Source organism: Paraburkholderia sp. FT54 (assembly GCF_031585635.1).
GTDB lineage: Bacteria > Pseudomonadota > Gammaproteobacteria > Burkholderiales > Burkholderiaceae > Paraburkholderia.
On sequence record NZ_CP134196.1, the window covers coordinates 338,441 to 395,916 of the forward strand.

52 protein-coding genes and 2 pseudogenes (2 of these 54 running past the window's edge) are annotated in these 57,476 nt (G+C 62.2%); 24 read left to right on the forward strand and 30 right to left on the reverse strand.

Annotated features, from left to right (window positions below; all coding sequences use genetic code 11):
* The 5 genes from RI103_RS20995 to RI103_RS21015 form a co-directional block, all read left to right on the forward strand.
* Positions 1-1,455, forward strand: partial view of an FHA domain-containing protein gene (locus RI103_RS20995; protein ID WP_310817343.1) — the 3' portion only. The gene continues 1,128 nt to the left of window position 1, outside the view; the window shows 1,455 of its 2,583 coding nt (coding positions 1,129-2,583); the start codon falls outside the window, past its left edge; it ends in the stop codon at positions 1,453-1,455.
* Positions 1,433-2,806 (forward strand): HlyD family efflux transporter periplasmic adaptor subunit, encoded by a 1,374-nt coding sequence (locus RI103_RS21000; RefSeq protein WP_310817345.1) that lies wholly within the window; start codon positions 1,433-1,435, stop codon positions 2,804-2,806. The genes RI103_RS20995 and RI103_RS21000 overlap by 23 nt, the downstream gene beginning before the upstream one ends.
* 37 nt (positions 2,807-2,843) lie before the next feature.
* A complete protein-coding gene (locus RI103_RS21005; protein ID WP_310817347.1) occupies positions 2,844-3,596 on the forward strand; it encodes a peptidylprolyl isomerase in 753 nt (250 codons plus the stop codon).
* Between the two features lie 66 nt (positions 3,597-3,662).
* Positions 3,663-6,719, forward strand: a complete 3,057-nt coding sequence (locus RI103_RS21010) for a peptidase domain-containing ABC transporter (protein WP_310817349.1) — start codon at positions 3,663-3,665, stop codon at positions 6,717-6,719.
* Positions 6,719-8,074 (forward strand): sigma 54-interacting transcriptional regulator, encoded by a 1,356-nt coding sequence (locus tag RI103_RS21015; RefSeq protein WP_310818526.1) that lies wholly within the window; start codon positions 6,719-6,721, stop codon positions 8,072-8,074. The genes RI103_RS21010 and RI103_RS21015 overlap by 1 nt, the downstream gene beginning before the upstream one ends.
* 23 nt (positions 8,075-8,097) lie before the next feature.
* On the opposite strand, the gene RI103_RS21020 is transcribed toward RI103_RS21015, so the two are convergent.
* Entirely contained in the window at positions 8,098-8,868 is a 771-nt protein-coding gene (locus RI103_RS21020) for a protein phosphatase 2C domain-containing protein (RefSeq protein ID WP_310817350.1), read from the reverse strand.
* A 5-nt stretch (positions 8,869-8,873) separates the two neighbouring features.
* The gene (locus RI103_RS21025) at positions 8,874-9,161 is read right to left on the reverse strand and encodes a hypothetical protein (RefSeq protein ID WP_310817352.1); all 288 of its coding nucleotides are present in this window, start codon (positions 9,159-9,161) and stop codon (positions 8,874-8,876) included.
* A 472-nt stretch (positions 9,162-9,633) separates the two neighbouring features.
* Here RI103_RS21025 and RI103_RS21030 point away from each other — a divergent pair, with 472 nt between their 5' ends.
* Positions 9,634-10,131, forward strand: coding sequence for a lecithin retinol acyltransferase family protein (locus tag RI103_RS21030; protein ID WP_310817354.1), 498 nt, complete (start codon positions 9,634-9,636; stop codon positions 10,129-10,131).
* A 67-nt stretch (positions 10,132-10,198) separates the two neighbouring features.
* Positions 10,199-10,456, forward strand: coding sequence for a hypothetical protein (locus RI103_RS21035; RefSeq protein WP_310817356.1), 258 nt, complete (start codon positions 10,199-10,201; stop codon positions 10,454-10,456).
* Here the strand turns inward: RI103_RS21035 and RI103_RS21040 are convergent.
* Positions 10,453-11,331 carry a LysR family transcriptional regulator gene (locus tag RI103_RS21040; RefSeq protein WP_310817357.1) on the reverse strand — a complete coding sequence of 293 codons (879 nt, stop codon included), beginning with the start codon at positions 11,329-11,331 and terminating at the stop codon, positions 10,453-10,455. The two genes, RI103_RS21035 and RI103_RS21040, sit on opposite strands and share 4 nt — an antisense overlap.
* 327 nt (positions 11,332-11,658) lie before the next feature.
* Between RI103_RS21040 and RI103_RS21045 the strand changes: the two genes are divergently transcribed.
* Positions 11,659-12,123 carry a DUF4126 domain-containing protein gene (locus tag RI103_RS21045; protein WP_310817359.1) on the forward strand — a complete coding sequence of 155 codons (465 nt, stop codon included), beginning with the start codon at positions 11,659-11,661 and terminating at the stop codon, positions 12,121-12,123.
* 48 nt (positions 12,124-12,171) lie between these two features.
* Here the strand turns inward: RI103_RS21045 and tehA are convergent, their stop codons facing one another.
* Positions 12,172-13,188, reverse strand: coding sequence for a dicarboxylate transporter/tellurite-resistance protein TehA (gene tehA, locus RI103_RS21050; protein ID WP_310817360.1), 1,017 nt, complete (start codon positions 13,186-13,188; stop codon positions 12,172-12,174).
* 280 nt (positions 13,189-13,468) lie between these two features.
* On the opposite strand from tehA, the gene RI103_RS21055 reads away from it, so the two are divergent.
* Positions 13,469-14,233 carry an IclR family transcriptional regulator gene (locus tag RI103_RS21055; protein WP_310817361.1) on the forward strand — a complete coding sequence of 255 codons (765 nt, stop codon included), beginning with the start codon at positions 13,469-13,471 and terminating at the stop codon, positions 14,231-14,233.
* 29 nt (positions 14,234-14,262) lie between these two features.
* Here the strand turns inward: RI103_RS21055 and RI103_RS21060 are convergent, their stop codons facing one another.
* From RI103_RS21060 to RI103_RS21080, 5 genes are all read right to left on the reverse strand, one after another.
* Positions 14,263-15,087 (reverse strand): citryl-CoA lyase, encoded by an 825-nt coding sequence (locus tag RI103_RS21060; protein WP_310817362.1) that lies wholly within the window; start codon positions 15,085-15,087, stop codon positions 14,263-14,265.
* 2 nt (positions 15,088-15,089) lie between these two features.
* The gene (locus RI103_RS21065; protein ID WP_310817363.1) at positions 15,090-16,289 is read right to left on the reverse strand and encodes a CoA transferase; all 1,200 of its coding nucleotides are present in this window, start codon (positions 16,287-16,289) and stop codon (positions 15,090-15,092) included.
* A gap of 27 nt (positions 16,290-16,316) precedes the next feature.
* Positions 16,317-17,750: an MFS transporter gene (locus tag RI103_RS21070; protein ID WP_310817365.1), complete on the reverse strand. Its 1,434-nt coding sequence runs from the start codon at positions 17,748-17,750 to the stop codon at positions 16,317-16,319.
* Between the two features lie 131 nt (positions 17,751-17,881).
* Positions 17,882-18,232: a response regulator gene (locus RI103_RS21075; RefSeq protein ID WP_310817367.1), complete on the reverse strand. Its 351-nt coding sequence runs from the start codon at positions 18,230-18,232 to the stop codon at positions 17,882-17,884.
* Between the two features lie 6 nt (positions 18,233-18,238).
* Positions 18,239-19,714 (reverse strand): ATPase domain-containing protein, encoded by a 1,476-nt coding sequence (locus tag RI103_RS21080; protein WP_310817369.1) that lies wholly within the window; start codon positions 19,712-19,714, stop codon positions 18,239-18,241.
* A 391-nt stretch (positions 19,715-20,105) separates the two neighbouring features.
* On the opposite strand from RI103_RS21080, the pseudogene RI103_RS21085 reads away from it, so the two are divergent.
* The 4 genes and pseudogenes from RI103_RS21085 to RI103_RS21100 form a co-directional block, all read left to right on the forward strand.
* Positions 20,106-20,368: pseudogene (locus tag RI103_RS21085) on the forward strand (amidohydrolase family protein); the annotation flags it as partial.
* A gap of 119 nt (positions 20,369-20,487) precedes the next feature.
* A complete protein-coding gene (locus tag RI103_RS21090; protein WP_310817371.1) occupies positions 20,488-21,534 on the forward strand; it encodes a phytoene/squalene synthase family protein in 1,047 nt (348 codons plus the stop codon).
* A 94-nt stretch (positions 21,535-21,628) separates the two neighbouring features.
* A complete protein-coding gene (locus RI103_RS21095; RefSeq protein ID WP_310817372.1) occupies positions 21,629-22,801 on the forward strand; it encodes an acyltransferase in 1,173 nt (390 codons plus the stop codon).
* Between the two features lie 94 nt (positions 22,802-22,895).
* Entirely contained in the window at positions 22,896-23,144 is a 249-nt protein-coding gene (locus RI103_RS21100; RefSeq protein WP_168789396.1) for a hypothetical protein, read from the forward strand.
* 341 nt (positions 23,145-23,485) lie between these two features.
* On the opposite strand, the gene RI103_RS21105 is transcribed toward RI103_RS21100, so the two are convergent.
* The 8 genes from RI103_RS21105 to RI103_RS21140 all read right to left on the reverse strand — a co-directional run bounded on the left by RI103_RS21105 (position 23,486) and on the right by RI103_RS21140 (position 30,540).
* A complete protein-coding gene (locus RI103_RS21105) occupies positions 23,486-23,803 on the reverse strand; it encodes a DUF4148 domain-containing protein (RefSeq protein WP_310817374.1) in 318 nt (105 codons plus the stop codon).
* Positions 23,804-24,032: 229 nt separating this feature from the next.
* Positions 24,033-24,725 carry a hypothetical protein gene (locus RI103_RS21110; RefSeq protein ID WP_310818527.1) on the reverse strand — a complete coding sequence of 231 codons (693 nt, stop codon included), beginning with the start codon at positions 24,723-24,725 and terminating at the stop codon, positions 24,033-24,035.
* Positions 24,725-25,207: a glycosyl hydrolase 108 family protein gene (locus tag RI103_RS21115; RefSeq protein ID WP_310817375.1), complete on the reverse strand. Its 483-nt coding sequence runs from the start codon at positions 25,205-25,207 to the stop codon at positions 24,725-24,727. The genes RI103_RS21110 and RI103_RS21115 overlap by 1 nt, the downstream gene beginning before the upstream one ends.
* Before the next feature lie 99 nt (positions 25,208-25,306).
* A complete protein-coding gene (locus tag RI103_RS21120; protein WP_310817377.1) occupies positions 25,307-26,740 on the reverse strand; it encodes a tetratricopeptide repeat protein in 1,434 nt (477 codons plus the stop codon).
* A gap of 344 nt (positions 26,741-27,084) precedes the next feature.
* Positions 27,085-27,351, reverse strand: coding sequence for a hypothetical protein (locus RI103_RS21125; RefSeq protein WP_310817379.1), 267 nt, complete (start codon positions 27,349-27,351; stop codon positions 27,085-27,087).
* A 455-nt stretch (positions 27,352-27,806) separates the two neighbouring features.
* Positions 27,807-28,670, reverse strand: coding sequence for an ABC transporter permease (locus RI103_RS21130; RefSeq protein WP_310817381.1), 864 nt, complete (start codon positions 28,668-28,670; stop codon positions 27,807-27,809).
* Positions 28,671-28,686: 16 nt separating this feature from the next.
* A complete protein-coding gene (locus tag RI103_RS21135) occupies positions 28,687-29,481 on the reverse strand; it encodes an ABC transporter ATP-binding protein (RefSeq protein ID WP_310817382.1) in 795 nt (264 codons plus the stop codon).
* A 39-nt stretch (positions 29,482-29,520) separates the two neighbouring features.
* Positions 29,521-30,540, reverse strand: a complete 1,020-nt coding sequence (locus tag RI103_RS21140; RefSeq protein WP_310817383.1) for an ABC transporter substrate-binding protein — start codon at positions 30,538-30,540, stop codon at positions 29,521-29,523.
* 261 nt (positions 30,541-30,801) lie between these two features.
* Between RI103_RS21140 and RI103_RS21145 the strand changes: the two genes are divergently transcribed.
* Positions 30,802-31,479, forward strand: a complete 678-nt coding sequence (locus RI103_RS21145) for a response regulator (RefSeq protein WP_011492737.1) — start codon at positions 30,802-30,804, stop codon at positions 31,477-31,479.
* Positions 31,469-32,863, forward strand: coding sequence for a sensor histidine kinase (locus RI103_RS21150; protein WP_310817384.1), 1,395 nt, complete (start codon positions 31,469-31,471; stop codon positions 32,861-32,863). The genes RI103_RS21145 and RI103_RS21150 overlap by 11 nt, the downstream gene beginning before the upstream one ends.
* A 67-nt stretch (positions 32,864-32,930) precedes the next feature.
* Here RI103_RS21150 and RI103_RS21155 read toward each other — a convergent pair whose 3' ends face one another.
* The gene (locus RI103_RS21155) at positions 32,931-33,062 is read right to left on the reverse strand and encodes a hypothetical protein (protein WP_409077040.1); all 132 of its coding nucleotides are present in this window, start codon (positions 33,060-33,062) and stop codon (positions 32,931-32,933) included.
* Between the two features lie 2 nt (positions 33,063-33,064).
* On the opposite strand from RI103_RS21155, the pseudogene RI103_RS21160 reads away from it, so the two are divergent.
* Positions 33,065-33,450: pseudogene (locus RI103_RS21160) on the forward strand (N(5)-hydroxyornithine transformylase PvdF); the annotation flags it as partial.
* Between the two features lie 113 nt (positions 33,451-33,563).
* Here RI103_RS21160 and RI103_RS21165 read toward each other — a convergent pair.
* Entirely contained in the window at positions 33,564-35,747 is a 2,184-nt protein-coding gene (locus tag RI103_RS21165; RefSeq protein WP_310817385.1) for a TonB-dependent siderophore receptor, read from the reverse strand.
* A 414-nt stretch (positions 35,748-36,161) separates the two neighbouring features.
* On the opposite strand from RI103_RS21165, the gene RI103_RS21170 reads away from it, so the two are divergent.
* On the forward strand, positions 36,162-38,390 hold the full coding sequence (locus RI103_RS21170; protein WP_310817386.1) for an NADP-dependent isocitrate dehydrogenase: 2,229 nt from the start codon (positions 36,162-36,164) through the stop codon (positions 38,388-38,390).
* Between the two features lie 101 nt (positions 38,391-38,491).
* Here RI103_RS21170 and RI103_RS21175 read toward each other — a convergent pair whose 3' ends face one another.
* The 5 genes from RI103_RS21175 to RI103_RS21195 all read right to left on the reverse strand — a co-directional run bounded on the left by RI103_RS21175 (position 38,492) and on the right by RI103_RS21195 (position 43,231).
* Positions 38,492-38,722: a hypothetical protein gene (locus RI103_RS21175; RefSeq protein ID WP_106300262.1), complete on the reverse strand. Its 231-nt coding sequence runs from the start codon at positions 38,720-38,722 to the stop codon at positions 38,492-38,494.
* A 392-nt stretch (positions 38,723-39,114) separates the two neighbouring features.
* Positions 39,115-39,933, reverse strand: a complete 819-nt coding sequence (locus RI103_RS21180) for an alpha/beta hydrolase (RefSeq protein WP_310817388.1) — start codon at positions 39,931-39,933, stop codon at positions 39,115-39,117.
* A 299-nt stretch (positions 39,934-40,232) separates the two neighbouring features.
* Entirely contained in the window at positions 40,233-41,561 is a 1,329-nt protein-coding gene (locus RI103_RS21185; RefSeq protein ID WP_310817390.1) for a DUF3443 domain-containing protein, read from the reverse strand.
* A 30-nt stretch (positions 41,562-41,591) separates the two neighbouring features.
* Positions 41,592-42,077, reverse strand: a complete 486-nt coding sequence (locus tag RI103_RS21190; RefSeq protein ID WP_310817391.1) for a DUF2844 domain-containing protein — start codon at positions 42,075-42,077, stop codon at positions 41,592-41,594.
* Between the two features lie 260 nt (positions 42,078-42,337).
* Positions 42,338-43,231, reverse strand: coding sequence for a LysR family transcriptional regulator (locus tag RI103_RS21195; protein ID WP_310817392.1), 894 nt, complete (start codon positions 43,229-43,231; stop codon positions 42,338-42,340).
* 99 nt (positions 43,232-43,330) lie between these two features.
* Between RI103_RS21195 and RI103_RS21200 the strand changes: the two genes are divergently transcribed.
* The 4 genes from RI103_RS21200 (at position 43,331) to RI103_RS21215 (ending at position 47,791) form a co-directional block, all read left to right on the forward strand.
* Positions 43,331-44,635 carry a citrate:proton symporter gene (locus RI103_RS21200; RefSeq protein WP_310817393.1) on the forward strand — a complete coding sequence of 435 codons (1,305 nt, stop codon included), beginning with the start codon at positions 43,331-43,333 and terminating at the stop codon, positions 44,633-44,635.
* Between the two features lie 29 nt (positions 44,636-44,664).
* Entirely contained in the window at positions 44,665-46,023 is a 1,359-nt protein-coding gene (locus RI103_RS21205; RefSeq protein WP_310817394.1) for an acyclic terpene utilization AtuA family protein, read from the forward strand.
* A 1-nt stretch (position 46,024) separates the two neighbouring features.
* On the forward strand, positions 46,025-46,339 hold the full coding sequence (locus tag RI103_RS21210) for a hypothetical protein (RefSeq protein ID WP_310817395.1): 315 nt from the start codon (positions 46,025-46,027) through the stop codon (positions 46,337-46,339).
* Between the two features lie 342 nt (positions 46,340-46,681).
* The gene (locus tag RI103_RS21215) at positions 46,682-47,791 is read left to right on the forward strand and encodes an alkene reductase (protein ID WP_310817397.1); all 1,110 of its coding nucleotides are present in this window, start codon (positions 46,682-46,684) and stop codon (positions 47,789-47,791) included.
* Between the two features lie 134 nt (positions 47,792-47,925).
* Here the strand turns inward: RI103_RS21215 and RI103_RS21220 are convergent, their stop codons facing one another.
* The 5 genes from RI103_RS21220 to RI103_RS21240 form a co-directional block, all read right to left on the reverse strand.
* Complete coding sequence (locus RI103_RS21220) at positions 47,926-48,942, reverse strand: LysR family transcriptional regulator (protein ID WP_409077017.1); 1,017 nt, start codon at positions 48,940-48,942, stop codon at positions 47,926-47,928.
* Between the two features lie 13 nt (positions 48,943-48,955).
* Positions 48,956-49,540, reverse strand: a complete 585-nt coding sequence (locus RI103_RS21225) for a TetR family transcriptional regulator C-terminal domain-containing protein (protein ID WP_310817398.1) — start codon at positions 49,538-49,540, stop codon at positions 48,956-48,958.
* Between the two features lie 78 nt (positions 49,541-49,618).
* The gene (locus RI103_RS21230) at positions 49,619-50,740 is read right to left on the reverse strand and encodes a Gfo/Idh/MocA family oxidoreductase (protein WP_310817399.1); all 1,122 of its coding nucleotides are present in this window, start codon (positions 50,738-50,740) and stop codon (positions 49,619-49,621) included.
* Positions 50,741-50,821: 81 nt separating this feature from the next.
* Entirely contained in the window at positions 50,822-51,568 is a 747-nt protein-coding gene (locus RI103_RS21235; RefSeq protein ID WP_310817401.1) for an SDR family NAD(P)-dependent oxidoreductase, read from the reverse strand.
* Between the two features lie 257 nt (positions 51,569-51,825).
* Positions 51,826-52,536, reverse strand: a complete 711-nt coding sequence (locus RI103_RS21240) for a FadR/GntR family transcriptional regulator (protein WP_310817403.1) — start codon at positions 52,534-52,536, stop codon at positions 51,826-51,828.
* 428 nt (positions 52,537-52,964) lie between these two features.
* On the opposite strand from RI103_RS21240, the gene RI103_RS21245 reads away from it, so the two are divergent.
* The 3 genes from RI103_RS21245 (at position 52,965) to kdgD (ending at position 56,779) form a co-directional block, all read left to right on the forward strand.
* Positions 52,965-54,293: an MFS transporter gene (locus tag RI103_RS21245; protein WP_310817404.1), complete on the forward strand. Its 1,329-nt coding sequence runs from the start codon at positions 52,965-52,967 to the stop codon at positions 54,291-54,293.
* Between the two features lie 132 nt (positions 54,294-54,425).
* A complete protein-coding gene (gudD, locus tag RI103_RS21250; protein ID WP_310817405.1) occupies positions 54,426-55,775 on the forward strand; it encodes a glucarate dehydratase in 1,350 nt (449 codons plus the stop codon).
* A gap of 86 nt (positions 55,776-55,861) precedes the next feature.
* On the forward strand, positions 55,862-56,779 hold the full coding sequence (gene kdgD / locus RI103_RS21255) for a 5-dehydro-4-deoxyglucarate dehydratase (RefSeq protein WP_310817407.1): 918 nt from the start codon (positions 55,862-55,864) through the stop codon (positions 56,777-56,779).
* 151 nt (positions 56,780-56,930) lie between these two features.
* Here kdgD and RI103_RS21260 read toward each other — a convergent pair whose 3' ends face one another.
* A protein-coding gene (locus RI103_RS21260; RefSeq protein ID WP_310818529.1) for an MFS transporter crosses the window boundary here: on the reverse strand, positions 56,931-57,476 show its final stretch. Its footprint extends 963 nt past the window's final position; the window shows 546 of its 1,509 coding nt (coding positions 964-1,509); its start codon lies beyond the right edge, outside the window; it ends in the stop codon at positions 56,931-56,933.

Genomic DNA, 57,476 nt, shown 5'->3' on the forward strand with positions numbered 1-57,476 from the left:
GCGATTGGAACGACGCTGTACATGCGCGGTTCGTCGGAGCGCGAGTTGAAGAACCTGCTGGCGAACGGCGACTACACGAGCGCGGTCACGGCGGCATCGGGCTATCTGGCGAGCCATCCCTCGGACACCAAGGTCAGCGCGCTCGCGAGCGAAGCGTTGCTGAAGGCGAAGCTTCCCAGCTGGCTCAATGCGCTGCAAAAGGCGCAGTTCGATCAGGCCGACGCGTTGCTCAAGGAGATGCGGTCGTTGAGCGCTAACAATGCGGACGCCGCGTCGTTGATCGGCGAATTGCAATGGGTGGGCGATCTGGAGCGTTTCGTGGCGCGGCGCGGCGGCATGGACGCGCCGATTCGCATGTACGCGGACGAGGGCACGATCAACAACCTGCTGCAACGCTGGGAAGACGACGCGAAGAGCCATCAGCGCGCGCTCGATCGCATCGCGTCCTACGTGCCCGTGTTCGCCGATCCCTACGCGCAGGCGCTGAGCCATCTGCGCAAACTGGAAAGCGACGATTCGGTGTACCTCGCCGCCATCGACCGTCTGAACGGGACGATCCGTACCGAACTGGCGCGCGACAAACCTGACGCGCTGCCCCCCGTGCTCGACGATTATGCGCAGCGCTACCCACGTCTGGCGGGCATCGATCGGGTGCGTCAGGATTTGCGCCAATACACCGAGTTGTTGAACGCCGCGTTGAGCCGGCAACTGGCGCCGATGCTTGCCATGCTGAAATCTGCACACTTCAGCACGCCACCTTTTCAGGCGCAGTTTCAACAGCTATCGGCCAGCCGTTTGCCTTCGGCAGACGTGATTGCGCGCCATGACGCGGTGACAGCGGCATGGCAGCGCGGCGACGCGCAGCAGGCGCTTGCCGGTTTGCAGGCCATGCCCGCAGGGCCGTGGTCCGATGTGCTCGCGGCGGAACTGGCGCACAAGAAGGCGCTCCTCGATCAGTACACGCAATTGCAGAAGACGCACGGCGACAAGGACTACGACCAGCGCCTGCTCTCCTTCTACGCAAGCCTCGATCCGGCAACGGACGTGTGGTTCCTGCAGTCGATTCAAAAAGACGTTGCCGCCTTGCACGACAAAGCACTGGCGCGTGCGCAAGATCTGTTGTTGCGCGCGCAGAGCCTGTGGAAACAGTATCGCGCGGGTGGGTCGATCGGCGGTTCGCAGCGTCTCGAAGCCGGTATTTCACCGGGATTTCGCAGCGAGGCGCGTCTGCTTTCCGATGCGCAAACGTCAGCGCAACAGGGCATGCGCATCTACACGCAACTGAAGGCCGATCATCCCGCCGACTTCGACCGTCTGCTCGCGGATATCGAAGCCGAAGCCAATTTGCAGCGCCGCTCGCTGACGGAGTTGCGCATGGTGCTGGATCCGGGACTTCTGAAAGCGAAGCTGGCGTTGATTGGAGGCGAGCAGAGTGAAACGCGACAGTCACCCTAGGCCGTTGTCGGAGGCGCTGGAAGATCACAGCGCCGAGGGCATTGCGATTCTGATGGCCGAGCCGGTGCGGCTCGCGCGCGCGCTGATCTGGGCGATGGTCGCGCTGGTCGTGGTCGGTCTGTTGTGGTCGTTCGTGGGACGCGCGGACGTGATCGTCAGCGCGCAAGGCACCTTGTCGCCGGAATCGGAGGTGCGCCGGATCTATGCGCCGATCGACGGCGAACTCGCCGATCTGTATATCGCCGAGGGGCAACCAGTGTCGAAAGGCGACGTGCTCGCGCGGCTGAATGCGCGCGGCGCGATCGAGGCCGCCAGCAACGCGCTGCAAGCCCAACTCAAACTCGAAGACGCCGAGCGCGACTGGAAGCAGTTCCCCGAGAAGAAAGCACTGATGGAGCGTAAGGCCGCCGCGCTCAAGACACAGATGGAAGTGGAAGCGCGCCAGCACGAAAATCGCGTCTCCGAAGGCACGACCAAACTCGCGGAAGGGCAGAAGGCCGAACTGGATGAAGCGCGCAGCATTCTCGACAACGCCCGGCGCACGCGTGAAGCGGCGCGGCAGGAACTGGACCGCTACTCGCGGCTCTTCGCGCAGCCGGGCGGCGGCGGTATCGCCGAATTGCAGGTGGAGCAGAAACGCACCGCTGCCATGGAAGCGGATAACGCCTACCGTGTCGCGCAGTCGAAACTCGCGGAACTGGATTTCCGCTTGAGCCACGAATATACGCAGGCAAATGCGCAACTGGAAACCAGCGGCCAGCAGACCACCGACCTGCAGCTTCAATACGATTCGGCGGTGCGCGACATTACCGACGCGGAAGACAAGTTGCGCCTGCAATTGCAAAGCGCACGGCTGGTGTCGGAAGCGGCCGCGCGGATTCGTTTCGAGAACATCGACAAAGACAATTTTCTGCTGATTCTCGCGCCGGTTTCGGGCGTGATCACCGACGTGACGTCGACGCAGCGCGGTGACAAGATTCAGGCGAACGCGCCGCTCGGCGGCATTGCGCCCAAAGATGCGCGGCCCGTGCTGAAGATTGAAATTGCCGAACACGATCGTGCTTTTCTGCACGAAGGCCTACCCGTCAAACTGAAATTCAATGCCTTTCCGTATCAACGCTATGGGCTGATCAGCGGGACGCTGGCCTATATTTCGCCGGCCACCAAGCCGTCGTTGACGGACAAGCAACCGGTCTACGAAGGCCGTGTCACGCTCGACAAGAATTACTACCAGATTGCCGACACGCGTTATCCATTGCGCTACGGCATGACGGCAAGCGCTGAGATCGTGGTGCGCGAGCGGCGCCTGATCGATCTGGGTCTCGATCCGTTCAGGCAGGTCGCGGGTTGACCGCGCGGATCACACGTCAATTAAAGGAGCGGATGAAATGACCGCGATAGTGCGAATCGATGACGAAGTCGTGGACGTGGCCGAGTTCATTCGTCTTCTGAAACTGACTGGCCAGTTCGAGAGCCTGATCGAGCAGATCGTGCGCGACAAGCTCACGGTCCATGCGGCGAAGAAGCAGGGTATTGCTGTGACCGCCGATGAAATCCAGCAACGCGCCGATCAGTTCCGCCGTGTGCGTGGCCTGCATCGCGCGACGGATATGAATCAGTACCTCGACGCGCTCAACGTCAGTCTCGACGAGTTCGAGGCCTTCATTACCGACGGGCTGTATCAGGAGAAGATGCTCGACGAAGTCGGCAACGAGGCCGCGATCAAGGATTACTTCGCGCTGAATTCGCCGAAGTTCGACGCGATCGAAGTGAGCCACATCGTGCTCGACAGCGAGGGCAAGGCGAAGGAAATGATTTCGTATCTGCACGACGATCCCGATAGTTTCGCCGACATGGCACGCGAGCACTCGATCGCGGATACGCGCGAGGCGGGCGGTGTGATCGGCAAGGTGCTGCGCGGTTCGTTGAAACCCGATATCGAAGCGAAGATTTTCAACGCGGCGGTGGGCGATCTGCTGGGGCCGTTTCCGTCGGCGGATCGCTCGTGCTTCGAGATTTTCGCCGTGACGGCCAAATATCCGGCAACGCTCGACGCCGACGTGGCTTCGGAAGTCCGGCGCCTGCTGCGCGAAGGCTGGCTGATCGCACGTGCCCAGGAGCACGTGATCGAAGCACGCTAGCCCGTTCGCGCCCGCACGCCGTATTGAAACAACGTAACGACACGCCGATTCGAGGTCCGCAAGCACATGGATGCACCCCAGACCGCGCCCTCCGCAGCCGAGTTTCTAACCTCGGTGGAAATTTTCTCGCCGTTTTCACGCGACGAGATCGAGCGTCTTGCCGAATATGCGCAAGCGCGCTTCTATTCGTTCGGCGAAACAGTTTGCTCCGCGGGCGAGACGGCCGACGGGCTCTACGTGATTCGCTCGGGTTCCGTGCGCATCTTCACGGAAGAGCACGGCAAGGAAACCAGCATGGGGGTGCGCAAATCGGGCGAGATCTTCGCCGATATCGCGATGTTGCGTACCTATGTCCATGAAGCTTCGGTGCGGGCGTCGGCGAAAACCGAGTTGCTGTTCATTCCGCGTGCCGCGATCGAGCCGGTGATCACCGGCAATCAGGCCGCGTTGGCGTTCGTTGCCAGCTATGTGGCGATCAATTCGGCGGGCGGTTTCGTCGCGCAGTTATTCGATCTGCGCGGCAAACTGAACAAGGCGGAACTCGAAGAGTATGTGCGCAGCGTTGGCGTGAAACGGGTGGCCGCGGGCAAGGAAATCCTCAAGCAGGACGGACGTGAGGACCGCCGGCTATACGTGGTGCGCCATGGCGAAGTGCGTATCGTGCGGCACGAGGAGGGGCACGACTACACGCTCGCCACCCTCGGGGAAGGCGAGATATTCGGCGAGAAAGCGTGCTTGATGCGCCAGGAGCAGATGGCGTCGGTGGTTGCGACGACCGATACGCGGCTGCTGGTGATTCCGGAGCGCACGGTCCACTTCATTCTCGAACGCAATCCGAAGCTGCGCGAAGTGCTCGACGAGCGGATTCGTTACGGCGACCGCGAATTACAGCGGCAAAAGCGCGTCGAACAGCGGCGCAAGCTGCCGCTGATGCTGGACCTGCAGAGCAAGCCCGAGTTCGGCGAGAAAGTCATCAAACGCTTCGCGCTGGTCGAACAGGCCGAAGAAATGGACTGCGGCGCGGCGTGCCTTGCGATGGTATGCCGCCACTACAGCATTCCGATGACGCTCGGCAAATTGCGCGAGCTCGCCAACGTCACGACCCAAGGCGCCACGCTCGACAGTCTCGCGCGCGCGGGCGAATCGCTGGGCTTCACGGCGCGCGGCGTGCAATGCACATTCGATTCGTTGCGCGGCTTCGATCTGCCGTTCATCGTGCACTGGGAGGGTTATCACTACGTCGTGGTGTACGGGCTCTCCAAAGATTACGTGTGGGTGGCGGACCCGGCGGTCGGCTTCAAGAAAATGACCGTGGAGGATTTCGAACGCGGCTGGAGTGGCACCTGTCTGTTGTTTACCGGCGGCCCGCATCTGCTGCAAATGTCCGCCGCGCGTTCGCCGTGGATACGCTTTGTCGGCTACCTCAAGCCGTACAAGAAGATTCTCGGCCATCTGTTTCTCGCCACTTTCGTGATTCAGGTATTGGGCGTGATTCCGCCGCTGATCATCCAGAACATTCTTGACGGCGTGATCGTGCATCAGAATGTCAGCCTGCTGCATTTGCTGATTGGCGGCCTGATCATCGCCAATGTCTTTTCGCAATTGATGTCGTCGATTCGCGCGTATCTCGCGAATTTCATGGTGCGCAACATGGACTTCGCGATGATGTCGCAGTTCTTCAAGCACACCATGTCGTTGCCGTTTTCGTTCTTCGCCAAGCGCAAGACCGGCGACATTTTCGCGCGCTTCCAGGAGAACCAGACGATCCGCGCGTTCCTCACGGAATCCACCGTCACCACGGCACTGAACCTGCTGATGGTGTTCATCTACTTCACGATCATGTTTGTCTACAACGTGAAGATGACGCTGGTGCTGATCGCATTCGTCATTCCGATCATGGCGCTGACCGCCATCGCCACGCCGAAGATCAAAGGCTATGCACGCGAAGTGTTCACCGCGTCGACCGAATCTAAATCGTTTCTGATGGAAGCGCTCGCCGGCGTGGAGACCATCAAGGGCATGGGTATCGAGCGGCCGGTGCGCTTGCGCTGGGAGAAGAAATACGCGAAGGCGCTCGAAGTGCAATATCGCGCGCACGCGTTCAACATTCTCGTGGGTCTCGGCAGTCAGTTGCTGAACGCCGCGACCACGATTGCGATTCTCTGGGTCGGCGCGAATCTCGTGCTGGCGCGCGAAATGACGATCGGTCAGTTGATCGCGTTCAACGCGTTCATGGGCAGCGTACTGGGTCCGCTCATGGGTCTGGTCGGCTTGTGGAGCATGTTGAACGACGCGGGCGTGGCGATGGAACGCCTCGGCGATGTGCTCGATATCGAGCCTGAGCAGAAGCCCCAGGATTTGCCCTCGCGAGTGATGTTGCCTGAGCTGCAGGGCGAAATCAGCCTTAGCGGCGTCTATTTCCGTTACGGCGAAAACGACTCGGCGTACGTGCTCGAAAACATCAGCTTCGATATCAAGCCCGGCGAACTGGTGGCGATTGTCGGGCGTAGCGGGTCGGGCAAGACGACACTCGCCAAATTGCTGGTCGGCTTCTACACGCCGACCGAAGGCAAGATGACGATCGACGGCTACGATCTCGGCGTGGTCGATAAAGCCTATTACCGTGCGCAGATCGGCTATGTGATGCAGAGCAACCTGCTGTTCTCCGGCACGATTTCGGAGAACATCGCGAGCGGCGACGATGCGCCCGATCGGCGCCGCATCGAGGAAGTCTCGAAGATGGCGGACGCGCATGGATTCATCAGCAAGATGCCGCTCGGGTACGAGCAGATTGTCGGCGAACGGGGAATTGGATTGTCCGGCGGGCAGATCCAGCGGCTGTGCATTGCACGGGCGCTGTATCACGATCCGCGTCTGCTTGTATTCGACGAGGCGACTTCGGCACTGGACTCGCAATCGGAGAGCAATATCCTCGGCAATATGCACGACATTCTGAAGGGCCGCACGGCGGTGATCATCGCGCACCGGCTCAGCACGATCATGCGTGCGGACAAGATTCTCGTGCTGTACGAAGGGGCGATCGTCGAACAGGGCCGTCACGATGAGCTGATTCAACGTGGCGGGATGTATTACCAGCTGGTCCAGAAACAGTTGAGTGCGTGATCATGAAGATACTCGACCAGATTGAAGAGGCCAGCCCCGCGATTTCGTACGCGGGCCTGATTGAGCGGATCGAGATTTTGCGCTCGACGTTGCGCTGGTCGTCGCGGCTGGAGCGCGCGGACATCGACAAGCTGCTCCGGCAAGCGACCTCGTTACGCGACGAGGTGATGCAGCTCTCGCACAAGGAGCGCTTCGTGCAAGCGGCGGTGGCCGCCGAGCCGCAGGAGCGCGCCGATCTATCGCGCGGTGCGCGACGCAAAGCGCTGCTGGAGCGCAGCTTCATTTTCGAAGGGACGTTCGGCGACAATCCGCGCCTGCTCGAGTCGCTCGAAATCGCCGAGAAAGCCGCGCCGACCGATTTACCCGTGCTGATCGACGGCGAAAGCGGCACCGGCAAGGAGTTGATGGCGAAGGTGATTCATGCCAACGGCTCGCGTTCTGACAAACCGTTCATTTCTGTGAACTGCGGCGCGATTCCAGACAATCTGTTGGAGTCGGAATTGTTCGGGCATCGCAAGGGGGCATTCACAGGGGCTTCGAATGATCGCAAGGGGAAATTCGAAAGCGCGCATACAGGTACCATCTTTCTCGACGAAATCGGCGAGTTGCCGCTCGCCGGCCAGGTGAAGCTGCTGCGCGTGCTGGAAGCACACGAGATTCAGCGCGTCGGGTCCGATGAAACGATTGCGGTGGATACGCGCATCGTCGCGGCGACCAATCGCAATCTGCGGCAGCTCAGCGAAGAGGGCAAGTTCCGCGAGGACCTGTTCTACCGGCTTAGCGTGATTCATGTGACGCTCCCGCCGCTGCGGGAACGCCGCGATGAAATTCCGCTGCTGATCGCATGGTTCGGCGACGAAGCCGCCGGCACGTTAAAGCGCAGGCCGGTACGAATGACGCCGCGTCTACGGGACTTTCTGCTGAACTATGCGTATCCGGGCAATATCCGCGAGTTGCGCAACGTGATGTACCGAGTGTCGTGTCTGGCCGGCGACATGGCCGATGTCGATCATTTGCCGGTGGATATGCGGCCGGCGGCGCCCGGCTCGGCGGCGGCGTCCAACGCTGCGAGCGCAACGGGGCAGGAGCCGATCAGCGTGGCGAATCTGATGTCGCTGAGCGACGCAAAGCGAGCCGCCAGCGACGACGCCGAAAAAGCCTTTCTTGAGCGCGGCCTGCGCGAAGTGAGCGGCACGGTTGCGGAACTGGCCCGTCGTATCGACATGAATCGCTCGCATCTGCAGATGCTTCTAAAGAAACACGGGCTGCATTCAAAGGACTTCCGCAACCGTAATCTGTCGGCTGGTAACAAGAATGGCGCGGACGACCGTGACGACGAAGACAACGAGACGTGAGCCGCGTCGATAAAGAAGCAGGCTCAAGGCGCGGGATTCAGCAGGGTTTTGTCTGACGCATTGGGGTCTTCAGCGCGCACGACCACGGCGGTGATATTGTCGCGGCCGCCGCGTGCGAGCGCCAGCTCGACGAGTTCTTCAGACGGGTTCGCGCCCGCTGTCTTGCTCAGCACCGCGAGCATGTCCTCTTCGCTGACTTCGTTGCTCAGGCCGTCGCTGCAGAGAAGGAAGATGTCGCCGTCCGCGACCTCGATGGCATCGTCGTCGAGTTCGAGCACGTCTGTGGCGCCGACCGCTCGCGTGATCATGTGCTGCGCCGGATGATGCCGCGCCTCTTCCTCGGTGATCACGCCGAGCGACTTGAGCGCTTCCACCTGACTATGATCGCGCGTGAGCTGCCGAAGGCTTCCTTCGCGCAGCAGATATAGGCGGCTGTCGCCGGCCCATATATAGCCGCAGAAGCGGTCGCAGGCGAGCAGCACGACGACCGTGCTGCCGATACGCTGCACCTGGCGGCGCGTGGCTTCTTCCCTCAGTTGACGATTGGCGGATTGCAAACGCGCGCGCGCGTCGGCGACGAAAGACTTCATGCTCGCCGGCGACGCGAGCCGGCCGAGCGCGTCGATCACCAGACGGCTCGCCAGATCGCCGACCGCGTGTCCACCCATGCCGTCGGCGACGGCCCAGCGTCCGAGTGCGGACTGGTCAAGGCAGGCATCTTCGTTGATTTCGCGGACGCGTCCGGCGTCGGAACGCGCGGACGACGTCCAGCGAAATTGGCTGGCACAGGTCACAACGTTTACACCGTATCGTTTCTGCTGCGTGCTTCGGGAGAGACAGTGATGTTCGAGTTCGCGCCGGTGTTGCGTACGTCGACCGACTGGAACGTGTTGATCATCTGGTTAGCATAGAAGTTGTTGGTCACGTCGTACAGGTTCACGACGGGTCCAATGCTCGGCGTATCGCGTACATAAGGTTGAATCCAGCCGTACACCCACGGGGCGCCGCCGCCGCCGCGAATCGCTGTCATCGCCTTACGGTCTAGCGCGAGGTTCAGCGAGAGGTCGCTTACTGTAATAGAAGCCATGTCGTTTCTCCGGTTGGTCGCGTGTGTAACGCGCGCGGTGACGCGCAGTTAGGATGTATCTGGCCGGTATAGTGCAAGTGCTATGCCAATTCGCGAGTGATTTGCGCGGTTTGTCGCAACGCCTTGATTGCCGGGCGATTCCGCGCGCTCGCGTTTACCGCGCGCGGGCGCGCATGAATTCATCGGTCGGCTGGCAGCCAACACGCCCGCATTCGATCCGGTGCGCGACCCAACACATTCCCGCCGCTCGCCGCACCTCTTCTTTCGACCCGCTTGCCCATTCCACGACAGCGACAAATGATCGCCGTTCGCCAACACTTCGGCCCAATTTCTGTCGGCCAGCAACGCACACTCATCGCCCCCGGCAAGCTTCATTTTCCCGCCAAGCCTTTTAAATAAAGGCTTTCGAGCGCATGGCCCGGATGATGCAAAAGATCTCGCAACAGTGTTGGAAATCGAAGCGAGGCCAGCCATGAACACGAACCAAACCAGCAGCGAAAACAGCGAAGACCGCTGCGACGCCGCGTCCACTATCGACCTGCCGATCGGCGCGCATCTGGTCACGCAACGTCGCGGTTACGAACACCACGGCATTTATGTGGGCAATGGCCGCGTGGTTCATTACTCGGGCTTTGCGAGTTCAGCGCACCGCGGCCCGGTTGAAGAAGTGGAACTGGAACGCTTCGCCGCCGGCCATCCGCTGTCGATTCGCCCGACTCCGTCCGCCCGCTACGTCGGCGACGAAGCCGTGCGCCGCGCGCGCTCCCGTCTCGGCGAAAACCACTATCGCCTGCTGACGAACAACTGCGAGCACTTCTGCGCGTGGTGCCTGCTCGGCGAAAGCCGCAGCGAACAGGTGCATTGCTGCTTGCGCCATCCGCGTACCGGCATGCATGCGCTGGTGTGCCTCGTGAAGGCTTTCGTGGAAAGCAGCGCGAAGGGCGCTCACGGTTCCGCGCAGTTCGCGTGAACCAGCGACACCGAATTTCAGTGACCCGTTTCAGTGACTCGACATTCAAGGATTCAAGGAGAACATCATGGCTGCCGCAGAAAAGACCTTGCATTGGGCCGTGGACAAATGGCTTGCCCCCACTCCGTCGATGCCCGCACGCGTCGTGCAGTTCTGCCACCGCGCGTCGCAACATCAGCGCTACGTGTGCGTGGAAGCCTTGCGGCCGACCGGTCTGCTGTCGATCTTCTTCTTCCGTCATGACGACGGTTCGTGGAATGTGTTTCCGCCGCAAGCGGAGCGGCCCGCCATGAACGGCCATCGCCGCGCTTTGCTCGCTGCCTAATTCCGCGTCTGCACGAGCGCTTCCTTGATGATCCACTGATTGAACAGCAGCATCGCCGGCGTCATGGGTTTGCCCTTCAACCATGTCAGCCAGTAACTGCCAGCGTGAACCTCCACTTCGAACGGGCGGACCAGCCGGCCTGTGTTGATCTCGTGATCGAACATCAGTGCGGGCGCAAGCGCGATACCCGCGCCCTGCATCGCCGCTTCCACCATCAACCGCGACGAATCGAACACCGGTCCGCGAATCGGCCGCGGCGCAATGCCGGCGGCGCTGAACCAGCTCATCCAGTCATCGGCGCGATAGGAGCGCAGCAAGGTTTCGTCGGCGAGATCCTCCGGTTTCGACAGACGCGCGGCGATCTCCGGCGTGCATAGCAGCGCGAGCGGCGCATCGAGCAGCCGGGTCGCGAGCGAACCAGGCCACGTGCCGTCGCCGAAGCGGATCGCGAAGTCGAGACCTTCGGTGGCGAGATCGACCAGGTTGTTGTTCGTCAGCAGCCGCAGTTCGACGAACGGATGCGCGTCGCGAAACGACTTGAGGCGCGGCATCAGCCAACCTACCGCGAAGGTGCCCACCACGCCGACCGTCAGCACCTCGTGAAAATGGCCGCCTTCGAATTGCTTGAGCACGGCCTCGATCCGATCGAACGCGTCGGTCAGCACGGGACGCAGCGCGAGGCCTTCGTCGGTCATGGCGAGGCCGCGCGGCAGACGCTTGAAGAGCGCCGTGCCTAGCCTCTCTTCCAGCGTCCTGACCTGCTGGCTGACGGCAGCCTGGGTGACGTTCAGTTCGAGCGCCGCGCGCGTGAAGCTCAGATGCCGGGCGGACGATTCGAAGGCGCGCAGCGCGTTCAACGGAAGGTACGGTCTCATGGCGAAGGCATAAGATTTTCTTGTGAGTTGGCTAACTTATCATCGTTTGTCCTCGTCGTCGTGGGCGCAGTTGCTGGGACAGCGACGCACGCGACGCGACGCAACGCGACGCATGGCCGATGCATCCCGCGGCTATCGCCGCCGATGCCCCGTCGAAGTATGCGACACTAGGGCCACACCGAAAGGAGGCAACAGCGAATCGGCCTCGATGGATGCGGTGAGAAGTTGACTGTCCATGGAAATGCTCGACACTTTCTGCCGACGTTCGTCCAGGTAAGCCGTCGGCTTGTTCAACTACGCATCGTTGCCCTTGATTCGGAGTCCCCTATGTCTGTCTTTGTCCTGGCATTGCTGATCGGCGTCGTGGCCGGCCTGCGCGCGATGACCGCGCCCGCCGCGGTCAGTTGGGCGGCGCATCTGGGCTGGTTGCCGCTGCAAGACACCCCGCTGGCTTTTCTCGGCTTCACCGCCACACCGTATGTCTTCACGGTGCTGGCCATTGTCGAACTGATCACCGACCAGCTGCCGAAAACCCCTAGCCGTACGGTGCCGATGCAATTCGGCGCGCGTCTCGTGCTGGGCGGGTTGAGCGGTGCGGCGATCGGCGCGGCGCATGGCGCAGTGGGGAACGGGTTGATCGCGGGATTGATCGGCGTCGTGATCGGCACCGTGGGCGGCGCGAGAGTTCGCGGCGTAATGGCGCGTGCGTTCGGACGGGACCAGCCGGCTGCGTTGATCGAAGATGCGGTGGCGATCGTCGGTGCGGCGTTGATCGTGATGGCGTTGCGATGATGCGATTCGGCGAGACGCAGCGCGCCTCGCCGAATCGGCACGGACAGTCTAGCCGGCCCGTGCGATACGTGAATCGACGGATGCCCGCGGCGCGGGTAGGGCACTCATAGGCGCGGTGGCGGGAATCGGCTTGCCGCGTACTAGCAAGCCCAGCGTCTTCACCGCCAGAATCGCGATGATCACATTCGCCGCGATGAACAGAACCGGCGCGGCCCATTCGACCGGCCCGGTCGCGCCTCGTTCGACCATCCGAAGCGCCATCGTCGGCAGGGCGGCGACGCCGAAGCTGAAGGCCCAGTACGCCGGCACGAAAGCCTGTTGGCGGATCCACGGCAGCAAACGCAGGAGCAGCAGAGCCTGGTACAAGCCGTAGCCGAGCAGCACCAGGGCGAACAGGTCAGGCGTGCCGCTGCTCAGGCTCAGATAGGTCACGCCGCCCACCACCGGCGGCGCCAGCTGGATGCCGAGCACCGGGCGCAATGCGTCGGGCAGCGGTTCATGCACCGCCGCGCGGTGCAGGATCAGCGACTCGATCGCGAGCCACGACAGCAAACCCGCGCCGAAAAACAGTCCGCCCAGTTGATGGAAACCGAAGGCGACCGAAGCCGTGCCGGCTACGAAGCTCGGCGCCACCGTCGGCAGATAAATGGCTGGCGTCACCAGTTCAGGCTTGCGGCCACCCTGCCAGAGCCGTCCACGCAGATACACACCGAGCGCCAGTTGCGCGACCACGGCCACGCCGAACAACGCGAGCGCCAACGCGTGCGCGTACGGCTGCAGAAGCTGCGCGGCCAGCAGGCTCGAAACGGGGCCGAGCGCCGCAAACGACGATTGCACCGGATGCTGCATTTCCGCGCGCGCTTCGGCGGCATGCGTCAGCCACTTTTGCCCGTAGGCCGCCAGAATCACAAACCACACGACGAGCGCGGCCACAGTCATCAAGTCGCCCGCGGCGGCCGGCAGGTGCCAGAGCCCGATCGCCACGCGCCACAGATTGGCGAACGCCAGTGCGCCCACGGCGATCCCGAAGAAGGCAACTGGAATCGTCCCACGATTGCTGTTCATCACCGATCCTCCGAAAGTTGCGTCGCGCTCCGCTGTTCCGGCTCCGCGCGATCGATGACGTACTGTAAAAGGCGGCGGCAAAACGCTGAATGCTGGGCGCGCTCAACAAATCGCGCGATCGTCTCAAGATGCAACGTGCCATGTCCGGCAAGTCTTCGCGCGGTGGCTTCAGGTCATATCTCGGATTCCGCGAAGATTCCCCGTCAAAGCGCCCGTGGCGGGTATGACAGCCCGGCGTCATGGCGTAAAATTTCGGCTTCCCTATGAAGTCATGCCAACCATGCCAACACCTGCGGACAAATCGAACACGAAGGAAAGCGAGGGTGTTGCCGTCATCGATCGTGCTTGCGCCATCCTGTTCGCCTTCCGGCCGGACGACGCCGCGCTCACGCTCGCCGAACTGGCGGCGCGCACGGGGCTTTACAAGAGCACGTTGTTGCGGCTCGCGGGTTCGCTGATCCAGCACCGTCTGCTGCTGCGTCTCGACGACGGCCGCTATCAACTCGGCTCCGCCACCTTCATGCTGGGAGCGCTGTATCAGCGCAGCCTCAACCTCGGCGATATTCTGGTGCCGCTCATGCGCGAACTCGCGGAAACCAGCGGTGAAAGCGTGTCGTTCTACGTACGCGACGAAGCGGTGCGGGTGTGTCTGCATCGGGTGGATTCGAAGCATGCGGTGCGTTTTCACGTGCGTGAAGGCGACGTGCTGCCGCTGGAAAGCGGTTCGGGCGGTCATGCATTGCTCGCCTTCGACGGCATGCCGGGCGCACCGTACGACAGGATTCGCGAGGACTTTTACTGTGTGTCGATCGGCGAGCGCGACCGGGAGACGGCGGGTGTTTCCATGCCGGTATTCGGCGTACGTCAAAGCCTGCGCGGCGTGCTGACGCTGGCGGGTCCGAGCTCGCGTATCGACCAGGCGTTTCTCGAACGCAATCTCGGCGCGCTGTTCGATTGCGCCGCGCGCGCCACCGACGCCTTGGGCGGCGATTCGCGCGCCATGCGCAACGCGCAGCGGCGCGCGGCCGAAGTTCAGGACAAGTAGTTCAGGACAAGCAGCTCAGGGCAGGTGGTTCAAGGCAAATGCCGCTCGGGCTTGCCGGTGTACGTGTAGGCCATCTGGCGTGGCATCGGACCTTTGTTGCGCTCCTTGCGTCCGCGCTGTTCCCATGCATGCGACAGAATGCCGACCGCGCGCGACAGGCAGAACACGCCGCGCGCCAACTCGGGCGCAAAACCGAGTTCGGCGTAGATCACAGCGGTGGCGCCGTCGATATTCATCGGCACGGGCTTGCTCTTGCGGCCCATGAGCAGCGCTTCGATGCCGCGTGCGATCGCGGCATAGCGTCCGCTGATGCGCTCCGCACGCACGTTCTCGTCCACCAGCGCGAGAAGCCGCGGCGCACGCGGATCGACCGGATGAAAGCGATGCCCGAAGCCAGGCAGATATTTGCCGTGCGCCGCGATGAAGGTATCCACGCCTTGTTCGACGGCGTCTTCCAACGCGGCGCCCGCTCGCATGCGCGCATCGATCGCGTCGTACAGTTCGACCGCCTGCTGACCCGCGCCGCCGTGCACGTCGTCCAGCGCGTTGATCGCGGAGGCCATCGCGCCGTTCAGCGGTAAGCCGCAACTAGTCGCGATCCGCGAGATCGCAATCGACGGCGCGTGCGGCCCATGATCCACCGACGAAACCAGCGCCGCTTCGAACAGACGTGCCTGCTCGACGTCGGGCAGTTCGCCGCGCAGCATCAGCCAGATCATCTGCGGAAAGCTGATGTTGCCGATCAATTCCTGGATCGGGAAACCGCGCACGTTGATCGAGCCCGGATGAATGTCGATGATCGAGGTGCTCCAATAGTCGGCAGCGAGCTTCGCTGCGTCGAATGCCTGCGTCATGTTCAGACCACTCCTTCGGCGCGTAGTTGGTCGATCTGCGCGTCGTCGTAACCGAGCGCGGCGAGTTGTTCATGTGTGTGAGCCGACAGCACCGGCGCGGGTGTAGTCGGCGCCGTATCCGCGTCGTGCAGACGAAAACCCGCGCGAGTCACGCGCTGGCGGTCCGTGTCGGCATCCGCGGCAAATTCGCGGATGAAGCCGCGCGACTCCAGATGCGGATGCGCGAGAATCTCCGGCACCGACATCACGCGGCCGGCCGGCACGCCTGCTTCGAAGAAACGTGCTTCCCAGTTCACGGCGCTGTCGTGCGCGAGTGCCGCTTCGATCTCTGCTTTCAGTGCCACGCGATTCAGTTTGCGAGCGTTGCGTTCCGAAAAACGTGGATCGTCGAGCAGATCCGCGCGCCCGATCAACTCACACAAGCTCGCGAACTGTTTGTTCTCGTTGGCGGCGATATTGAGCGGGCCGTCGCCGGTTTTGAAGGTGCCCGACGGCGCGGCCGTGAAGTTCTCGTTGCCCATCGGCGTCGGCGTGACGCCCGCATTCAGGAAGTTCGAGACGACCCAGCCCATGGTCGCGAGCGTGGCTTCGAGCATCGACACGTCGAGCATGCGGCCGTGGCCCGTGGCGCGCGCGTCGAGCAACGCGGCGCAAATGCCGAACGCCGCGGTAAGACCGCCCACCGTGTCCGACACCGGGTAGCCGACGCGCAACGGTGCGCTCTCGGCGTCGCCGGTCACACTCATCACGCCGGAGATGCCCTGGATGATCTGGTCGTAAGCAGGCCGCTTTGAAAACTCGCCGTCCATGCCGAAGCCGGAGATCGCGCAATACACGAGGTTTGGATTGACCTCGCGCAGCGCGTCGAAATCGAGGCCGAGCCGCGTCATCACGCCGGGCCGGAAATTTTCGACCAGCACGTCCGCGGTTTTGACGAGCTCGCGCAGAATCGCCTTGCCGCGCGGGTCCTTCAGATTGAGCGTAAGCGACTGCTTGCCTGCGTTCACGGCGACGAACGAGGCGCCCATATTGCGCGCCGACGCGTCCTTGTCGGCGCCCAGGCGGCGCGCCAGATCACCGCCTTCCGGATGCTCGACCTTGATCACTTCGGCGCCGAGCAGCGCGAGCTGATATGCGCAAAACGGACCGGCCAATACATTCGATAAGTCCAGTACGCGGACTCCAGCCAACGGCAGCGTCATCTTTAAAGCCTCTTGTTCAAATGCGGTTCAATGCGAAATTTCGTCGAGATTACGATGGTTGGTACGCGGTCCGAAGATGCCGATCGCGCCCATCACCATTACCATCGACGCGCTGATCAACGCGAATACACCGCTCACGCCGAAGTGACGCAGCGCGAACGCGATCATGAAACCGGAGAACATGGCCGACAGACGCGACATCGAGTAGACGAAGCCGACGGCGCGCGCCCGCAAACGCGTCGGGAAGAGTTCGGTTTGATACGCGTGATAGCCGACCGAGAGCAGCGTGCCGGACAGCGTGATCAACACGCCGAGCGTCATCAGCATGGCGGGCGAGGTTTGCGTCGCGAACAGGCTGCCGAACACGGCAATGCCGAGCGCCGACAGCACGATCAACGTCTTTCGTTCGATGCGGTCCGCGATTGCCATGCCGATCAGCGGCCCGAACGGATTCGAGACCGCGATCACGAACGAGTACAGCAGACTGTGCGTGATGGTCACGCCTTTGGAGACGAGCAGCGTCGGCACCCATGAGGCGAAGCCGTAGAAACCGATCGACTGGAACAGATTGAAGACGAGCATCGTGATCGCGCGTTTGCGATACGGCGGCTGCCAGATTTCTCGGAACGCAGCCTTGGTGGTTGCGGGTTCGACGGTCGGCACGGCGGGCGGCAGAGGCTTGCCGTATTGCGCGGCGACTTTCGCTTCCAGCGCCTGCAGCACTTGCTCGGCTTCGGCGGCGCGCCCTTGTTGCGCGAGCCAGCGCGGGCTTTCCGGCACGCGCCGGCGAATCGCCCACACCACCACCGCACCCAACGCGCCGATGATCACGACCCAGCGCCAGCCGTCGAGCCCGAATGGCGTGAGCGGCACCAGCCACCACGCAAGGAACGCGACCGACGGCACCGCGCTGTACTGCACCAGATGCACGAACGCGAAGGCACGACCGCGCAAATGTTTGGGCACGAGTTCGCTGACGTACGTATCGATCGTCACCAGCTCGACGCCCACGCCGATGCCGGCAATCAGGCGCCACAGATTGATGGCGGGCGCCGTGCTTTGCAGCGCCATGATGAGCGTCGCGGCGGAGTACCACAGCAGCGAAACGGTAAACACCGTCTTGCGGCCGTAGCGGTCGGCCATGCCCGCCAGCAAGAAAGTGCCGATGAAGAGCCCGGCAAACGACGCCGCCACGAACGCGCCAAGACCGGACACGCCGAAGAACGACGCGGTCGTCGTCGAGTAGACGCCGCTCTTGACGAGGCCGGGGCCGACGTACGCGGTGAAGAACAGATCGTAGAACTCGAACCAGCCGCCGATGGACAGCAGGAACACCAGCATCCACACCGCACGCGTTGCGGGCAGGCGGTCGATGCGCGCGTTGACGCCGGGCGCGGGCCCCTGCGCGTCGGCGCTTGACTGGGGCGACGCACCGGACGCGTCGATCGGCAGGCTTGCCATGAAATCCTCCTTCGGATGGCTCTCGTCAGTGACGTTCTGTTGCGCAGAACGACGTTCTATTTAAAAGGTGTGCCGAGAGTAGTCGGTGTGGCGGACGCCAGGAATCCGGGGTTTTACCTAGAGAGGCTGTTTTACGCGGCCATGCGCTCGAGCATGGCCAGCAGCGTGTCGAAGGAAAGCGGCTTACGCGCGTATTCAATGTGGGGATTCGGCTGCACGGGGATATCCGCGGCCGCGCTGCACAGAATGATCGGAATGGCGCGCAGATCAGGATCGGCGTTCAGCGCCGCGCACAATTGCATCCCCGACATGATCGGCATCATGCAGTCCGACAAGATGATGTCGGGCCGGGTCTTGCGTATCTGTTCGAGCGCGGCGGCCCCGTTCGACGCCGTCAGCACGGTATAGCCGTGCCGCTCCAGCAGCAGCCGCCAGACCGTGAGGATGTCGAACTCGTCGTCCACGACCAGAATGGTTTTCATGGGCTTCTAGGTATTTCGTCCCGGCTGTAGCGTGACCGACAGGCCGCCCGGCGAATGCAGGCTGGCGGGGCTCCCCGAGTTTTCGATCACGTCGAGGCCCTGAGACGAAATCACCAGCTCGCGCAAGGATGTGTCGTGGGCGCTTTCGCGCTGCTTGACCACGGAAATCATGCGCTGCAGACCCGTTTCGGTTTCGGCGTAACGCAGCAGCATGAGGTTCTCGGTCAGCGCCGAAACGCGCACGCTCTTCGCGTGGCCAGGGGCCGCGTAAAGCGGCAGTTCTTCGGTCAGCAGCGTAGTGACGCAGGCTTCGCGAAGCTGGTGTAGCAGCGCATTCAGGAACAGGCCAAAGCGCTCAATGCGCAACGCGGAATCGCGGAAACCTTCCACACCGTCGATCACGATGCGCGACGCGCCGATGCTCTTGACCGTGGCGAGCGCGGTGGCCGCGAGCTCGTCGACGGCGAGTTCGATGGCCGGTTGCCACTGGATCACGAGCCGGCCGTCCTCATACGCCTCGGTCAGGCCGATCGACACGGCCTCGGCTTTGCCGACCAGCCGCTGCGGTCCTTCGTAAAAGCCGAGGTAAACACAGCGTTCGCCGCGTGCCACGCCGGCCGCGAGAAATTGCAGACACAGCAGCGTTTTGCCGACGCCCGATGGCCCGATCAGCGTAGTCGTGGAGCCTTGCGCAAAGCCGCCGCCGAGCAGGCCATCGAGGTGCGGCAAACCGAAACCGAGGCGCGTTTTCAGATCTACCGGACCCGGAGGGGCGGCAGACTGCGCTTCCAGGCGTGGGAACATCAGGAGCCCGCTTTCGGCAATGCGGAAGAAGTGCTTGCCCATCAGATGATTGCGCGCGCGCATCTTGTGGACTTCGATTTCGCGCGCGCGGCGCATGCCGTCGTTGTAACGGTTCAGCTCGATCAGACCGTCGACCAGCGTATGTTCCGGATGCGGCTCGTTGCCGGAGAGCGGGGCGAGCAGCAAGGTCGTGCAATCCATCGCCGCGACCAGCGCATTCAACTCGTGGATGAACTTGGACAGCGATAGCTCGGTTTCGCTGAATTCACGCGCGCTGCGAAAGCCGTCGATGATCATGAGGCTCGGGCGGTAATCGTAAATGCTCGAGGCAATCAGCTTGAGGAAGCCGTCGAGACCGTCCTGCATCAGTTCGTGATAGCCGGAGACGAACAGCATCTGCTGCGCGACCGCCTTCTCGTCGAAGAAGCTCAGACCCTTGAGATGCCCCAGCAGCTTGTCGTGCGATTCGGCGATCAAGGTCATGTACAGCACCTTCTCGCCCTGGCTTACGCGATGAAAACCAATCTGGCTCGACAGAATCGTCTTGCCGGCGCCGGCCATGCCTTCCAGCAGATACACGCCGCCGCGGACCAGACCGCCGCCCAGGATCTCGTCGAGACCGGGGACGCCCGTTTCCACATTGGATCGGGAAGATGCCTGAGATTCGTGGTTAGTCATTGTCGAAGTGCCGTTCAAAGTGCGGAGAAGCGACGGTTCGCGGATGAACCGCCTATTGCTCAAACTTACTGCTATCAGCAATCCGCGTTCCCGCTCCGGGGCGGCGACGCTGCGCGTTGGCATGGGATGCGGAGGATTCTACCTGGCGGCGGCGCGCTTGGCGAACGGCACGTGGGGCGCGCAATGCAAGGGAGCGGGGCGGCGCGTTGCCGACCGCCGGCATGGCGGCGAATTTTTCAACGTGATGTAAGCAGAGGGGATTCAGACGCCGCCTCGCGCATGCGACCGTGCAAAGCTACACGTCATGCGCGAGGCGGGTACAGGGAAACGGGCCGACGACCCGCTCCTGACTCAGCTACAGGCGAAACTGTTTGCGGCGGTGAAGCCGGTCGAGCAGGCGTCGTCGATCGCGTTGCATAAGCCCAATGTTTATATCGACCTGTCCGGCTGGTCGTCGAAGTCTTTTTCGCCCGAGTTGCTTCGTCACGCCAACACGGTGCTGAAGCGCAAGATGCTGTTCGGTTCGGATTTCCGTTGATTCAGCCGGACCGCTGGCTGGAGGATTTCAAGCAGGTTGGTTTCAGGGAAGAGGTGCAGCCCTTGATTCTCAAGCAGAACGCGATCGGCCTGCTGGGGCTTCAGAAAGACAGCTGAGAGGGTGGGTGGTTAGCAGGGCAGATCCGCCGCGCACGGCAGAGGCGTTTCGCCGTATACAATTCGGCAGCGCCCGATTTTTGCCTGCTTTCCTGCCCAATACCGACCTGATCCAATCCATGCCGAATCCGACCCGGGCCTTCCTTCTCGGCCCGCTCCTGAAAGGCGTTTCACGCTCCTTCTATCTCACCCTGCGCGTGCTGCCCGTCGGGATGCGCGATCCGATCGGACTCGCCTACCTGCTGGCACGCGCGGCCGACACCATCGCGGACACCGCGCTGATCTCGCCGGACCAACGCCTCGCGTTGCTGTTGTCGCTGCGAGATCAGGTAAACGGTGTAGCGGACGACGGCGCGCTATTCCAGCGGATGGCCGCCGAAGTGGCTGGGCAGCAGATCCAGTCGGACGAGAAGATCCTGCTCGAATCGCTCGGCCCCGCGCTCGACGTGTTGTCGCAACTGAGCGAAGCCGATCGCAGCGCCGTGCGCGAGATCGTCTCGACGCTGACCGAAGGCATGGAGTTCGATCTGCGTACCTTTCCCGATGAACGTTCCGGCCAGATCGCGGCGCTGCGCGAATACGACGAACTCGACCGCTATACATATCTCGTGGCGGGTTGCGTCGGCGAATTCTGGACCACGATGACTTACGCACACATGCCCGGCACGCTGAAGGAGCGGCCCGAGACAATGGCGCGGCGCGGCGTGCGGTTTGGCAAGGCACTGCAGATGACCAACGTGCTGCGCGATTGCGGCAAGGATTTGCGGATCGGCCGCTGTTACCTGCCGCAGACCCTGCTCGAACGATATGGTCTAAGCGCGCGAGACCTGCTGTTGCCGGCCAATTCGGTGCGCGCCCGGCCGCTGATGGTCGAGCTGCTGCGCAAGACACTCGATCATTTCCGCGAAGCCCTCGACTACACGCTGGCGATTCCCGCGTTTTCAGTGCGCTTACGTCTCGCGTGTTTGTGGCCGATTCTGATCGGCCTTGAGACGCTGCTCCTGCTCGTGGACAACGACGCCTGGCTCGATCCGCAGAAAGTCTCCAAGGTGCGGCGCAATAAGGTGTATCAGATCATCGCGTCGTCGCTGTTGCTGGTGCCTTCGAATGGACTGGTACGCAACGCTATCGAACGGCGAATCAGGCAGATCGAAGCCCGGCTCTGAGGGTTATGAAGCACGCAGTGTGTGGGAACGTACCGAATAAAAAGCCGGTGAACCGTAGTTTGGCGGACAAGCCCTTTGTCCGATCCAGATTCATATGGCGCTCACCGGCAAACACCATTGCGACACGCTCGACCTGATCCGCGCATTAGCGGCAGGCGCGGTATGCGTGAGTCATCTGCGCAATCTCATGTTTGTCGACTACCGTGCGAGTACTGGAATCGGGCTGGCCGGCAAGGCGTTCTATTTCCTCAGTAACTACGGCCACACTGCGGTAATCGTGTTCTTCTTGCTGAGCGGCTATTTCGTGGGCGGTTCGGTGTTGCGCCAGGTCGAGTCCGGAACATGGAGTTGGCAGCGCTATCTGACCGAGCGCCTGTCGCGGCTGTGGATCGTGCTGATTCCTGCGTTGCTGTTGACGATGTTCTGGGATCGCCTGGGCATCGCGCTCGTTGGCGGTCCGTTTTATCTCGGGACCGAAGGTACGTTCGATCAGCAGATCAACGTGGCATCGCATCTCGGCTCGGCGACGCTCGCCTGCAACTTCGCGTTCCTGCAGACCCTGGCGTGCGGCACGTATGGCTCCAATGGACCGCTGTGGAGTCTGGCTAACGAGTTCTGGTACTACCTATGGTTTCCCGCGTGCTTCGTACTACTACGTCGGCGCCGCGGGTTCGGTGCCGTCGCCGCGGCTGCTTTCGCACTCGCGACGATGATTGCGTTTCCGTCGCTGCTGAACGGCTTCGGACTGTGGCTGCTCGGCGTCGTCCTGGCGTTGCTGGAAAAGCGTTTTCCAGCGCGCGGCGTTCGTACAGGTTTGCCGTGGTTCACGCTCGCAAGCGGGGCGGTTTTTCTCGCGGCACTGGTGTGCTTGCGCTTGTTCCTGTGGAGCAATGATTGGCTCGTCGGCGTACCGTGTTTCGTCTTCCTGCGTTGCATTCTCTGGGAAAACGTTCGACTGCGTCCGGCACCCCTGTCGCGTATCGCGGTTCTGTTTTCCGGGTTCTCCTATTCGCTGTATCTGACACACTTCTCGTTCATTCTATTCGTCGCCGCGGTCGGATTCGGGCACCGTATCCAGTTCGATGCACGCGGCGCGCTGGTGCTCGCGGGCATGCTTGCCGCCTGCTACGTGTATGCGTACGCGGTGTACCTGCTGTTCGAGCGGAATACCAAGCGCGTTCAGCGGAGCATTCAGAAGTTCCATTTTCTACGGGCAAGACCGGATCCAGTCACGCCGCATAACGGATCGCGCGGAAGCGTGACCTGATTTAATCTGCATCACGGATTAGCCATCGATCGGGAAACCCCTAGGACCGTGCATCCATGGTTCGCGTTAGTCTCTTCAAAAGAGGAGACGAACCATGAGACAAGCGTTCAATATTGCCGTGGTGCTGTTGCTCGGCTATCTGATGGCGGATAGGGCGCTGATGCGCGCGCAAGCCGGGGAGATGGGGACAATAACCTGTCACCAGGGCGCGGAGATGGTCAAGTCGAACGCGCTGAAAAAAGGCTTTGGCGATATCGGGGCGAGCAGCCAGGGCGAGAATTTCCTCTCGAGTTGTCTCGTCACCGGGCGCGGTCAAGTAGGCGATCTGGTCGCGCGCGACTGACGCTGCTCGCCGGCCCACTATCTGAGACCTGTGCGTAGTCCGACATTGCGGGCGCCGTTTCGATATTGACAAAGGCGCAGCCAGGCAATGCGCCAATAAAAAGCGCCCGGACCGTGAAGGTCCAGGCGAAGCCATCGGGCGTCCGATGACGGAGGTAAGGAATACAAAACTGGCCCGTGATCGGGGATGCTCGGTCGCGGGCCAGTTCGTTTTGAATCGTGGCGCACCTGTTTTTGGTGCGCTGGGCGCCTGGTTGCCGCAAAGACTTTGCGTCTATGAGTTCCACTCGCCGAATAGCTGGTTACGGTCGGGTTACTGCCTGACTACCGCGCGGCTGCAGTTTAGTTGCCGAAGTAAATCGACTTCGAGCCGTTCGCCGGAACCTGGTTGCCCGCTTGCGAAGCGCCGCTCACCACACCACCGTAACCACTTTCCGCTGCCTGCGCGGTGCCGTTCTGACGGGCGACGCGCGCTTGTGCGGCCTGAATGTCGGCCGGGTAGTACGGGTCGGAGAGGCCCGGGTGATAGCCTGCCTTTTCAAGTTGAACCAGTTCCGCGCGCACCTGAGCGCGGGTCACAGGCTGGTTGGACTGCGCAAACGAAGCAACGGGAGCGGCCAATACAGCGGCGACGACAACAGCTTGAATGAGCGATTTCATGATGAACTACCTCCAATTCGGTTTTTATCTTGCTACGAACGTTCTGGTTCGTATTCAGTGATTGCCTTGTAGTTTTGCGACCTGGAGAGAGTAATCACCGTTTCAGGTAATGTTTGTTGCTGGATTTGAGACAACCAGTCGGTACTCGGAGGCGTGGTATGCGCTACGACGCACGCGGAGAGCCGTTCTCTCGCCGCGTGCGTCGTCTCGTCCCTGATCGCACCGCTAATCAACTGCCCGAGAAAATCGGACCTTGTCCACCCGGCGTGAATTGCTGGAATACGTCGCTGTGCGACGGAGCCGGCGCCGCTTGCGGACGTGATGCCGAAGCCGTGGCGGGCTCGCGAAGCGTGACAGCGCTGTCCGCGGTGATCGGAACGCTGGGCTTGGCGAGCAACTCGGTCTTTCGCATCGATCCCACCGACGTGCCGAAGTAGTAGCCGATGATGCTGATCCACGCCGTACCCAATGCGCCGACGATCACGTTGACGAGATCCTTGTTCGCGCCCGGCAGCGGCTGGAAGGCCATGAGCAACAGGATGCCGAAGAAACCGGCAGTAACCGCCATCGCAAGGACTTTGGGCACCCAATCCTTGTTGCTGATGCCCATCGCGCGCGCGTCGGCCCGATCGGCGGCCTGGATGCGCGCCATGTCGCTTTCGTGCGCGAGGCTCGCTTGCGCGGCACTGACCATCAACTGTTGCAGCTGCAACGAGTTCGCACTCTCGGCTTGCCGGACCTTCTCGAGTGCGCTGGGGTCGTTCAACGCGAGTTCCACGACGCCGGGATCGCTGGGCGTTCCGAGCGCATGCGAAATGATCGCGGCGGCGGCCGTCACGCCCACGCCGATCGGACCACCCACGAGGCCGGCGAGAAGCGGTGCGCTGCTGCCGATGTTCGACGCTACTTTAGACCAGTCCATCATGCTGCTCCCAGGAGAAGATTAGCGGCCATTCGTTCGGTCCATCCACGGCTGAAATTGGACCATGCATGCAGGTTGCGCAGGTAACGCAAGCGATAAGCGGCAAAGCGCATGACGAACTTCAACGGGTCCGCGCTTTTGACCGCATCCAGTGTGTCCGGGCCGAACTTGCCGTCTTCTTTCGCGCCGGAAGCTTTTTGCATCCACAACACCACGAGGCCGCCGTTGTAATTGGCGTCGAATATCTGGAAGGCTACGCGCGGATCGAGTTCGTCGAGATGCAACGGGTCCCAGTATTTCTGTTTGGCGATCTGTCTGGCCGTATCCAGCGGCAGATCTTTCATGGCGCCCGTATAACCCGCGCTGCGTGCCACGCGTGCCGTGACGCCCCACATCGTTTCGCCGCCAGGGTCATGCGGATTGAAGGAGTAACCGCCTTCATTGCCGATCAGAGCCTTGAACGCCTCTTCGAAACTGTCCATCGCACATCTCCTCTTCAACTGGGTGTTTTACTGCAAGCGCAAGATGCTTCCGGACTAAGCCATCTGCATCGAGATCCATCTGCTATGGCTGGTTGTTCGTCATGCGGTTTGCAACTGAAGTAAGGCGTGCGGATTCGCAACAGGTCTGACTCCGCCATTGGGTTTCGACACGTCCGGGTGATTGCCTCCCTGCGCCGCTCTGGCAACACGCGCCAGATGACTTTCCCGCGCGGACAGAGTCCCCGCGTCGAGTTGCAACGCTTGCGCAAATTTGCGCGAGGCGCCGGGCAGATCGCCTTTGCGATCCAGTGCCCGGCCCCATTCCGCGTAGGAGGGAGCCAGATCGGGGCGCAGTGCGACGGCGCGGGAGAGCTTTTCGATTGCTTCGTCATAGCGGCCGACAGTGACGAGCGCTTCGCCCCAATCGTGCAGGTTGTCGACAGAGTCCGGCTTCATTCTGTCGGCCTGCCTGAAGGCATCAAGTGCTTCGGAATAGCGATTCGCATGCAGGAGCACGTCGCCGAGAAGACGCAGATTTTCTGCCGTCTTCGATTTCTCGCTCGCGCCGGCTCGCAATGCTTCGAGCGCGTCGTCGATGCGATGCTGCTGTTCGAGTGCGATGCCGAGGCTTGCGTGCAGCACCGCCGAATGCTTGTACACCGTCAGCGCTTCGCGGGTCTGCTGTTCGGCCTCTTTCGATAGGCCCTGATTGGCGAGCAGCCACGCTTTGCCGGCGAGCGCCCATTCGCCTTGTTCGGAGGCGGGCAGTGCCAGCACTTCGTCGTAGATCGAGACGATCTCGCCGTAATCGCATTGCGCGAGCGAGCACTTGGTTCTCTGGACTTGCGAATAAAGATGGCTGGCAAGAATATTCGGCTCGGCAAGACGCATGGCTTTGGCCGCGATGTCGTGCACGAACTTTTCCAGGTCGCGTCCTTCGAAAGGCACAGTGCTTTCGCGGGAGTTGAAGGGGCCGCCTTCAATCTGCACATGCGCCACGTAGGAGTCCGCGCTGTCGTTCATCCTGGTGATGCCGACATGAACGACAACGTCCGTGCGTTTAATGACGCCTTTGATGAAGCGCACTGTGGTCGCATACGACATCTCCTGACCAGGGATCTGAATGTCTGGTTGCGCGTCGTTGTCAGTCATGGTGTCGTGCGGAATCGATTCGGCGTCCTGGCCGATCGCTCGCATCGAAGACATGATGCGTTCCGCGAGAAAGCTCGACGTATAGCCGCGCTCCACCAGCGACTGCGGCGTTTCGACGGGCGGCACCAGCAATTGCCGCGTGAGTACGCCACGCACGACGAGGCAGAAAAAGCCGATGGTGAGCACCGCGAAGACCCACGGCAAAACATACGGCCACAATTGCTTCGGGCCTCGTCCGATGAAACCGGCAGTTCGTAACCCGAACGGCACAAGTCCGGCTGAAAAGTGGCGATTTCCCGTGCGATGCTTCGGACCGTTTTCCGCGGAAAAAGAGCGGCTCCGCCAATGCATTGGCCGACGTTGACTCTGCACACTCGACATGACGCACCTCGATTCAGCCGATGTTGGTAACTGCACGACTGCGTGACGTTTATTACGCATCGACCGTGCCATTGCGCACAGTGCCTTATGCAGCGGGCGTGTACGCTATTGCGGCGTGCGTGAGGGCGGAAATGTGTTGCGAGCCGGCGAACGAATGCCGATCGCAAGTTTGCTGGCAGCAGACAGTGGCGGGGAGGGTGCGCCGAGATGAGAAAGGGGGTTTCGATCAGGCGCCGTATCCGCTTCGTCCTGCCGCGCGATCACGCAAATACGGCGTCGTTCATACAGCGGATCCGGCGGCGGACTATTCCGCTACGCGGTCCGCTCCAATGCCGCGGCGCGGTTCAGTTGCCGCCCTTGAACAGGTCTTGCAAACGCGCCGCTTCGCCGCTTTTCTGCGATTGAATGAGCTGCTGGTAGACATCCGCACGCGTGAGTCCCTGTGCTTTAGCAGGGCCGCCGGACATCGAAGTGGTGGAGGGTTGGCCGCCCACCGCGTCGGCTGCTGTCGGTTGAGCTTGTGCTGTACTCTCCGTGCTGGCGTCCTGAGCGCGCGCTTGCCATGTGAACGCGCAAAGCAGTCCGCTTGCAATGATCAGAGCCTTCTTCATGTCCATCTCCTTCAAATCCTCGGCGTCGCCCTCGCGGCACCTCATTGCGGAAGTTCCGCCGGGAGGGCATGCAACAGATGCCGGACAGTCTGACGGAACGCAGGGCGGAGACGGTCACCGGCTTCCTTGTCGAATTCTGCGCAGCGCACCAGAGAGGTGCGTTATCGAACTGCTTCGTGTAGCAAGGAAAGGTGCACGCTGAGGCTTTGTTGTTCGGCGACGGTTCAGAAAGCCGGACTTGTCTCCACCATGTGAAAGAGACGTATAGGCCGTGTGCAAATTCAAGTATTAATCAGCCATCCTGAATGCATACATGGCTTTCTACAAAGAAAATCCGATCAGGTTAATTTAGCCTTACTTCCGTCTTTCATTTTGCACAAAGAAAAATGCCGTTCAGCTTGCGGCTGAACGGCATTCTTTTTAAAGCCGTCTTCTACACGGTCAATCTAGTTCGCTTAAACCGGAGCCGGCCGCCACTTCAACAACCGCTGTTCGACCGCGGTCAACAGATAATCCGCCGCCAGTGCGACCACGGCCAACACAATCATCGCGGCGAACACGCCACTTGCATTGAACGCGCCCTGCGCGGTGGAAATCAGCAGACCGATACCTTGCTTCGAACCGAGGAACTCGCCGACCACCGCGCCGACCAGGGCAAAACCGAAGCTCACGTGCAGGCTGGCAAGAATCCAGCTCAACGCCGACGGAATCACCACCGAGGTCGTCACCTGGCGACGCGACGCACCGAGAATCTGCGCATTCGCGATCATGTAGCGGTCCGCTTCACGTACGCCCTGGAAAGCATTCGCGAACACGACAAAAAACACCATCACCACCGCCAGCGCCACCTTCGACGCCATACCCAGACCCAGCGCAATCACGAACACCGAACCGAGCACCACGCGCGGAATCGAGTTGGCGATCTTGATGTAGAGACTGAATACGTCGGAGAGCAACTTGTTGCGGCCGAGCACGATGCCGCAAAACACACCAGCGACCGAACCGATAATGAAGCCGAGCCCGGTTTCTTCGAGTGTGACCCACACCTGAGTGAGCAGCGGGCCTTGCGAGGTGCCGTTCACGAACCAGTCGATGATCTGCTCGAAGATTGCACTCGGCATCGAGAAGAAGAATGGGTCGATCCACTTCAGGCGCGCGGACAGTTCCCACCCGCCGAGCACGACCACCAGCACGACGATACGCAGCGTGATCACCAGCGCCTGACGCTGCCGGATGCGTTTTTGCGCCACCCGTTCGACATGCGCGAGCGATGCGGCGTCGATGCCCGAGGGCATCATCTGTTGAGGGGTAGTAGACATGTTTGCCGTTCCTTGATTAACCGATCTGCACTTCTTCGCGCAGGTCGTGCCAGATCTCGCGCGAGATTTCGATGAAACGCGGCTCGTAACGTATCTCCGACGTGACGCGCGGACGCGGCAGATCGATTTCGTACACCTTCTTCAGCGTCGCCGGGCGCGCGGTCAGCACGAATACGCGGTCGGCGAGCGCAATCGCTTCTTCCAGATCGTGCGTGACGAACACCACCGAGCCAGCGCCGCCCCACAGTTGCAGCAGCTCGTCCTGCATCAGCGTGCGGGTCTGCATGTCGAGCGCCGAGAAAGGCTCGTCCATCAACAGGATTTCCGGCCTGTTGATGAAAGTTTGTGCGAGCGCCACGCGCTTTCTCATACCGCCCGACAGTTGATGCGGATAATGCTTGCCGAACTTGTCGAGACCCACGCGGCGCAGCCATTCGTTCGCTTCGTCATACGCGGCGGACTTCGAGCGGCCGCGATACAGCGGACCTGCCGCGACGTTGTCGAGCACCGAGCGCCACGGGAACACGGCGTCGGCTTGAAACACGAAACCGATACGCGGATCGATGCCGTCCACCGGCGCGCCCATCACGCGCACTTCGCCCGTGGTGGGCTTCAGCAAGCCGGTAATCATGCTGAGCGTGGTGGACTTGCCGCAACCCGTGGGGCCGACCACCGCCACGAATTCGCCGCGCGCCACCGACATGCTGAAGTCGCGCAACGCGATCGTCGCCTTGCCATCCGGAGAAATGAAACGGCACGATACGTTGCGCATCTCGATTGCTGGTGTATCGCGTGACAGGGGTTGATTCATCGGCTGGTGCCTCACTGTTCTCGTGACGTTGAAAGGGCGTTACTTCGCCGCGGTTTTGACCGGTGCCGACACGTAGTCGTTGGTGTAGGTCTTGGCGAGGTCGATATGCTTACCCTTGACCGATGGATTGAACGCCGACAGGACCTTCAGCACGGTCTCCGGGCCGTCGGCGGGCATCTTGCCGTCCTTCGTGAACATCGGCAGCGACGCCTTCAGCGCGCCGACGTACAGGTCTTTGTTGTTGCCGTAATAGTCCTTCGGCATTTTCGCGGCGATCTCTTCGGCGCTATGCGTCGCGATGAAGTTCAGCGTCTTCGCGAAAGCGTGCGAGAGCTTCGCGGCGTCGTCCTTGTGTGACTCCGCCCACGCGCGCTGCACGTAGAAGCTCGACGCCGGGTAGGTGCCGCCGAGGGCGGCGCGCGTGCCTTCCAGCGTGCGCATGTCGACCAGCACCTTGGCGTCGCCCGTCTTCAGCAACTGCGAGACGGTCGGCTCGGTCGTCATGCCCGCGTCGATGCGGCTCTGCTTGATGGCCGCGATAAAGCTGTTGTCCGCGCCTACCGGCAGCAGCGTGTATTGCGTGGACGGCACGCCCGCGCGTTGCGCGAGGTATTGCGTGAGGAAGCTGGTCGACGAACCGAGCCCGGTCACGCCGAGCGTCTTGCCCTTCGAGTCGGCCATGCTTTTGAAGCTGTCCGCGGCCTTGGTGGAGACCATTTCCACTTCACCCGGCACCTGGCCGAAGATCACCAGCGCCTGGATTTCCTTGCCTTTGCTCTGCAGGTCGATGGTGTGGTCGTAGAAGCCCACCACGCCTTGCACCGCGCCTGCCAGCAGTTCGTTTTCCGCGTCGACGCCGGCTGGTTGCGAGAGGATTTCGACGTCTAGGCCTTCGTCCTTGAAGTAGCCGAGTTGCTCCGTGAGCTTGGCGGGCAGATAGATGATCTTGGTGGCGCCGCCGACCATGATCGTGAGCTTTTCCGCGTGAGCGGCGGCCGAAGCGGCGGCGAGGGCGAACGCAACTCCTGACACAGCGGCAATCTGGCGCAAGGTACGCATGAAGCAGTCTCCTGTTGGTGTGGTCGCCGCTGGGTGTTGCGCGCGGCGCTTTCTGGGTGAATGACGGCGATTATAGAAATTGGAAACCTTCTGGCAGCTTTCTGGACCGTGGGCAAATCATGGGTGTTAACCCGCAACCTCGCCGCAACCTCGCCGCAACCTTACTTCAAACACCACAACGTATGCCGCAAACCACATCGGACGCGCGCAAACCCCTTGTTTTACGGCACAATCGACGGCCTGACTTTTGCCGTTCCCGCCATGAAGCTGCTGCTCATCGAAGACAACCCCACGCTGGCGCACTGGCTCGCGAAAATGCTGGAGCAGGAGGCGTTCGCGCTCGACGCCGTGCAGGACGGCGACGCGGCCGACCAGCTGTTGCGCACCAACCACTACGACGTGATCCTGCTCGACCTGAATCTGCCCAAGCTGTCGGGCAAGAACGTGCTGCGTCGTCTGCGCCAGCGCGGCGACGCGACGCCGGTGTTGATCCTGACGGCGAGCGGCTCGATCGACGAAAAGGTGGAACTGCTCGGCGCCGGCGCGGACGATTACCTCGTCAAGCCGTTCGAAGTGCGCGAGCTGATCGCGCGGATCAAGGTGGCGATCCGTCGGCAGTCGCCCTCGAAGGCAAGCGAAGTGGTGTGCGGCGATCTCGCGTTCGACATCGACACGCGCCAGTTCACGCTGAAGGGCGCGCCGCTGAACGTCACACCGCGCGAGCGTTCGGTGCTCGAAACACTGATCCTGCGTTTGGGCAAGACCGTGACGAAGCCGGCACTGGTCGACGCGATCTTCACGCTCGCCGACGAGCCGAGCGAAGACGCCGTCGAAATCTACATCTCGCGTCTGCGCAAGAAACTCGACGGCAGTTCGGCGGCGATCGTCACACTGCGTGGGCTCGGCTATCTGCTGCGCAAGAAAGAAGATGACCAATAGTCTGCGCATGCGCCTGTTGTGGTGGTTGCTGGTGCCGCTAGCGTTGTACGTGTTCGTGACCGGCAAGGCCGAATACGACAACGCACGGCGCACGGCGGATCTGGTGCAGGACAATCAGTTGATCTCGTCGGCGCGCATGATCGCGGGCGAAGTGGAGTGGGTGGACGGCTTCCTGCACGTCGATGTGCCGCCTGCCGCACTCGAAGTATTCGTCTCGCCTTACCGCGACCAGGTGTTCTATAGCGTGCAGGTCGACGACGGCCCCCTGCTCGCCGGCACGCCCGATTTCCCGGTGCGTCCAGCGCAAGCGTCCGATACGCCCGATCACTACGACACCGCTTTGCAAGGCCACCCTGTGCGCGCGGTCGGGCTCGTGCGTCTCATGTACGACAACGGCGCGACGCGCCGCGTGCGTGTGACGGTCGGCAAAACCGTGCGCTCGCGCGACGCCATGGCCCAGCAATTGTGGCAACCGCAACTCGTGAGGCAGATCGAAATGATCGTGCTCGCGGTCGCGCTGGTGTGCATCGGCCTGACGTTCGAATTGCGGCCGCTGATGAAAGTGAAAGAGGATGTGGTGGACCGCGATCCGATGCAACTCGAGCCGATCCGTGTCGAGCGCCTGCATACCGAGTTGCGGCCGATCGTGGAGGCGATCAATCAGTGCATCGCGCGGCTCGGCGTGCAGGTGGCCGCGCAACGCCGCTTTATCGCCGACGCCGCGCACCAGTTGCGCACGCCGCTTACATTGCTCGGCACGCAATTGCAGTTCGCGCGTCAGCAGGACGGCTTGAATCCCGCGCTCGACGAGGCACTGGCCGCCATGCATCGCAGCAATCGTTCGATGGTGGGCCTCACGAACAAGCTGCTTCTGCTTGCACAAGCCGAGGCCGCCGACAACAGGCAACTGGCCGTGGAAACGGTGGACGTGGTGCCGCTCGCCATGGAGGTCGTGGAAGACCTGGCGCTGTTCGCACAGGCGAGAGGCATCGATCTGGGTGCCGAACTGAACGGCGCCGCGCCGGTGGCGGGGCATCGCGGCCTGCTGCAGGCGTTGATCGCCAATCTCACGGAGAATGCGATCCGCTATACCGGCAGCGGCGGTCACGTCACCATCGGCGTGAGCGCCGACGCCGACGCTGTTACCGTGAGCGTGCTGGACGACGGTCCCGGCATTCCGGCCGAGTCGCGCAGCCGGGTGTTCGAGCCGTTCTTTCGGGCGTCCGCGGATACGGAGGGCACGGGGTTGGGCCTTGCCATCGTGCGTGAAATCGCGGACGCCCATCACGGCGAGATCACGCTTAAGCCAGGCGAAGGCGGCAAAGGCGTGCACATCAGCGTGTCGTTTCCGCGAGCCGCGGCGGAGCGGCTCAAAGCGGGTTAAGGCCGTTATTTCACAGCGACTCTGGACAAACCCGCAATCAGCGGATCGTTCTCGCCACAAACCCGCATCAAAACGCGACGGTATAAATAGCCAGCGCATCCGCCTCGCTAACCGGCCGCGGATTGTTCACCAGCAGGCGCGTCTGCAACATCGCGTCGTTTCGCCATTCGATCGAGATCGTTTCGTTCGATGCCGACATTCGTCGTGCTCGACGGCCTGCTGATCATTCTCGACGAACTGGTCCGGCCGGGTGCGCCGTTCTATCGCAAGATCGTGAATATCCATCCGGGCGTGACGCGCGCCGAATCGCCGTATGAGCGGCGCGGCGCGTATGCGACGCTCGACGCGCTCTACGGCGCGCGCGGCAAGAAAGTAGTCGACCGCCGTATCTGACCGGCGCATCGTTTCACTATGTCGACAACGGGATCGATTCCGGCGAGGTGATTCGCGACGTCTTGAATACCGAAATCGATAAGAACGATACGATTCTCGAACTGCGCTGGAACAATTTCAACCGCGGCCTTTTCCCGGCCTTGAACGAAGGGCTCACGATCATGGCAGGGCAATCGGCGCAAGTCGAGTCGTGACGGGAGCCGCGGCGCGCGCCGCGCCGAAAACGCGCTGTGCGATCGATGCGCGGGTCGCGGAGATTCCGGCATGATCGGAGCGCCCGCTGCGGGCGCCCCTCGTTACGGAATGCTTAGAACTGCAGCGTTGCGCTGGCTACGGCCGTGCGCGTCGGCGACGGCGCCACGTAGTAGCCCCACGCCGTCGTCCAGTAACGGCGATTGAAGAGGTTGTTGATCCCCGCGCGGAACGTCACGTCCTTGCCGGCGATCTTCGTCTCATACCGGCCGCTCAGATCGAACGTGGTATAGGCGGGCACGAACTGCGTGTTCTGCGCGTCGACGGCCTGGTTGCTGACGTACTTGCCGCCGAACGCCAGCGTCAGCGGACGCAGATACGACGGGTTGTATTCGATGCGGCCCGTCACGGTGAAGCGCGGCGCGCCGTAGATGCGCTTGCCTTCCACGTTCGGGTCGTTCACGTCCACTGCCTTCGTGTCGAGCCACATCACGCCGCCCAGCACGCGCCATTCGCTTGTCAGCGCAAGCCAGCCGCTCGCGTCGACGCCCTGGAAGCGCTTCGTGCCGTCCTGCACGAAAATGTTGTCGACGTTCGTGTAGTTGTAGCCCTGATCGACGCGGAACAGCGCGAGGTTGGCGCCCCACTTGGCACGGTCGGTTTTAAAGCCGACCTCGTACTGCTTGCTGCGCAGCGGACCATAGGTAGCCGGGAAGTTGGCGTTGAAGTTCGCCGCCGAACCACCCTGTTCCAGCGACTCCACGTAGCTCGCGTACAGCGTCGAGTACGGGTCGGTCTTGAACATCAGCGCGAAGGTCGGCGTGACCGGGTCCGCCTGGTATTGCGACGTCACCGCGCCGCTCGGATCGTATACGTGCTGCTGGTATTGCGTGTAGCGCACGCCGACCAGCGCCGACAGATGCGACGCGAGCTGCACGGTGTCACTCGCGTACACGGCGGCTTGCGTGGTGCGCTGCTGACGGTACAGGTCCGAGCCGATGCTGACTTCGTCGTTGGTCAGCAAGGTGCTGCTGTACAGATTGCCGTTGCCGAGGAAGTAGCCTTCGTTCCAACCCGTGCTATTGCTGTACTCGCTGGTTTGCGTTTCGAAACCGGCGCCTACCACCACGTCGTGCTTGATGCTGCCGGTGTTGAAGTGGCCTTGCACCATGGCGTCGACGTTCTGATAGAAGTAGCGCGTCATGGCCGCATACAGTGTGTTCGAGTAGTTGCCCGCGGGGTCGGAAACGAACAGGAAGCTATCCGAGTTGGTCCGATTCTCCTTGGCGAAGCGGTACTTGATGCTCGCATGCCAGTTCTCGGAGAGGCGGTAATCGAGCCCCGTGCCGAACGAGGCCATTTCCGTCTGGTAGTAATTCTGCGGCTGCGTGAGCGCGTGGGTGACTTTGCTCGCGTCGGGAATGCCGCCCGCGTCGGCGCCGAACATCAGGCCGAACAGCGTGCCGTTGGTTTTGCGCTTCTGATAGAACGCGTCGGCGCTCCACGTCAGGTCCGGCGTGATGCGGAAGTCGAACGCGAGCGACGCGACCTGGCGGCGCACGTGGCCGTGGTCTTCGGCGGTGTTGCCGTCTTCGTTGACGAGGTTCAGGCGATAGCCGAAACGGTCGTCATTGCCGAAGCGGCCGCCCAGATCGACGGCCTCGCTGAACACGCCAGCCGACCTGTAGCCGATTGAGATGCTGCGGTACGGCGTGTCGGTGGGCCGCTTCAACACGTAGTTGACGATGCCGCCCGGCGAGCCGAAGCCGTACATGAAGCCGGACAGTCCCTTGAGCAATTCGACCTGCTCGAACGGTTCGAGCGAGAGGTCGGTATCCCACGACGGGAAGGTCTGGCCGTCCACCTTGATGCTGTTCAACGTGTCGATCGGCATGCCGCGCACGGTGAACATCGAATTTTCGCTGATCGCGTTGTCACTGATCACCGACACTGCCGGATCGTATTTGTACAGATCATTGGCGGTCGTCGCGAACAGATCCTGCGCTTCCTCGCTCGTTACGACGTGAGTCGAGAACGGCGTGTCCACCTGCTTGCGCAAACCCAGCGCGCCCTCGCTGACCGTGTCGGCCTGCGCCACGGTGGTGTCTTTCGACGCCGAGACGCTCACGGCCGGTAGCGTCGCGCCGGCGTCGCTGGCCGCGGCCTGCGCCCAGCCTGAAGTCGACAGCGTGGAAAGCGTCAAACCGATGCTGGCCAGAAGCCCCGCGCTCAGCAGCGAGGGAGTACGGCGTTGGCCGCGCACAAACGCCGGTCGGCCGGCGACAAAGAATTTCTGCATGTTATTCGAATTGGACAGCGTGACGCCTGTCGCGCACCGGAGTCGTGCGAAACGGCTTCATCAGATACGTGTGGTTGAAGTAATCGAAGTGTAAGAATTCCAGCGAACTCAAATGGTAATGCATATGATTCGCATTAATAATTTATTTGTTCTGATTGGATAAGTCATCTATAAGACATCTGTCATAAGACATGCAAAAATCGGCTCAAAGCCTTAGCTGGCGGGGCTTGACCCCGTCGAGGACGTCGGCGGGACATGTTTGTTTAGCAGCGCATGGAGGAAAACGCGCATATACTCACGCTCTGGCCGTAGAGAGTGGTGCCGTGCGTCGCGCCGTATTGTTGTTTTGCCGCAACGCGCCGGTCGGCACCGCCCAACGCTCTGTCTAACACTTCATCTAGCAAAGCACCGAACATGTCCACACCGCCGAAGATCATCTACACCCTGACCGACGAAGCGCCTGCTCTGGCGACCTACTCGCTGCTGCCGATCGTCAAGGCATTCACGCGCTCGTCCGACGTGATCGTCGAGACGCGCGATATTTCGCTTGCCGGCCGGATCATCGCCGCATTTCCCGACTACCTCAGCGCGGAACAGAAGGGTTCCGACGATCTGGCGGAACTGGGTGGACTCACCACGCGTCCGGAAGCGAACATCATCAAGTTGCCGAACATCAGCGCGTCGGTGCCGCAACTGAAAGCCGCGATCACCGAACTGCGCGATCAGGGCTACAAGCTGCCGGCGTATCCCGATGTCGCGAATACCGACGCCGAAAAAGACGTCAAAGCTCGTTACGACAAGATCAAGGGCAGCGCGGTCAACCCGGTGCTGCGCGAAGGCAATTCGGACCGTCGCGCGCCGCTGTCAGTGAAGAACTACGCACGCAAGCATCCGCACAAGATGGGCGCGTGGAGCGCGGACTCGAAGTCGCACGTCGCGCACATGAGCGGCGGTGATTTCTATGGCAGCGAAAAATCGGCGCTGATCGGCGCAGCCGGTTCGGTGAAGATCGAACTGACGGCCGCCGACGGCTCCAAGACGGTCCTGAAGGAAAAGACCAACGTGCAAGCGGGCGAGATCATCGACGCTTCGGTGCTCTCCAAGAACGCGCTGCGCAGTTTCATCGAAGCGGAAATCGCCGACGCGAAGGCGAAGGGCGTGCTGTTCTCGGTGCACCTGAAGGCCACCATGATGAAGGTGTCGGATCCGATCATCTTCGGTCACGTGGTATCGGTGTTCTACAAAGACGTGCTGACCAAGCACGCCGACGTGCTGGCGCAAGCCGGCTTCAATCCGAACAACGGTATTGGCGATCTGTACGCGCGCCTGAAAGACCTGCCGGCGCAAACGCGTGAAGCGATCGAAGCCGACGTCAAGGCGCAATACGCACAGCGTCCGCAACTGGCCATGGTCAACTCGGACAAGGGCATTACCAGCCTGCACGTGCCGAGCGACGTGATCGTCGACGCGTCCATGCCGGCCATGATCCGCGAGTCGGGCAAGATGTGGGGCGCGGACGGCGCGCTGCACGACGCCAAGGCCGTGATTCCGGACCGTTGCTACGCGGATGTTTATCAGGCGGTGATCGAAGATTGCAAGAAGCACGGCGCCTTCGACCCGGTCACTATGGGCACGGTGCCGAACGTCGGCCTGATGGCGCAGGCGGCTGAAGAATACGGCTCACACGACAAGACGTTCCAGATCCCGGCAAACGGCGTGGTTCGCGTGACGGACGCGGCCGGCACGGTGCTGATCGAGCAACCGGTGGAAGCAGGCGACATCTGGCGCATGTGCCAGACCAAGGACGCGCCGGTTCAGGACTGGGTCAAGCTGGCGGTCAACCGCGCCCGCGCCACCAACACGCCGGCCGTGTTCTGGCTGGATGCGGCTCGCGCGCACGACGCCCAGATCATCAGGAAGGTCGAGCAATACCTGAAGAACCACGACACCGCCGATCTGGACATCCGCGTCATGACGCCGGTCGAAGCAACGAAGTTCTCCATCGAACGTATCCGCGCCGGCAAGGACACGATTTCGGTCACCGGCAACGTGCTGCGCGACTACCTGACCGATCTGTTCCCGATCATGGAACTGGGCACCAGCGCGAAGATGCTGTCGATCGTCCCGCTGATGGCAGGCGGCGGCATGTTCGAAACCGGCGCGGGCGGTTCGGCGCCGAAGCACGTTCAGCAACTGGTCGAAGAAGGTTTCCTGCGTTGGGATTCGCTGGGTGAATTCCTGGCGTTGGCCGCGTCGCTCGAACATCTGAGCAGCGCGTATCACAACCCGAAGGCGCAGGTTCTGGCCAAGACGCTCGATCAGGCAACCGGCAAGTTCCTCGACAACGACAAGTCGCCGGCGCGCAAGATCGGCGGTATCGACAACCGTGGCAGCCACTTCTACCTCGCGATGTACTGGGCGGAAGCACTGGCCGCGCAAACGGAAGACGCCGCGCTGCAGGCGCAGTTCGCCGGCGTGGCGAAGGCACTGGCTGAGAACGAAGCGAAGATCGTCGCAGAGTTGGGCGCGGCACAGGGCAAGCCGGTGGACATCGGCGGTTACTACCGTCCGAATGTCGATCTGACGAGCAAGGCCATGCGCCCGAGCGCCACGCTGAACAAGATCGTGGACGCGGTTGCTTAAAGCACGGAAGCAGGCACAGAAGTAAGCGGTAAACATGACGATGGCGCTTTCGAGCGCCATCGTCGTTTTTACTCCAACGTGAGAAACGGCCATACCGGCCATCACACGTGAACGATTTCCCAATCGCTGAGCTTCTCCGGAATTTCAAGCGTCGACGTGTCGTCGCCTTCAGAGAGATGCGGGCAGATCAAGCCGCGCGCGAGGTCGTCGGCGGCCTGTTGCGGGCTGGCGAATTCACCGAGCGTTTCGTTGCCGTAGGTTGCCTCCCACCCGTCCTGACCCGGCAGAATGTAGAACGCTCCCTGATTCGAACCAAAGCGAAAGCCTTTCATTTTTAGTCTCCCAATTACCATTTGAAAACCGCTGTGCCGTGGCGGCTTCGTTTCACAGGTTGGGATTCTTCAGACAGTGATTCCGTCTCTTCCCATCCGCTCGACTACTGAAGCGCCGGCTCTTGTAAAGGAGTCTACGTCAGCAGGCAGCGGCGCAACGGGTTGTCAGGCGCCTCGTTCGATTAAAAAATATCGTATAAAAATAAAGACTTATCATCATCATTCCACGATGTGCAACATGGGGCGGCATTGCGAAATGCCGCATTTGTGCCACGCACCACGACTTTTTACGAAGCGCTCGATCGTTCCGCATCGTGAAATTTTGAGGGTTTGTCGTGATCTTCGTGCCAGCGGCAGGATGGCCAGACGAGTCGGCCAGCGCCTTCGTCCGTTCACCCGGCAATCCGGCGCAGGAAATCGAGCATCACGCGATTGAACAGCGCCGGCCTTTGCAGCGGGGCGAAATGGCTCACGCCGGGCAGCAGAATCAACTCTGCACCGGGAATGGTGCGGGCGAGGTAGTCGGCGTGTTCCGGCTTGATGAACTCGTCATGCTCGCTGTGCACGATTGCGACCGGCACGCGCACCTGAGCCAGGTCGTTGGAGGAATAGTTCGGCTCGGTTTTCATCATCGTGCTGACCGCGCCGACGAACGCCTCGAAGTCGTCCGGCGTCGCCGATAGCCGCGCATAGTCTTTGGCATGGCGGCTGAAGCAGCGCTCGATCACCGGCGTCGGTACAAACGGCTTTGTGCCGCCCGGATCCATATTGCAACCGAAGAAGAACACGCCTGTCACACGCTCCGGCGCGGTGATCCCCAACACCATCGCGACGCAGGCGCCGTCGCTCCAACCGACCAGCGCGGCGCGTTCGAGTTGTAACGTATCCATGACGGCCAGCACGTCGGACGCCATCAGCTCGTAACGATAGGGCCGCGCGTCGCGGGTGCTGCGGCCGTGGCCGCGGCTATCGACGACCACCACGCGATGCCCCGCGCCGAGCAGCGCGGGAAGCTGGTAGCCCCAATTGCCGCTGTGCCCAAGACCGCCGTGCAACAGAATCACCGGCGCGCCTGCTCCATACGACGCGTACCAGATTCGCGCGCCTTCGTGCTCCACGTGGCCTTCGTCGCTCGGGACCGGCAGCGGCGCTGGGCCGTGGGCTGCGAAGTGCTCGAGGTCGTCGTCGTGCGGATTGGTGGAGGATTCCATCGCCGTTGTCTCCGCTGTCGACCAGAGTTGGCGCTTTGGCGCCTCACTCTGGTCGCATGCAAGTTGGCTGCTGTGCGAATTCTCTAGGTTGCCAGCGTTGCCACCCGGAAATCAACAGACTACGAGTTTTTGCGTGCCGGCAATGCCGCTGTCACTGCATGCCGGACGACTCGTAGTTCACATCCGAGACCACTCCGTTCGGGTCGATGGTCACGACGTAGCCGGCGGGTCTGCCCAGCAACGCGACAACCTGTTCGCGCGTCGTCTCGCCTTTGACGCGCCGCTCGGGACATCGACACTCAGCTCGAAACGTAAGCGACGTACGGCCCCGTGCCACCGCCCGCAGACGCGCGGCCAGAAATGCCGTAATACACATGACGGCCGTAAAAGAACGGCAGACCGAAGTCGAACTGCCGGGTCATATAGATGCCAAGGTTGTTGAACGCGTTATTCCCCGATGCGTTCAGTGTCGCGCCGTTTGCGACATTGAAGCCGAGCGTCACGCTCGCCGGATTGGTGCCCACCAGCGTCGAGGTCCGGCCCACGGTCGCAGTCGGGATGTAGTATCCAGAAGACGGGTCGCGAGCGATCGTCGTGTCCGGAAAGAACAGCACCGTCGAGCCCGAATCGAAGAACGTCTTCGTGAACACGGCGCCGCCATAGGAGGACGTGAAGTCGCCGTTCGAGTTCGTGCGCAAAATCGGCGCGCCCGCGCCGTTCAGCACGTTATTGGCCTGGGTGTCGATGCCGAACACGAGCGTGCCTTGAGCCGTCGCGCTGCCGCTATCGGACACCTGCGCCATTTCCAGAATCACACCGTTGTTGTCCTGCGGGAATCGCGCGACCGGGTTGCTGATCTGTTTCGCGACGGGCACCGAGGTGACGTTGCCCGCATTGGTGTAATAGAACTGCGAGAGCGCTGTCAGCGCGCACTGCGAACCGCAGTCCGTCGGGCTCACGCCGATGCCGAGAATGCCGTTCGCGCCGAGATCGGCCGCAGTGGCCAGAGGCCGGCCCACCTGGCATTCGCTCGGCGCGGCAATCGTCAACGCCGCATCGCCGATCACATGGATCGGCACCGACGCGGCAATCTCGCTCGACAGCGCGATGTCCGCGAGTTGCACCGAACCCCATGCATAGCCGCTGCCGAACAACGCGCATTCGGCGAGCGGCAGGCCGCTCGATTGATCTGTTTCGGCGGTGAGCGCATTGAAAGTGGCAGTCGGGATCGCGGAGCGAACCAGACGCAGTCCGAACGACGCCGTATCGACGATCACGTTTGGAATCGTCGTGCAACTTGCGCTCGCGTTGGAGCCGGGGGCGCAAATCTTGACGCTGACCATCGGCTGATTGTGAATGCCCGTTCCGCTGACCATCACCGACATCGTATTGCCGGCGCCGGCCGGTGTGGGCACGGCAGACGCGTCGACGGCGAGCACGTTGGATGTCGAGTCGCCGGTTACGGGATTGGACGTTGTGCCGCCCGGGGCCGCCGGCGCACTGGCGGCGGCCGGTGCATTAGCCGTCGAGTTGCTGCTGGCGCCACCGCCGCCGCCGCCGCAGCCGGCGAGACTGAGTGCCATGCCGAGCCCGAGCGCCGCGGCAATCATCCTAGCGATTTTGCGCACTGTTGTTCTCTCTCTAATGATTTTAATGAGTTACTTGATATCGTCAGCGCTCACACCTTGCGGCAGCGCTTGCGGTAAATACGCGCGGCCCACGAATGCGCCCATATGGCCGCCGGTCTCCACGACCAGCGCGGACTGATGCACGACGGCGGGTCCGTAGCCACCGCCCTGGGTGGCGTGGGCGTCGGTGAGTGCCTGAACATAAGACGGGAAGTAAGTGGCGAGCAGCGTTTTGAGCGGCGGCATGGTCGGGCCTTCCCAACTCAACGCAAAGACGGTATTGCTCGCGCCGATGTACTCGCTCACCACGGTGCCCGATGGCAGCGTCGTCTGGCTCACGGTGTAATTCGCCGAGGCCTCGCTGCCGCTGGCCGCGAAGCGCGCCACCGCTGCGCTATTCTGGCCGGCCACTCCTGCGCTCGTGCTGCTGGCCGTGACCGGATAGGTCGGCGCGCCGCCCAACGCTGCATAGGCCGGAGCGACCAGAGCGAACGACGCCGCGCTCACCACGAGCATTCGAAATTGCCTGATTATCATTGTTTCGTTTTCGAAGTTTTTGGAGTTTGGGCACTATCCGCGCGAACGGTTTTTTATCCTCGAGTTCGCACGAAAGCGATACTAGCGCGGGCGCGTTTCATCAAATCAGACGATTAATGGCGGTAATCGGGCTTTGTTTGAAAATTAAAGGTAAGGCACATCGGCGAGCGTAAACGAACGGGCTCGCACGCGATGCTGCGGATTACGCTGACCTGCCGGGGTTTAGCGTGGAAGACCGTTTACTCCTCGCCGAGCTTCTCGATCAGCATCGCAACGAAGGTTTCAGTCACGGGCGGCAATGTCCTGCCGCGCTTCTTGATGAGGGCGATGGGCCGTGTGAACGCCGGATCGTCGACCGCGCGCACGATCAGTTCGGGCTCCGCTCTGACTTCGCGGGCCGACGCCGGCAGGATCGTCACGCCGAGCCCGGCGCGCACCATGGCGACCGCGCTCATCATGTAGGTCGGCTCGCACGCGATCTCCGGCGTGCAGCGGGCGTTCGCGAAAGCGTTGTCGACCACCGCCCGCACGCTCGTGCCCTGGGCGGTCAACACGAGCGGCGCAGTGGCGAGATCGGCCAGCGTAATGCGCCGCCGCCGGGCAAGCACATGCCGCTTTGGAAACACGGCAACCAGCCGGTCGATGCCGGCATGCAGCACCTCGAAACCGGCATCGTCGAGCTGGCCGCCGGTCAGTCCGATGTCGACCTCTTCATTACGCACCAACGTATTGACCATGCTGGCAACCACGTCGCGCACATGGAAGCTCACGCGCGGCACGGCCTTCTTGATGCCCTGCACGAGCTCGGGCAACACGCTGGCCGCGAACGTAGGCAAGCAGGCGATCCGCACGGTGCCGCTCGCGCCTTTGCCGAGCGCGCGCGCGTCGATCAGCACGTGCTCCATGTCGTGCAGCGACTTCTGCAGGAGCGGCAGCAGTTCACGGCCGGTCGGCGTGAGCGCGACGTTGCGGCTGTTGCGGTCGAACAGGCGCATGCCGACCGTTTCTTCGAGGCGGCGAATCTGCACCGTTAACGCCGGTTGCGACAGATGCAAACGCGTCGCCGCGCGCGTGAAGCTGCCCGTTTGCGCGACGGCGATGAACGCGCGGATGTCCCGAAGATTCAGATCCATGATGGTTTGTGATTGCTGCGATCAAATCATTTCAATTGATTTATAGCCGCTTCGAACTTACGCTGGATCGCAGTAAAAAACAATCTCGGAGACAAGCACATGCTGCCATTACTGGGGCTCGCCACCATCGTCGTATTGCTCGGCGCGATTCTGTCGAAACGCATGTCGCCGCTGGTGGCGCTCATCATCGTGCCGATTGCGGCGTCGCTTATCGGTGGCTTCGGTTTTCAGACGAGCAAGTTCGTGATCGACGGGCTCAAGAGTCTCGCGCCGGTCGTCGGCATGTTCGTGTTCGCGATTCTTTACTTCGGCACCATCACCGACGCGGGCACGCTCGATCCGATCATCGACCGCATTCTGCGCGCGGTCGGCACGCGGCCCACGCGTATCGTGATGGGCACCACGCTGCTCGCGCTGCTGATCCATCTGGACGGCTCCGGCGCCGTCTGCTTTCTGGTTACGATTCCCGCCATGCTGCCGCTCTACGATCGCCTGAAGATGGACCGGCGCGTGCTGGCCGCAGCGGTTTCGATGGCGGCCGGCATCAACTTTCTGCCGTGGACGGGGCCGATGATCCGCGCGTCGGCGTCGCTGCATCTGCCGATCTCGGCGCTGTTCAATCCGCTGATTCCGGTGCAGGCGATCGGCCTCGTGTTCGTGTTCGGCATGGCGTTCTGGCTTGGGCGGCGCGAGGAAAAACGGCTCGGCCTCACGGCCGCGAGCGGTTCGGTGCCCATGCCAAAACGCGAACTTACGCCCGACGAACAGGCGCTGCGCCGGCCGAAGAACTTCTGGTTCAACATCGTGCTGACGCTGGTGGTGCTCGGCACGATGGTCGTGATGGGCGAGAAGATTCCGCCGGCGATCATGTTCATGGTCGGCCTGTGCATCGCGCTGATGGTGAACTATCCGAACGTCGATATGCAGCGCAAACGGATCGACGCGCATGCTCGCGCGGCCCTGATGATGGCCGGCATTCTGCTCGCGGCCGGCGTGTTCACCGGCGTGATGCAAGGCAGCGGCATGCTGAAAGCGATGGCGCAGGCGGCGGTTGGATTCGTACCGCCCGCGATGGCGAGTCATATCCCCGTTGCGCTCGGCTTGCTGTCCATGCCGCTCAGCATGTTGTTCGACCCCGACTCGTTCTATTTCGGCGTGCTGCCGGTGATCGCCGAAGTCGCCGGCCAACTCGGCGTGCCCGCCGTGCATGTCGGCCAGGCCGCCTTGCTCGGCCAGATGACCACCGGCTTCCCGGTCAGCCCGCTGACACCGGCCACTTTCCTCGTAGTCGGCCTGTGCGGGATCGACCTCGCCGACCATCAGAAATTCACGTTTCCCCTGCTGTTCGGCGCGTCGGTCGTCATGACGATTGCCTGCGTCGCGCTGGGGATATTCTCACTGTGAGCCTCACTGAACGAACGGACGTGACCAGCATGACAGCCACTCAATCTCAACGTACGGTGCGCATCGGCGCGGGCGCGGGCTATTCCGGCGACCGCATCGAACCCGCTGTCGAATTGGCGGAACACGGCGCGCTCGATTACCTGGTCTTCGAGTGCCTTGCCGAACGCACGATTGCGATCGCGCAGCAGGCGCGCAGCAAGGACCCGGAACTCGGCTACGACCCGTTGCTCGAAACGCGCATGAAGGCAGTGTTGCCCGCCGCGTTGCGCAACGGCGTGCGCATCATTTCGAACATGGGTGCGGCGAATCCGCTCGCGGCGGCGCGCAAGACCGCTGAGATCGCGCGCTCGCTCGGTCTTGGCGATGTGAAGATTGCCGCGGTCACCGGCGACGATGTGCTCGACGCCGTTCGCCAAAGCGATTTGTGCTTCGTGGAATCCGGCGAGCGTGTGTCGGACTACCGGGACCGGCTCGTGTCCGCGAACGCCTATCTCGGCGCGAGCGCGCTCGTCGATGCGCTCGCGGCCGGCGCGCAGATCGTGTTGACCGGACGCGTGGCCGATCCATCGCTGTTCGTCGCGCCGCTGATTCACGAATTCGGCTGGCGCATGGACGACTGGCAGACACTCGGCCAGGCGACGGTGACCGGCCATCTGCTCGAATGCGCGGGGCAAATCACCGGCGGCTATTTCGCGGATCCGGGCTTCAAGGATGTTCCCGCATTGGCGAGGCTCGGTTTTCCGATTGCCGAAGTCGGGCCGGACGGCGCGGTGGTCATCACCAAGCTCGCGCAAGCCGGCGGGCGGGTCACTGAAGCGACCTGCAAGGAACAACTGCTGTACGAGATTCACGATCCGCGGCGCTATCTGCAACCGGACGTGGTCGCGGATTTTTCACAGGTGCGCGTCGCGCAGGAAGCGCTGGACCGCGTTCGCGTGAGCGGCGGGCGAGGCACGCCGCGTACGGATACGCTGAAGGTGTCGGTTGCTTATTTCGACGGTTATATCGGCGAAGGGCAAATTTCGTACGGCGGTCCCGGCGCGTTGGCGCGTGCGCGGCTCGCACTCGATATCGTGCGGGAACGGCTCACGCTGACCGGCGTGCAGACGCGTGAATTGCGCTTCGATCTGATCGGCGTGAATGCATTGCATGGCGAAACGGCGGCTGCCGGTTACGCCGAGCCATACGAAGTGCGTGCGCGCGTGGCGGGGCGCACGATTTCGCTCGCGCAAGCCGTGCAGATCGGTAACGAGGTGGAGACGCTTTACACCAACGGTCCGGCGGGCGGAGGCGGCGTCACGAAGTCGGCCCGCGAGGTCGTCGCGGTGCAATCGGTTTTGCTGCCGCGCGAGCATGTGACACCGGTGTTCTCGATGGTGGAGGCGTGAGATGAAATTACGTGAGCTGGCTCATTCGCGTACCGGCGACAAAGGCAATACGCTGAACATCTCGGTGATCTGTTATGAGGCGCGGCACTACGATCACCTGCGAGCGGTTCTGACGCCGGCGCGCGTGAAGGCCCATCTCGGCGATGTGGTACGTGGGGATGTCGTGCGTCATGAACTGCCTGCTATCGGCGCGTTCAACTTCGTGCTGGGTCATGCGCTCGGTGGAGGCGTGACGCGTTCGCTCGCGCTCGACGCGCACGGCAAATCATTGAGTTCCGCGTTGATGGATCTCGATGTCGAGGCCCCCGCTTCGTAGCACGCGGCTGCGCCGCCCTCAGGCGACCGCTTCTTCCCAGGGCGGCACCGGCTGCCACGCTTCGAGCAGTTCATCGTCACGCGAGCCTCAAGCACGTGCTCGACAAATAGCCGGCATGCTGTTGAAACACAGTTGCCGCGCCATCGAAACAATCGGTAATGGGCGTGCAGTCCACGACGCGCAAGGGTTTCGGCGCATTGCGGACTGCACGCTCCGAAGTATCCGGAGCGGCGGCCCGTTTTTCTTCGCGAGTTGCGTCTATAGATTGTGAGTCAACGCCGGACAGCGCCGAGAAGCGCTCGGCGGCACTCATTCACCGGATCAACTTCAAGAGAAAACGTCATGAGCAAGCTTTTCACCCCCGTCAAAGTCGGACCTTATGAATTGGCGCATCGCGTCGTGCTCGCACCGCTGACCCGCATGCGTGCCGAAGACGGCGCGCGGCCCGGTCGACTGATGGCCGAGTATTACGCGCAACGCACTTCCGCGGGCGCATTGCTGATCGGCGAGGCGACCATTGCCGCACCCGACGGCAACGGTTACCTCGGCGCCCCTGGCCTCTACGACGACAGCCAGATCGCCGGCTGGCGCGAAGTCACCGACGCGGTGCGCGAAAGGGGCGGCAAGATCTTCCTGCAGTTGTATCACGCGGGACGTCAGTCGAATGCCGAGTTGCAGCCGGAAGGACGCCGGCCGGTCGGCCCGTCGGAAGTGCTGCACGGCGGCGTTGCTTATACCAGGGCGGGCTGGATTCCGAACACGCCTAACCGCGCGCTGGAGATCGACGAGATCGCCGCAATCGTGGAGAGTTTTCGCACGGCGGCTGAACGCGGCGTGAAGGCTGGCTTCGACGGCGTCGAATTGCACGCGGCGAATGGCTATCTGTTCGACCAGTTCCTGCAGGACGGCAGCAACAAGCGCACGGATGCCTATGGCGGTTCGTTCGAGAATCGTGCGCGCTTTCTGATGGAAGCCACCCGTGCGGTGATTTCCGTGTGGGGCAGCAACAAGGTCGCCGTGCGTCTCGGACCGAGCGGCTCATGGGGCGATATGTCGGACAGCGATCCGGTCGGCCTTTTTACCTACGCCGCGGCCGAACTGGCCAGGCTCGATCTCGCGTATCTGCACCTGATCGAGCCGCGCATCGCCGGCAATGTCGAAGATGAAAGCCGCGATCCGAACCCGGTCGCCGCGCAGACGATCCGTCAACACTACGCGGGGACGATCATCGCCGCGGGCGGCTTCAAGCGTGAATCGGCGGAAGCGGTCCTCGCCGATGGCGATGCCGACCTCGTTGCGTTCGGCCGCGATTTCATCGCCAATCCGGATCTGCCGGAACGGTTGCGCCGCAAGCTGCCGCTCAATAGGTACGACCGGCCGACGTTCTTCGGTGGCACGGAAGTGGGCTACACGGACTATCCGTTTTACGAGGAAGAGACGGTCAGCGCATAAGTGCGTTGATGGTCGAAGCGCGTCTTGTGAAAGCCGGTGTGTTCAGTGTGTTGCTGAATACGCTGGTTTTTTCGTGCGACGGCGACCTTCGTTGAGAAGTCCCGAGCGCCACCAGGCGGCAGACTGAAGCTCAATCAAGCGTGGCCAGCAGCCGTTGCCGCCGCGGCGGAAACCGGAAACAGATGCTCGCTCAGGTAATCGACGAAGACTCGCGCTTTGGGCGAGATCTGTCGCCCGGACGGCCACAGCGCGCGAAACACGGTGGGCGTATCCGTGTACGGCTGCAGCACGGCAACCAGCGAACCCCGCGCGAGCTGGGCGCGTATCGTGAAGTCGGGCACGCAGGCAAGGCCCAGGTTCTGTTCGGCGAGCATGGTCAAAGGCTCGACGGCGGTGGCGATGGCCACCGTCGAAAGCTCGATGTCCAGCGTTTCGCCGTCGCGGATCAACGGCCAGCGGCGCAGTTTGTTGGAGGTCGGAAAACGGTGTTGCAGGCACGCGTGGCCGCGCAGCTGTTCGGGTTCGGTGGGCACGCCGCGCTGCGCGAGGTAAGCGGGCGAACCGACAATCACATGCCGGAACGTGCCCATCGCGCGCGTGACGAGCGTTGAGTCGGCCGCGTCGCCGGTGCGGGTCACGACATCGAAGCCTTCCTCGATCACATCGACCATGCGGTCGGAGAAGTCGATATCGAGCACGATGTCCGGGTACGTCTTCATGAAAGCGGCAATCACCGGCATCATCAGCGTGCTCACCATGGGCATGCTGACGCGCAGCAGTCCGCGCGGTGCGGAATTGGCGAGCGCCAGTTCGGACTCCGCCGCTTCGATTTCTCCGATGATGCGCTGGCAGCGCGTCAGAAAGATCGCGCCCTCGGGCGTCAACGCAATGCTGCGCGTGCTGCGGTGAAAGAGGCGCACGCCGAGCCGTCCTTCGAGCCGCGAGATCGCCTTGCCGACCGCTGACGACGAAATGCCCAACTGGCGGCCCGCTTCAGTGAAGCTGCGGGTTTCGGCGGCGCGCACGAACACGTTGAGCGAGCCGAACCGGTCCATGGCGCCCGGCGAAGCGCTGCTCTCGCCGCCCGCAGGCGGCGCCGGAGAGCGCGCCGCGACTGCGGCGGGACGGCCTGCGTAATTGGACGGCGTCATCGGGAGCTCCTTGTCAGGCCCGCTGCAAAACGCTGGAAAACAGCACTTCCTTCAGATTGACGACCGGCGCCGGATCACGCTGCGCTTTGGCGAGCAGAAACGCGCCTTGCATCGACGACACGATGAACGTGGCGAGTTGCTCGCAGTTCGTATCGGCTCGCACCTCGCGCGCCGCCACGGCGGCTCGCAGACAATATAGAACGGACTTTTCGATTTCGGCGAAGATCGCATTCAGCCGCGAGCGGATCGCTTCGCTGTCGCTCGAGTCGGCGGCGAAGTTGCCCAGCAGGCAGCCATTGCGCGAATCGTTCTGGCTGATGAGCCTGATATGCACGTCGATGTATTTGCCGAGACGGTACAGCGGTTTCAGTTCGTCGTTGAGCAGCGTGTCGTGCATCTCGCCACGCGCCCGCTCGAAATACAGTTCGATCACTTCGAGGCCGAATGCTTCTTTCGACGTGAAGTGGTTCGTGAACGAGCCATGCGGTACGCCCGCCGCCTTGACGATGTCCCGCACGCTCGATCCGTTGAATCCGAATTCGTGGATGACGCGCATGCCTTCGGCGATCAGCGTGTCTTTGTGTGAAGGTTTCGGCATGGTCGGAAGCTCTCTGGCAATACAGGCGCCCCGCATTGTGTCATGCACAAGTGCGGGGCGGCGCATGGGTGGACCGCGTCAGTCCAGTTCGATATGGCGGCCGCTGTTCGATGATTCTACGGCGGCGTCGAGCAGCCTGTGCAGACGGACCGCGTGCTCGAAGCTCGGCGCGGTGCGGCTGCCGGTGCGGACGTCGTCGGCGAAGGCGGCGTACAACTGGGCCAACTCCAGCACGGCCGACGGCAAATCCGACGGCGGCAGCCGGTCATACGACGCGGGCACCGGCAGCGCCGCGAGCGGCAGGTTGTTGCCGTGCGCGCCTCCGATCACGTAGTCGTCGCCGACATTGCCGAACGCCGAACGATTGGTGATGCGCAGATCGCCTTCCGTACCGGTGATATCGATCTGCACGCCCGAGCCGTTGCGCTTGCCGCCTTCGATATGCACGGATACCACCGCGCCGTCTGCCAGGCGGCCCGCGAGCACGAGCTGATCGGGCGTGGTGGTCGGCATGACTTCGCCGGTCTCCGCGATCGTCACCTGCTCGAACTGATTGACGCTCAATGCGGCAATGCTGTGCGGCCAGCCCGTCGCGTCGAACAGCATGTCGAGGAAGTGGCCTGCGTAAATCGCAATCACGCTCGAGAAGTTTTCCGGAGGCACGGTCCAGCGCAGCGATTGCGAACGCAGCGCCTGGAAGTAATTCATGCTCACGTGAATGCGTACCGAGCGCAGCTTGCCGACGTAGCCTTGCGCGATCAGATCGCGCATGTAACGGTTGTGCGGCGCGAGCCGCCGTTGCAACCCGACCACGTGACGCACATTGGCTTCGCGCGCAAGCTCGATCAATTCCTGCGAGGTTGCGACGCTCGGCGTCAGCGGCCATTCGCAATAGATGTCCTTGCCGGCTGCGATCGCGGCGCGCACGCCTTCCGCGTGCTGCGGCGCCGTCGTCAGAACGATGACCAGATCGACTTCGGGATGCTGGACCAGTTCGTCGAGTGAATCGACTACGTATTTGAAGCCGTAGCGTTCGGCGACGGCCTCGGCCGCTTCGTGGCGCTGGCTGAACACGGCGGTCAGTTCGTATTGGGGCAACAGGCTCAGCACGCGCACGTGCCCGTGTCGCGCCCAGTTGCCTACGCCGACGATACCGACCCGGATCGGGGCGGCACTGGATACTGCGGAATTTTCAGTCATTGGAACACCTGCGCGCTAGCGCGCGACGAGGCCGGCCGGAAACGCGACAAGCTGTTTCCGGCCGGCCCAAAGAACGATTGATCAGACGCCGGCGAACTGGTCGTTGAACTGCGTGACGAATGCGGCTTCGTTCGGGCCGGGGTTGTTGCGCATGGGACGGGCGATCTCGACCAGCGCTTCGTCGGCGTCCGTACCGAGTTCATGCATGGTCTGCTCGATGAACGGTGCAAGCGGCATGGCGCGCGGTTCATTCCTGCTATCGAGCAAGTCGGTCTGCACCCACGGCGGCGCGATTTCGACGACGCGCACCGACGTGTCCTTCAGCTTGAAGCGCAGCGATTGCGTGTACGAGTGGATCGCCGCCTTCGTCGACGAGTAGACGCCGGAGATGGCCATCGGCACGAAGCCGAGTACCGACGACACATTGACGATCGTCGCGTTGTCTTGTTGCTTCAGATGCTCGACGAGCGCGCCCGTCAGGCGGATCGGACCCATCAGGTTGGTGGTGAGCGTCGAGACGATCAGCGCGTCGTCGACCGGTTTGCTGAGGTCGTCGATCTGCATGATGCCGGCGTTGTTGATCAGCACGTTCAGCGACGGATACTGCGCGATCAGCTGCTGCGAGACCGAGGCGATGCTGCGCGGGTCCGTGATGTCCAGTTCGACCGACTGCATGCCGGGATTGGCGGCAATCGTTTCTTCGAGATTCGCCTTGCGGCGTCCGGCGATGATGACCTGATTGCCGAGCTTGTGAAACGCTTCGGCGAGTCCGCGGCCGATGCCCGATCCGCCGCCAGTGATGAAAATAGTGTTGCCTGTGAGTTGCATGATGGATTTCTCAAAGTGGATTCAGGGTCCGCGTCGTTGCCGGTGTAGGACCACGAAGCGCGATGGGTGGAATATGGACGAACGTATTAAACCCATCAAGCGGCTGGACGTGAATGCACAATTCCACTGAGACCAACAATGGTACAGGGGCGACGAGGCGCGTGGTCACGCCGTTCCATCCGACTGTATTTAAACCAGTACGATTGTATTTTTTCGTCAGATGGAAGGCGACGGGCCGCCGCCCGCTTGCGGATGAATCAATCGCCCGCTTTGCTCGACTCGTGGGCGCGGCGCAGCCGTTCGCGGCTATTGCTCAAGTGCATGCGCATGGCGGCGCGCGCGTCGTCCGGATCTTGCCGTTCGATCGCGCGGTAGATCATCTGATGCTCGCTGAGCACATTGCGCAGATGCTCGATATGGTCGAGTTCCGCGATCTCCGCGGAGCCGAGCCGCGTGCGAGGACTCACCGCGCGACCGAGCTGGCTGAGCACGTCGAAGAAATAGCGATTGCCGCTCGCGCGTGCGATCTGCAAATGAAACTCGATGTCGTGCGCGAGCGTGTCGGTGCTGCCGCGTTCGAGTTCGGACTCGAAACGCTCCAGCGCGCCACGGATCTGCTTGAGGTTCTGGTCGGTGCGCCGCGCCGCGGCCAGCGCGGCGGAGGCGGCTTCGACGTCGATGCGGAATTCGATGATCGCCATCGCGTCCAGCATGCTGGACAGATCGGCGGCCGGTAACTGCATGGATTTTTCCGTGGCGGGCGCCAACACGAAGGTGCCGATACCGTGACGCGTCTCGACCACCTTGGCCGCCTGCAGCCGCGAAATCGCCTCGCGCACCACGGAGCGGCTCACCGAGAGCTGCTTCATCATCGCGACTTCGGTGGGAATCCGGTCGCCCGGCCTCAGGGTGCCGCGGCGGATTTCATCGGAAAGGGTGGCCACCACCTTCTCAGTTAGGCTGCTCATTTCTGTGGCTGGTTGATTGTTCGGCTGGAAGTGCACACATTGCGCGTGCGAGTGGCATCGTACGACGCCTCGACATAGTCATCATAGCGTCTGTCCGGTTAAGAACGATTGGATTCTCGCGTTAGCGATGGGTTGCGCAGATGAGGTTCAGGCTCGACTTGACGGATGGAAAGCACGACTGTTTTTGATGTCATCAGACATCCTAGTTCGATTCGATGTGTTCATCTTTGCCAAGGGCTGGCTGGCCGAACAGTACGGCATTATAGAGCTATTTGGCAGGGTAAACACCGCATTGGAATCGCCTATAAAACCAAGGTAGACTGTCGTCAGACAACGTATCACGCATTTCAGGACGGAAAGCCGGCCTGCTTGAATGCGCCGCGTTGCGCTCGATCAGGCCGCCTGAGCGGCCGAAACTGGAGTCAATCTTGACCTCTGCTATCACCGCCGCCGACCCGCTCGAATCCGCAGTCTCCAAGGTCAAACGGCACGTGCTGCCGCTGTTTCTGATCATGTTCATCGCGAACTACATCGACCGCGTGAACATCGGCTTCGTCAATTCTCACATGCAGACGGACCTCGGCATCGGCGCCGCGGCTTATGGCCTTGGGAGCGGTTTGTTCTTCATCGGCTACGCGCTGTTCGAAGTGCCCTCTAACGTGTTGATGCAAAAGTACGGCGCGCGCGCGTGGCTCACCCGCATCATGGGCACTTGGGGGCTGGTCGCGGCGGCGATGGCGTTCGTCTGGAACGACACTTCGTTCTATGTGCTGCGGTTCCTGCTCGGCGTCGCCGAGGCCGGTTTCTTTCCCGGCGTGGTCTTTTACTTCACGCAATGGCTGCCGCAGAAGGAGCGCGGCAAGGCGGTGGCGGTTTTTCTCGGCGGCTCCGCGCTGGCATCGGTCCTGTCCGGTCCGATCACGGGCAGCCTGCTGTCCATTCGCGGCTTCGGTTTGCACGGCTGGCAATGGATGTTTCTGATCGAAGGGGGCTTTTCGATCGTGCTGTGCGCGGTGAGCTGGATGCTGCTGAAGTCGCGTATTCGCGATGCCTCGTGGCTGAGCGCCGAAGAGCAGAACGTGCTGCAAACGTCGATCGCGGCGGAGCAGGCCGAGCGCGAGGCGCACGGCGGCGCGCATCTGCCGGCCATGAAGCTGCTCAAGGATCCGCAGATTCTGTTGTTCTGCTTCCTGTACTTCGCGATTCAATTGACCATCTACGCGGCCACCTTCTGGCTGCCTACGATCATCCGCAAAATGGGCGGCCTGTCCGACTTCGAAGTCGGCATGTTCAACGCGATTCCGTGGCTCATCGCCATGTTCGCGATGTACTGCTTCGCGTTGCTGTCCGCAAAGTGGCGCTTCCAGCAAGCGTGGCTGGCTGTGGCGCTCGTCATCGCCGCGTGCGGGTTGTTCGCTTCGACCTCGGGTAATCCGGTGCTGTCGTTCGTGGCCATCTGTTTCTCGGCGATCGGTTTCAAGGCGGCGGCTTCGCTGTTCTGGCCGATTCCGCAGGGTTATCTGGACGCACGCGTCGCCGCGGCGGTGATCGCGCTGATCAACTCGGTGGGCAACCTCGGCGGATTCTTCGCGCCGGCCGCGTTCGGTTATCTGCAGCAACACACCGGTTCGATTACCGGCGGCCTGTACGGCCTCGCCGTGGCTTCGTTGATTGCGGCCGCGGCCGGTTTCCTGACCCGCAACCGGCGCGTGAACCACGACGTGCTGCCGGAATCGCTCCAGCATGAAGTCCACTGACTACACTGACTGACAGAACCGCCAATCATGCATCACGTACTTTCCGGTTTCCGTCCGGTGCCCGCGTCGGGCGCGATCGCACAGCGCCTTGATTTTCGCCGCCCGGCTCACTAACTTTTCCGGTCCAACATCATGTCCACGAAACCTACCGAATCGAACGCTACGCCGGTCGTCACTGAACTGCGCGTCGTGCCTGTCGCCGGCCGCGACAGCATGTTGCTCAATCTGAGCGGCGCGCATGGCCCGTTCTTCACGCGCAATATCGTCATTCTGCGCGACAGCGCGGGACACACCGGCGTCGGTGAAGTGCCGGGCGGCGAGAGCATCCGCAAGACCATCGACGACGCGCGTCCGCTCGTCGTCGGCCAGTCGATCGGCAATCTGCAAGCGGTCCTGAACAAGGCGCGCACGCAATTCGCCGATCGCGACGCCGGCGGCCGCGGTTTGCAGACCTTCGATCTGCGCACCACCATTCACGCGGTGACCGCGCTCGAAGCCGCGTTGCTCGATCTGCTCGGCCAGCATCTGGGCGTTCCCGTCGCCGCGCTGCTCGGCGAAGGCCAGCAACGCGACGAAGTGGAAATGCTCGGCTATCTGTTCTACATCGGCGAGCGCAAGAAAACCGATCTGGAATACGCGAGCGGCGCCGATGGCCGCGACGACTGGGAGCGCGTGCGCACCGAAGAAGCCATGACGCCGGAAGCAATCGTGCGGTTGGCCGAAGCCGCGCAGGCACGCTACGGCTTCAACGACTTCAAGCTGAAGGGCGGTGTACTTGCCGGCGACGCCGAAATCGAAGCCGTCACCGCGCTCGCCGAACGTTTCCCGAAGGCCCGCGTCACGCTCGACCCGAACGGCGCCTGGTCACTGGCGGAGGCGGTGCGCCTGTGCCGCGACAAGCACGACGTGCTGGCCTACGCGGAAGATCCGTGCGGCGCCGAAAACGGTTATTCGGGCCGCGAGGTGATGGCCGAGTTCCGCCGCGCGACCGGCTTGCCGACGGCGACCAACATGATCGCCACCGACTGGCGCCAGATGGGTCACGCGATCCAGTTGCAGTCCGTGGATATTCCGCTGGCCGATCCGCACTTCTGGACCATGCAGGGCTCGGTGCGCGTCGCGCAGATGTGCAATGACTGGGGCCTCACGTGGGGTTCGCACTCGAACAATCACTTCGACATTTCGCTTGCGATGTTCACGCACGTGGCGGCCGCCGCGCCCGGCAAGATCACGGCGATCGACACGCACTGGATCTGGCAGGACGGCCAGCGTCTGACGCGCGAGCCGCTGCGGATCGTCGGCGGCAAGGTCAAGGTGCCGCAGGCCGCGGGGCTCGGTATCGAACTCGATATGGATGAGATCGAGAAGGCGCACGCGTTGTATCAGCAGCACGGCCTGGGCGCGCGCGACGACGGTGTGGCCATGCAATACCTGATTCCGAACTGGAAGTTCGATAACAAGCGCCCGTGTCTGGTGCGCTGAACTCACGATGACCCGAGCGGCGGCGCGGAACACCGCGCGCGCTCACCGTACTTGACGCTATCCACGCCACTCACGTTATTCACGCCATGACTTCACCTCAAGAACTCAAAGCCATCGTTTCCGAAGGGCTGCTGTCCTTTCCCGTGACCGACTTCGACGCGCACGGCGATTTTCGCGCCGGTACTTATGCTAAACGTCTCGAATGGCTGGCGCCCTACGGCGCGACCGCGCTGTTTGCCGCAGGCGGCACGGGTGAATTCTTTTCGCTGACCAGAAGCGACTACACGAACGTGATCCGCACGGCGACCGAGACCTGCCGAGGCAAGGTGCCGATTCTCGCGGGCGCGGGCGGCCCGACGCGCGTGGCGATCGAGTATGCGCAGGAAGCCGAGCGGCTCGGCGCAAACGGCGTGCTGCTGATGCCGCATTATCTGACCGAGGCGTCGCAGGAAGGCATTGCGGCGCACGTGGAGCAGGTGTGCAAGTCGGTGCCGAACATCGGCGTGATCGTCTACAACCGGGCGAATTCCAGGCTGAACGCGGACATGCTCGAACGTCTCGCGGACCGCTGCCCGAACCTGATCGGCTTCAAGGATGGCGTGGGTGAAATCGAAGCGATGGTGACGATTCGCCGCCGCCTCGGCGACCGCTTCTCGTATCTCGGCGGACTGCCGACCGCGGAGGTCTACGCAGCGGCTTATAGGGCGCTGGGTGTGCCGGTGTATTCGTCGGCGGTGTTCAACTTCATTCCGAAGACGGCGCTGGAGTTCTATCGCGCGGTCGCCGCCGATGATCATGTAACGCAAGCGAGGCTGCTCGACGAATTCTTCCTGCCGTATCTGGCGATCCGGAATCGCCGTGCGGGTTACGCGGTGAGCATCGTGAAGGCGGGCGCGAAACTGGTGGGTCACGACGCCGGTCCGGTACGCGCGCCGCTGACCGATCTGACCGACGAAGAGTTGGCACAACTCGATGCACTGATCAGGAAGCTCGGCGCGCAATAAGGCAGGCGCCGGTTCTTCTGCGAATACGACGCCGCGATGCACGTGCGGCGTTCGTCTCGACGGTTAGGACGGCCGCTGCAATTCTCATGCGATTACAGCGGCCGGAAAGCGCAACGTGGTCAATGCGGCATGTGCTCAACAGGTCGCGCCTTCAGCCCTTGTGAAACACCACGTGCGAAATCCGCTGCACCAGCAGCGCGGCCGCCAGCGCCGCGACCGCGGTCAGCCACACGCCGATATGAATCGACTGCACCAGCGCATTGCGCGCCGTGTCGATCAAGGCGAGCGTATCGAGCCCTGACGGCTTCATATCCGCGATCAGCTTCAGACGCGACGCTTCATCGATCAGAATGCGCAGGTCGACGAAGCGCGGCCGCCATTGCGACGCGACCGGCTCGCCGAGCACGCTCATCGTGCGCGTGACCACATCGCGGTAATGGTGCTGCACCACGGTCGCGACAATGCTCGTGCCCAGCATCCCGCCCACCATGCGCGTGGATTGCAGCAATGCCGTCGTGATGCCGAAGCGTTCGCGCCCGGCAATCTCCTGGCCGAACACATTCAGATTGTTGAGGATGAAACCGAGGCCGATGCCGACTGCGCCCATCGGCAATTCGATCCACAGGTGCGGCGTGTCCGGATTCGCAAACGCCAGCGCAATGGACGCGATGAGCAGCAGTGCGAAGCCGATCGACAG

Bases quoted from the DNA above. Each gene is read 5' to 3' on its own strand.
- RI103_RS21005 (WP_310817347.1), top strand. From the start codon at position 2,844: ATGACCGCGATAGTGCGAATCGATGACGAAGTCGTGGACGTGGCCGAG.
- RI103_RS21010 (WP_310817349.1), top strand. From the start codon at position 3,663: ATGGATGCACCCCAGACCGCGCCCTCCGCAGCCGAGTTTCTAACCTCG.
- RI103_RS21025 (WP_310817352.1), bottom strand. From the start codon at position 9,161: ATGGCTTCTATTACAGTAAGCGACCTCTCGCTGAACCTCGCGCTAGAC.
- RI103_RS21030 (WP_310817354.1), top strand. From the start codon at position 9,634: ATGAACACGAACCAAACCAGCAGCGAAAACAGCGAAGACCGCTGCGAC.
- RI103_RS21035 (WP_310817356.1), top strand. From the start codon at position 10,199: ATGGCTGCCGCAGAAAAGACCTTGCATTGGGCCGTGGACAAATGGCTT.
- RI103_RS21040 (WP_310817357.1), bottom strand. From the start codon at position 11,331: ATGAGACCGTACCTTCCGTTGAACGCGCTGCGCGCCTTCGAATCGTCC.
- RI103_RS21045 (WP_310817359.1), top strand. From the start codon at position 11,659: ATGTCTGTCTTTGTCCTGGCATTGCTGATCGGCGTCGTGGCCGGCCTG.
- tehA (WP_310817360.1), bottom strand. From the start codon at position 13,188: ATGAACAGCAATCGTGGGACGATTCCAGTTGCCTTCTTCGGGATCGCC.
- RI103_RS21055 (WP_310817361.1), top strand. From the start codon at position 13,469: ATGCCAACACCTGCGGACAAATCGAACACGAAGGAAAGCGAGGGTGTT.
- RI103_RS21060 (WP_310817362.1), bottom strand. From the start codon at position 15,087: ATGACGCAGGCATTCGACGCAGCGAAGCTCGCTGCCGACTATTGGAGC.
- RI103_RS21065 (WP_310817363.1), bottom strand. From the start codon at position 16,289: ATGACGCTGCCGTTGGCTGGAGTCCGCGTACTGGACTTATCGAATGTA.
- RI103_RS21070 (WP_310817365.1), bottom strand. From the start codon at position 17,750: ATGGCAAGCCTGCCGATCGACGCGTCCGGTGCGTCGCCCCAGTCAAGC.
- RI103_RS21075 (WP_310817367.1), bottom strand. From the start codon at position 18,232: ATGAAAACCATTCTGGTCGTGGACGACGAGTTCGACATCCTCACGGTC.
- RI103_RS21080 (WP_310817369.1), bottom strand. From the start codon at position 19,714: ATGACTAACCACGAATCTCAGGCATCTTCCCGATCCAATGTGGAAACG.
- RI103_RS21090 (WP_310817371.1), top strand. From the start codon at position 20,488: ATGCCGAATCCGACCCGGGCCTTCCTTCTCGGCCCGCTCCTGAAAGGC.
- RI103_RS21095 (WP_310817372.1), top strand. From the start codon at position 21,629: ATGGCGCTCACCGGCAAACACCATTGCGACACGCTCGACCTGATCCGC.
- RI103_RS21100 (WP_168789396.1), top strand. From the start codon at position 22,896: ATGAGACAAGCGTTCAATATTGCCGTGGTGCTGTTGCTCGGCTATCTG.
- RI103_RS21105 (WP_310817374.1), bottom strand. From the start codon at position 23,803: ATGAAATCGCTCATTCAAGCTGTTGTCGTCGCCGCTGTATTGGCCGCT.
- RI103_RS21110 (WP_310818527.1), bottom strand. From the start codon at position 24,725: ATGGACTGGTCTAAAGTAGCGTCGAACATCGGCAGCAGCGCACCGCTT.
- RI103_RS21115 (WP_310817375.1), bottom strand. From the start codon at position 25,207: ATGGACAGTTTCGAAGAGGCGTTCAAGGCTCTGATCGGCAATGAAGGC.
- RI103_RS21120 (WP_310817377.1), bottom strand. From the start codon at position 26,740: ATGTCGAGTGTGCAGAGTCAACGTCGGCCAATGCATTGGCGGAGCCGC.
- RI103_RS21125 (WP_310817379.1), bottom strand. From the start codon at position 27,351: ATGAAGAAGGCTCTGATCATTGCAAGCGGACTGCTTTGCGCGTTCACA.
- RI103_RS21130 (WP_310817381.1), bottom strand. From the start codon at position 28,670: ATGTCTACTACCCCTCAACAGATGATGCCCTCGGGCATCGACGCCGCA.
- RI103_RS21135 (WP_310817382.1), bottom strand. From the start codon at position 29,481: ATGAATCAACCCCTGTCACGCGATACACCAGCAATCGAGATGCGCAAC.
- RI103_RS21140 (WP_310817383.1), bottom strand. From the start codon at position 30,540: ATGCGTACCTTGCGCCAGATTGCCGCTGTGTCAGGAGTTGCGTTCGCC.
- RI103_RS21145 (WP_011492737.1), top strand. From the start codon at position 30,802: ATGAAGCTGCTGCTCATCGAAGACAACCCCACGCTGGCGCACTGGCTC.
- RI103_RS21150 (WP_310817384.1), top strand. From the start codon at position 31,469: ATGACCAATAGTCTGCGCATGCGCCTGTTGTGGTGGTTGCTGGTGCCG.
- RI103_RS21155 (WP_409077040.1), bottom strand. From the start codon at position 33,062: ATGTCGGCATCGAACGAAACGATCTCGATCGAATGGCGAAACGACGCG.
- RI103_RS21165 (WP_310817385.1), bottom strand. From the start codon at position 35,747: ATGCAGAAATTCTTTGTCGCCGGCCGACCGGCGTTTGTGCGCGGCCAA.
- RI103_RS21170 (WP_310817386.1), top strand. From the start codon at position 36,162: ATGTCCACACCGCCGAAGATCATCTACACCCTGACCGACGAAGCGCCT.
- RI103_RS21175 (WP_106300262.1), bottom strand. From the start codon at position 38,722: ATGAAAGGCTTTCGCTTTGGTTCGAATCAGGGAGCGTTCTACATTCTG.
- RI103_RS21180 (WP_310817388.1), bottom strand. From the start codon at position 39,933: ATGGAATCCTCCACCAATCCGCACGACGACGACCTCGAGCACTTCGCA.
- RI103_RS21190 (WP_310817391.1), bottom strand. From the start codon at position 42,077: ATGCTCGTGGTGAGCGCGGCGTCGTTCGCTCTGGTCGCTCCGGCCTAT.
- RI103_RS21195 (WP_310817392.1), bottom strand. From the start codon at position 43,231: ATGGATCTGAATCTTCGGGACATCCGCGCGTTCATCGCCGTCGCGCAA.
- RI103_RS21200 (WP_310817393.1), top strand. From the start codon at position 43,331: ATGCTGCCATTACTGGGGCTCGCCACCATCGTCGTATTGCTCGGCGCG.
- RI103_RS21205 (WP_310817394.1), top strand. From the start codon at position 44,665: ATGACAGCCACTCAATCTCAACGTACGGTGCGCATCGGCGCGGGCGCG.
- RI103_RS21210 (WP_310817395.1), top strand. From the start codon at position 46,025: ATGAAATTACGTGAGCTGGCTCATTCGCGTACCGGCGACAAAGGCAAT.
- RI103_RS21215 (WP_310817397.1), top strand. From the start codon at position 46,682: ATGAGCAAGCTTTTCACCCCCGTCAAAGTCGGACCTTATGAATTGGCG.
- RI103_RS21220 (WP_409077017.1), bottom strand. From the start codon at position 48,942: ATGACGCCGTCCAATTACGCAGGCCGTCCCGCCGCAGTCGCGGCGCGC.
- RI103_RS21225 (WP_310817398.1), bottom strand. From the start codon at position 49,540: ATGCCGAAACCTTCACACAAAGACACGCTGATCGCCGAAGGCATGCGC.
- RI103_RS21230 (WP_310817399.1), bottom strand. From the start codon at position 50,740: ATGACTGAAAATTCCGCAGTATCCAGTGCCGCCCCGATCCGGGTCGGT.
- RI103_RS21235 (WP_310817401.1), bottom strand. From the start codon at position 51,568: ATGCAACTCACAGGCAACACTATTTTCATCACTGGCGGCGGATCGGGC.
- RI103_RS21240 (WP_310817403.1), bottom strand. From the start codon at position 52,536: ATGAGCAGCCTAACTGAGAAGGTGGTGGCCACCCTTTCCGATGAAATC.
- gudD (WP_310817405.1), top strand. From the start codon at position 54,426: ATGTCCACGAAACCTACCGAATCGAACGCTACGCCGGTCGTCACTGAA.
- kdgD (WP_310817407.1), top strand. From the start codon at position 55,862: ATGACTTCACCTCAAGAACTCAAAGCCATCGTTTCCGAAGGGCTGCTG.